General features: G+C 64.4%; 60 protein-coding genes and 1 tRNA gene (1 of these 61 cut by a window edge). 25 read left to right on the top strand and 36 right to left on the bottom strand.

Annotation, left to right across the window (positions count from 1 at the left end; all coding sequences use genetic code 11):
- From rnc to folK, 9 genes are all read right to left on the bottom strand, one after another.
- On the bottom strand, positions 1–549 hold the 5' portion of the coding sequence (gene rnc, locus FQK05_RS09640; protein ID WP_158966178.1) for a ribonuclease III. The gene continues 141 nt to the left of window position 1, outside the view; 549 of the gene's 690 nt are visible here — the first part of the coding sequence; its start codon is at positions 547–549; the stop codon falls past the left edge of the window.
- Positions 546–1,379, bottom strand: coding sequence for a signal peptidase I (lepB, locus tag FQK05_RS09635; RefSeq protein WP_158966176.1), 834 nt, complete (start codon positions 1,377–1,379; stop codon positions 546–548). Before lepB ends, rnc begins: the two co-directional genes overlap by 4 nt.
- Positions 1,380–1,427: 48 nt before the next feature.
- The gene (gene acpS / locus FQK05_RS09630; protein ID WP_158966174.1) at positions 1,428–1,874 is read right to left on the bottom strand and encodes a holo-ACP synthase; all 447 of its coding nucleotides are present in this window, start codon (positions 1,872–1,874) and stop codon (positions 1,428–1,430) included.
- Positions 1,875–1,947: 73 nt separating this feature from the next.
- Positions 1,948–2,583, bottom strand: coding sequence for a LysE family translocator (locus FQK05_RS09625; protein ID WP_158966172.1), 636 nt, complete (start codon positions 2,581–2,583; stop codon positions 1,948–1,950).
- Positions 2,580–3,338: a pyridoxine 5'-phosphate synthase gene (locus FQK05_RS09620; protein ID WP_158966170.1), complete on the bottom strand. Its 759-nt coding sequence runs from the start codon at positions 3,336–3,338 to the stop codon at positions 2,580–2,582. Before FQK05_RS09620 ends, FQK05_RS09625 begins: the two co-directional genes overlap by 4 nt.
- Before the next feature lie 3 nt (positions 3,339–3,341).
- Positions 3,342–4,034, bottom strand: coding sequence for a DUF2062 domain-containing protein (locus FQK05_RS09615; RefSeq protein ID WP_325063864.1), 693 nt, complete (start codon positions 4,032–4,034; stop codon positions 3,342–3,344).
- Positions 4,018–6,231 carry a RelA/SpoT family protein gene (locus tag FQK05_RS09610; protein ID WP_158966168.1) on the bottom strand — a complete coding sequence of 738 codons (2,214 nt, stop codon included), beginning with the start codon at positions 6,229–6,231 and terminating at the stop codon, positions 4,018–4,020. The genes FQK05_RS09615 and FQK05_RS09610 overlap by 17 nt, the downstream gene beginning before the upstream one ends.
- 13 nt (positions 6,232–6,244) lie before the next feature.
- Positions 6,245–6,598: a DNA-directed RNA polymerase subunit omega gene (gene rpoZ, locus FQK05_RS09605; protein WP_158966166.1), complete on the bottom strand. Its 354-nt coding sequence runs from the start codon at positions 6,596–6,598 to the stop codon at positions 6,245–6,247.
- A gap of 298 nt (positions 6,599–6,896) precedes the next feature.
- A complete protein-coding gene (gene folK, locus FQK05_RS09600) occupies positions 6,897–7,466 on the bottom strand; it encodes a 2-amino-4-hydroxy-6-hydroxymethyldihydropteridine diphosphokinase (RefSeq protein ID WP_158966164.1) in 570 nt (189 codons plus the stop codon).
- Between the two features lie 134 nt (positions 7,467–7,600).
- Here folK and FQK05_RS09595 point away from each other — a divergent pair, with 134 nt between their 5' ends.
- From FQK05_RS09595 to rnhA, 5 genes are all read left to right on the top strand, one after another.
- Entirely contained in the window at positions 7,601–8,188 is a 588-nt protein-coding gene (locus FQK05_RS09595) for a LabA-like NYN domain-containing protein (RefSeq protein WP_158966162.1), read from the top strand.
- 328 nt (positions 8,189–8,516) lie between these two features.
- Positions 8,517–9,482, top strand: coding sequence for a 4-hydroxy-3-methylbut-2-enyl diphosphate reductase (ispH, locus tag FQK05_RS09590; RefSeq protein ID WP_158966160.1), 966 nt, complete (start codon positions 8,517–8,519; stop codon positions 9,480–9,482).
- A complete protein-coding gene (locus FQK05_RS09585) occupies positions 9,479–10,093 on the top strand; it encodes a LysE family translocator (protein ID WP_158966158.1) in 615 nt (204 codons plus the stop codon). The genes ispH and FQK05_RS09585 overlap by 4 nt, the downstream gene beginning before the upstream one ends.
- Positions 10,090–10,542 (top strand): DUF3429 domain-containing protein, encoded by a 453-nt coding sequence (locus FQK05_RS09580; RefSeq protein WP_158966156.1) that lies wholly within the window; start codon positions 10,090–10,092, stop codon positions 10,540–10,542. Before FQK05_RS09585 ends, FQK05_RS09580 begins: the two co-directional genes overlap by 4 nt.
- 190 nt (positions 10,543–10,732) lie before the next feature.
- Complete coding sequence (gene rnhA, locus FQK05_RS09575) at positions 10,733–11,185, top strand: ribonuclease HI (RefSeq protein ID WP_158966154.1); 453 nt, start codon at positions 10,733–10,735, stop codon at positions 11,183–11,185.
- A 25-nt stretch (positions 11,186–11,210) separates the two neighbouring features.
- Here rnhA and FQK05_RS09570 read toward each other — a convergent pair whose 3' ends face one another.
- From FQK05_RS09570 to def (FQK05_RS09545), 6 genes are read right to left on the bottom strand one after another with little or no spacing between them, the layout of a single operon-like run.
- Positions 11,211–11,450, bottom strand: coding sequence for a GlsB/YeaQ/YmgE family stress response membrane protein (locus FQK05_RS09570; RefSeq protein ID WP_325063863.1), 240 nt, complete (start codon positions 11,448–11,450; stop codon positions 11,211–11,213).
- A gap of 4 nt (positions 11,451–11,454) precedes the next feature.
- Complete coding sequence (locus FQK05_RS09565) at positions 11,455–11,691, bottom strand: hypothetical protein (protein WP_158966152.1); 237 nt, start codon at positions 11,689–11,691, stop codon at positions 11,455–11,457.
- A gap of 12 nt (positions 11,692–11,703) precedes the next feature.
- Complete coding sequence (gene fmt, locus FQK05_RS09560; RefSeq protein WP_158966150.1) at positions 11,704–12,609, bottom strand: methionyl-tRNA formyltransferase; 906 nt, start codon at positions 12,607–12,609, stop codon at positions 11,704–11,706.
- Positions 12,609–13,112: a peptide deformylase gene (def, locus tag FQK05_RS09555; protein WP_158966148.1), complete on the bottom strand. Its 504-nt coding sequence runs from the start codon at positions 13,110–13,112 to the stop codon at positions 12,609–12,611. The genes fmt and def (FQK05_RS09555) overlap by 1 nt, the downstream gene beginning before the upstream one ends.
- On the bottom strand, positions 13,109–13,609 hold the full coding sequence (def, locus tag FQK05_RS09550) for a peptide deformylase (RefSeq protein ID WP_158966146.1): 501 nt from the start codon (positions 13,607–13,609) through the stop codon (positions 13,109–13,111). The genes def (FQK05_RS09555) and def (FQK05_RS09550) overlap by 4 nt, the downstream gene beginning before the upstream one ends.
- The gene (gene def, locus FQK05_RS09545; RefSeq protein WP_158966144.1) at positions 13,610–14,128 is read right to left on the bottom strand and encodes a peptide deformylase; all 519 of its coding nucleotides are present in this window, start codon (positions 14,126–14,128) and stop codon (positions 13,610–13,612) included.
- 176 nt (positions 14,129–14,304) lie between these two features.
- On the opposite strand from def (FQK05_RS09545), the gene FQK05_RS09540 reads away from it, so the two are divergent.
- Positions 14,305–15,483, top strand: coding sequence for a MalY/PatB family protein (locus FQK05_RS09540; protein WP_158966142.1), 1,179 nt, complete (start codon positions 14,305–14,307; stop codon positions 15,481–15,483).
- Positions 15,484–15,525: 42 nt separating this feature from the next.
- On the opposite strand, the gene FQK05_RS09535 is transcribed toward FQK05_RS09540, so the two are convergent.
- On the bottom strand, positions 15,526–15,873 hold the full coding sequence (locus FQK05_RS09535; RefSeq protein ID WP_158966140.1) for a hypothetical protein: 348 nt from the start codon (positions 15,871–15,873) through the stop codon (positions 15,526–15,528).
- A 256-nt stretch (positions 15,874–16,129) separates the two neighbouring features.
- On the opposite strand from FQK05_RS09535, the gene FQK05_RS09530 reads away from it, so the two are divergent.
- Positions 16,130–17,128 (top strand): glutathione S-transferase family protein, encoded by a 999-nt coding sequence (locus tag FQK05_RS09530; RefSeq protein WP_158966138.1) that lies wholly within the window; start codon positions 16,130–16,132, stop codon positions 17,126–17,128.
- Between the two features lie 4 nt (positions 17,129–17,132).
- On the opposite strand, the gene FQK05_RS09525 is transcribed toward FQK05_RS09530, so the two are convergent.
- A complete protein-coding gene (locus FQK05_RS09525; protein WP_158966136.1) occupies positions 17,133–17,495 on the bottom strand; it encodes a response regulator transcription factor in 363 nt (120 codons plus the stop codon).
- A 305-nt stretch (positions 17,496–17,800) separates the two neighbouring features.
- On the opposite strand from FQK05_RS09525, the gene FQK05_RS09520 reads away from it, so the two are divergent.
- The 7 genes from FQK05_RS09520 to FQK05_RS09490 all read left to right on the top strand — a co-directional run bounded on the left by FQK05_RS09520 (position 17,801) and on the right by FQK05_RS09490 (position 24,608).
- Positions 17,801–18,763 carry a threonine-phosphate decarboxylase gene (locus tag FQK05_RS09520; protein ID WP_199252627.1) on the top strand — a complete coding sequence of 321 codons (963 nt, stop codon included), beginning with the start codon at positions 17,801–17,803 and terminating at the stop codon, positions 18,761–18,763.
- Positions 18,760–19,674, top strand: coding sequence for an adenosylcobinamide-phosphate synthase CbiB (cbiB, locus tag FQK05_RS09515; RefSeq protein ID WP_158966132.1), 915 nt, complete (start codon positions 18,760–18,762; stop codon positions 19,672–19,674). The genes FQK05_RS09520 and cbiB overlap by 4 nt, the downstream gene beginning before the upstream one ends.
- 41 nt (positions 19,675–19,715) lie before the next feature.
- Positions 19,716–20,894 carry a lytic murein transglycosylase gene (locus FQK05_RS09510; RefSeq protein ID WP_158966130.1) on the top strand — a complete coding sequence of 393 codons (1,179 nt, stop codon included), beginning with the start codon at positions 19,716–19,718 and terminating at the stop codon, positions 20,892–20,894.
- A gap of 278 nt (positions 20,895–21,172) precedes the next feature.
- The gene (fahA, locus tag FQK05_RS09505; protein WP_158966128.1) at positions 21,173–22,429 is read left to right on the top strand and encodes a fumarylacetoacetase; all 1,257 of its coding nucleotides are present in this window, start codon (positions 21,173–21,175) and stop codon (positions 22,427–22,429) included.
- An 8-nt stretch (positions 22,430–22,437) separates the two neighbouring features.
- Entirely contained in the window at positions 22,438–22,788 is a 351-nt protein-coding gene (locus tag FQK05_RS09500) for a DUF1428 domain-containing protein (protein ID WP_158966126.1), read from the top strand.
- 64 nt (positions 22,789–22,852) lie between these two features.
- Positions 22,853–23,503, top strand: coding sequence for a maleylacetoacetate isomerase (gene maiA / locus FQK05_RS09495; protein WP_158966124.1), 651 nt, complete (start codon positions 22,853–22,855; stop codon positions 23,501–23,503).
- A 166-nt stretch (positions 23,504–23,669) separates the two neighbouring features.
- Entirely contained in the window at positions 23,670–24,608 is a 939-nt protein-coding gene (locus FQK05_RS09490; protein ID WP_158966122.1) for a cyclase family protein, read from the top strand.
- Between the two features lie 143 nt (positions 24,609–24,751).
- On the opposite strand, the gene FQK05_RS09485 is transcribed toward FQK05_RS09490, so the two are convergent.
- Entirely contained in the window at positions 24,752–25,144 is a 393-nt protein-coding gene (locus tag FQK05_RS09485) for a RidA family protein (protein ID WP_158966120.1), read from the bottom strand.
- Positions 25,145–25,288: 144 nt separating this feature from the next.
- Between FQK05_RS09485 and FQK05_RS09480 the strand changes: the two genes are divergently transcribed.
- The 3 genes from FQK05_RS09480 to FQK05_RS09470 all read left to right on the top strand — a co-directional run bounded on the left by FQK05_RS09480 (position 25,289) and on the right by FQK05_RS09470 (position 28,702).
- Positions 25,289–25,996 (top strand): glutamine amidotransferase-related protein, encoded by a 708-nt coding sequence (locus tag FQK05_RS09480; RefSeq protein WP_158966118.1) that lies wholly within the window; start codon positions 25,289–25,291, stop codon positions 25,994–25,996.
- A 479-nt stretch (positions 25,997–26,475) separates the two neighbouring features.
- Entirely contained in the window at positions 26,476–28,143 is a 1,668-nt protein-coding gene (locus tag FQK05_RS09475) for an ABC transporter substrate-binding protein (RefSeq protein WP_158966116.1), read from the top strand.
- Positions 28,144–28,210: 67 nt separating this feature from the next.
- A complete protein-coding gene (locus tag FQK05_RS09470; protein ID WP_158966114.1) occupies positions 28,211–28,702 on the top strand; it encodes a DUF2165 family protein in 492 nt (163 codons plus the stop codon).
- Positions 28,703–28,860: 158 nt separating this feature from the next.
- Here the strand turns inward: FQK05_RS09470 and FQK05_RS09465 are convergent, their stop codons facing one another.
- Entirely contained in the window at positions 28,861–29,586 is a 726-nt protein-coding gene (locus FQK05_RS09465) for a gamma-glutamylcyclotransferase (protein WP_158966112.1), read from the bottom strand.
- Between the two features lie 145 nt (positions 29,587–29,731).
- Here FQK05_RS09465 and FQK05_RS09460 point away from each other — a divergent pair, with 145 nt between their 5' ends.
- The gene (locus FQK05_RS09460) at positions 29,732–30,211 is read left to right on the top strand and encodes a VOC family protein (RefSeq protein WP_158966110.1); all 480 of its coding nucleotides are present in this window, start codon (positions 29,732–29,734) and stop codon (positions 30,209–30,211) included.
- Between the two features lie 134 nt (positions 30,212–30,345).
- On the opposite strand, the gene rplT is transcribed toward FQK05_RS09460, so the two are convergent.
- From rplT to pyk, 4 genes are all read right to left on the bottom strand, one after another.
- Positions 30,346–30,711, bottom strand: coding sequence for a 50S ribosomal protein L20 (rplT, locus tag FQK05_RS09455; RefSeq protein WP_158966108.1), 366 nt, complete (start codon positions 30,709–30,711; stop codon positions 30,346–30,348).
- 15 nt (positions 30,712–30,726) lie between these two features.
- Positions 30,727–30,927 (bottom strand): 50S ribosomal protein L35, encoded by a 201-nt coding sequence (rpmI, locus tag FQK05_RS09450; protein WP_158966106.1) that lies wholly within the window; start codon positions 30,925–30,927, stop codon positions 30,727–30,729.
- Between the two features lie 265 nt (positions 30,928–31,192).
- Positions 31,193–31,465 carry a hypothetical protein gene (locus FQK05_RS09445; RefSeq protein ID WP_158966104.1) on the bottom strand — a complete coding sequence of 91 codons (273 nt, stop codon included), beginning with the start codon at positions 31,463–31,465 and terminating at the stop codon, positions 31,193–31,195.
- Entirely contained in the window at positions 31,465–32,910 is a 1,446-nt protein-coding gene (pyk, locus tag FQK05_RS09440) for a pyruvate kinase (protein ID WP_158966102.1), read from the bottom strand. The genes FQK05_RS09445 and pyk overlap by 1 nt, the downstream gene beginning before the upstream one ends.
- Before the next feature lie 255 nt (positions 32,911–33,165).
- Between pyk and FQK05_RS09435 the strand changes: the two genes are divergently transcribed.
- Positions 33,166–33,498: a DUF1244 domain-containing protein gene (locus FQK05_RS09435; protein WP_233270446.1), complete on the top strand. Its 333-nt coding sequence runs from the start codon at positions 33,166–33,168 to the stop codon at positions 33,496–33,498.
- Positions 33,499–33,510: 12 nt separating this feature from the next.
- Here FQK05_RS09435 and FQK05_RS09430 read toward each other — a convergent pair whose 3' ends face one another.
- From FQK05_RS09430 to dgcN, 5 genes are all read right to left on the bottom strand, one after another.
- Positions 33,511–34,467, bottom strand: a complete 957-nt coding sequence (locus tag FQK05_RS09430) for an alpha/beta fold hydrolase (protein ID WP_158966100.1) — start codon at positions 34,465–34,467, stop codon at positions 33,511–33,513.
- Positions 34,468–34,553: 86 nt separating this feature from the next.
- Positions 34,554–35,816: a NupC/NupG family nucleoside CNT transporter gene (locus FQK05_RS09425; RefSeq protein WP_199252626.1), complete on the bottom strand. Its 1,263-nt coding sequence runs from the start codon at positions 35,814–35,816 to the stop codon at positions 34,554–34,556.
- 143 nt (positions 35,817–35,959) lie between these two features.
- Complete coding sequence (locus tag FQK05_RS09420; protein ID WP_199252662.1) at positions 35,960–36,820, bottom strand: D-amino-acid transaminase; 861 nt, start codon at positions 36,818–36,820, stop codon at positions 35,960–35,962.
- Between the two features lie 11 nt (positions 36,821–36,831).
- Positions 36,832–37,800: an N-acetyl-D-Glu racemase DgcA gene (gene dgcA / locus FQK05_RS09415; protein WP_158966096.1), complete on the bottom strand. Its 969-nt coding sequence runs from the start codon at positions 37,798–37,800 to the stop codon at positions 36,832–36,834.
- Between the two features lie 76 nt (positions 37,801–37,876).
- Positions 37,877–38,878, bottom strand: coding sequence for an N-acetyltransferase DgcN (gene dgcN / locus FQK05_RS09410; protein ID WP_158966095.1), 1,002 nt, complete (start codon positions 38,876–38,878; stop codon positions 37,877–37,879).
- A 405-nt stretch (positions 38,879–39,283) separates the two neighbouring features.
- Here dgcN and FQK05_RS09405 point away from each other — a divergent pair, with 405 nt between their 5' ends.
- Positions 39,284–40,243, top strand: coding sequence for an L-malyl-CoA/beta-methylmalyl-CoA lyase (locus FQK05_RS09405; protein WP_158966093.1), 960 nt, complete (start codon positions 39,284–39,286; stop codon positions 40,241–40,243).
- 17 nt (positions 40,244–40,260) lie between these two features.
- Here the strand turns inward: FQK05_RS09405 and FQK05_RS09400 are convergent, their stop codons facing one another.
- The 4 genes from FQK05_RS09400 to FQK05_RS09385 form a co-directional block, all read right to left on the bottom strand.
- On the bottom strand, positions 40,261–40,536 hold the full coding sequence (locus FQK05_RS09400; RefSeq protein WP_158966091.1) for a hypothetical protein: 276 nt from the start codon (positions 40,534–40,536) through the stop codon (positions 40,261–40,263).
- Positions 40,536–41,135: a DUF2953 domain-containing protein gene (locus tag FQK05_RS09395; RefSeq protein WP_158966089.1), complete on the bottom strand. Its 600-nt coding sequence runs from the start codon at positions 41,133–41,135 to the stop codon at positions 40,536–40,538. The genes FQK05_RS09400 and FQK05_RS09395 overlap by 1 nt, the downstream gene beginning before the upstream one ends.
- A gap of 33 nt (positions 41,136–41,168) precedes the next feature.
- Positions 41,169–41,540 (bottom strand): GerW family sporulation protein, encoded by a 372-nt coding sequence (locus FQK05_RS09390; RefSeq protein ID WP_158966087.1) that lies wholly within the window; start codon positions 41,538–41,540, stop codon positions 41,169–41,171.
- A gap of 1,128 nt (positions 41,541–42,668) precedes the next feature.
- Positions 42,669–43,121 carry an Lrp/AsnC family transcriptional regulator gene (locus FQK05_RS09385; protein ID WP_158966085.1) on the bottom strand — a complete coding sequence of 151 codons (453 nt, stop codon included), beginning with the start codon at positions 43,119–43,121 and terminating at the stop codon, positions 42,669–42,671.
- 99 nt (positions 43,122–43,220) lie between these two features.
- On the opposite strand from FQK05_RS09385, the gene FQK05_RS09380 reads away from it, so the two are divergent.
- Both FQK05_RS09380 and FQK05_RS09375 read left to right on the top strand, forming a co-directional pair.
- Positions 43,221–43,817 carry a LysE family translocator gene (locus FQK05_RS09380; protein WP_158966083.1) on the top strand — a complete coding sequence of 199 codons (597 nt, stop codon included), beginning with the start codon at positions 43,221–43,223 and terminating at the stop codon, positions 43,815–43,817.
- Positions 43,818–43,932: 115 nt separating this feature from the next.
- On the top strand, positions 43,933–44,895 hold the full coding sequence (locus FQK05_RS09375; protein ID WP_158966081.1) for an acetyl-CoA carboxylase carboxyltransferase subunit alpha: 963 nt from the start codon (positions 43,933–43,935) through the stop codon (positions 44,893–44,895).
- Between the two features lie 124 nt (positions 44,896–45,019).
- On the opposite strand, the gene FQK05_RS09370 is transcribed toward FQK05_RS09375, so the two are convergent.
- Together FQK05_RS09370 and FQK05_RS09365 are read right to left on the bottom strand one after the other, a co-directional pair.
- Entirely contained in the window at positions 45,020–45,739 is a 720-nt protein-coding gene (locus tag FQK05_RS09370; RefSeq protein WP_158966079.1) for a GntR family transcriptional regulator, read from the bottom strand.
- A complete protein-coding gene (locus FQK05_RS09365) occupies positions 45,729–46,418 on the bottom strand; it encodes a M48 family metallopeptidase (protein ID WP_158966077.1) in 690 nt (229 codons plus the stop codon). Before FQK05_RS09365 ends, FQK05_RS09370 begins: the two co-directional genes overlap by 11 nt.
- A 109-nt stretch (positions 46,419–46,527) precedes the next feature.
- Between FQK05_RS09365 and FQK05_RS09360 the strand changes: the two genes are divergently transcribed.
- From FQK05_RS09360 to FQK05_RS09350, 3 genes are all read left to right on the top strand, one after another.
- A complete protein-coding gene (locus FQK05_RS09360) occupies positions 46,528–46,851 on the top strand; it encodes a TIGR02300 family protein (RefSeq protein ID WP_158966075.1) in 324 nt (107 codons plus the stop codon).
- A 335-nt stretch (positions 46,852–47,186) separates the two neighbouring features.
- Positions 47,187–47,262 (top strand) — tRNA-Ala (locus FQK05_RS09355).
- 168 nt (positions 47,263–47,430) lie between these two features.
- A complete protein-coding gene (locus FQK05_RS09350; protein ID WP_158966073.1) occupies positions 47,431–47,970 on the top strand; it encodes an AAA family ATPase in 540 nt (179 codons plus the stop codon).
- 852 nt (positions 47,971–48,822) lie between these two features.
- Here FQK05_RS09350 and FQK05_RS09345 read toward each other — a convergent pair.
- Together FQK05_RS09345 and FQK05_RS26035 are read right to left on the bottom strand one after the other, a co-directional pair.
- Positions 48,823–51,987, bottom strand: coding sequence for a metallophosphoesterase (locus FQK05_RS09345; RefSeq protein ID WP_158966071.1), 3,165 nt, complete (start codon positions 51,985–51,987; stop codon positions 48,823–48,825).
- A 128-nt stretch (positions 51,988–52,115) separates the two neighbouring features.
- On the bottom strand, positions 52,116–52,381 hold a 266-nt coding region (locus FQK05_RS26035), incomplete at its 5' end, for a hypothetical protein (RefSeq protein WP_233270504.1).

The following is a 52,381-nucleotide window of genomic DNA, read 5'->3' as shown; positions in this document are numbered from 1 at the left end:
TCCGGTCCGGTTGATTTCCGCATAGGTCGGCGGCTTTTGGCCCCGGGCCTGCGCCCATTCCTGCAGCGCCGTCTTGGGATCGCGGGCGTCGGCCGCGACATTGGCCACCCGCTTGCCCCAAAGCTTCAGGATCACCGCCCTTGCCGTTTCCAGCCCCGCATCGAGGTAGATGGCGGCGATCACCGCCTCCATCCCGTCGCCCAGCAGGGCCAGTTTGCGGCGTCCGCCCGACAGCATTTCCGACCGGCCCAGTTTCAGCACCGCGCCCAGGTCGACCTCGCGCGCGACGTCGGCGCAGGTCTCCTTGCGCACCAGCGCGTTGAACCGCGGCGCCAGCTGGCCTTCGCTGGCGCCCTTGTCCTGCGCCAGCAGCGTTTCCGACATCACCAGCCCCAGAACCCGGTCACCCAGGAATTCCAGCCGCTGGTTGTCCCCCCGCGCCGGCGACGACGCCGAGCCATGGGTCAGCGCACGGATCAGCAGCGTCGGTTCCGCAAACTCGTGCCCGATCCGGGCCTCGAAGGCCTTCAGGTCCGCCGAGAGCTTCAATCGATCCTCTTGAAGTACCGATCCGACCGCCAGGTCCAGAAGGCCATGATCGACCGCCCCGCCGACGAGAAGATGACACGGTCCGCCCGGCCGACCAGGTTTTCAAAGGGCACGAAGCCCACGCCACCCGCAACCTGCCGGAAGCGGCTGTCCGAGGAGTTGTCGCGGTTGTCGCCCATGAAGAAGAAATGGCCTTCGGGCACGATATAGACCGGCGTGTTATCCGAGGCCTGATTGCCGATTTCCAGGATCTTGTGGGTCACGCCGCCGGGCAGCGTTTCCAGGAACTGGTCCTTGATGCAGGTGCCCCCCACGCCCACGGGCCCGTTGGCACATCGCGGGGGAAGACGCTGCGGGCCCTGCGGCTCGGCCACCTCGTCGAAGGTGCCGTCGGGCTTGATCTCGACCGGGGTGCCGTTGATCTGCAGCACGCCGTCGATCACCTGCACCCGGTCGCCCGGCAGGCCGATCAGGCGCTTGATGAAGTCGCGTCCCGAAACCGGGTGACGGAAGACCACGACGTCGCCGCGTTCGGGTTCCGACCCGAACAGGCGCGTGTTGCCGCCCTGCGCCCAGCCGCACAGGTCCTCGGCATCGATATCGAGCCCCACCAGCGGGATCGAGATCGACGGGCACGAGGCATAGGAATAGCCATAGGCCATCTTGTTGACGAACAGGAAGTCGCCGATCAGCAGGGTCGGCTTCATCGACCCGGACGGAATCCAGAACGGCTGGAACAGGAAGGTCCGGAAGATCCCGGCGATCAGCAGCGCATAGACAATGGTCTTGACGGTTTCCCAGAAGGCATTGCGGTGTTCGTCTTCGGCCATCGGGTACTCCGGAGTTCTGTCAGCCCGGGCCGGGATCGGCCCCTGCCGTTACATGCGGGGGGCGCTCGGGGGTGTCAAGGCATCGGGCACGGTCTGGCCCACGGGGCGCGCCTCGATCACGACGAAGGCCTGGGCCCAGGGATGATCGTCGGTCAGGGTCACGTGGACCACCGCTTCGAATCCTTGCGGCGTCATCCGTTCCAGCCGCTCGGCCGCCCAGCCGGTCAGGTGCATGACCGGCTGACCGCTGCGCAGATTGCTGACGGCCATGTCCTTCCAGGAAATCCCCATGCGCAGGCCGGTGCCCAGCGCCTTGGAACAGGCCTCTTTCGCAGCCCAGCGCTTAGCATAGGTCCCGGCGGTATCGCGGCGGTTCTCGGCCTTGCGCTGTTCGATCTCGGTGAAGACGCGGTTGCGAAACCGGTCGCCGAACCGGTCCAGCGTTCGCTCGATCCGTTCGATGTTCGCAAGGTCAGTGCCGATGCCCAGGATCATGTGGTCGTGTCCTTCTCGGGTAGTCCGGTCCATCCCGCGCCGACAGATCCCGACTCGGACAGATCGGGCGGTCTTACCGCGTCGCCGCGGATCTTAGAAGGCCAAGGCCCAGACCCGCGAACAGGGCGGCCGTGGCCCCGTCGATCCATCGGCGGAACCGGGCATGGACCGCCTGCGCCCCGTCGGTGGAAAAGGCCCAAGCCCAGGCGACATAGTTCAGAAAGCCGATCAGCATGCACATTGCGGTGGCCAGCGCGACGGCGCCCATGCCCTGCTCGGGCCCCAGGCCCACGGCCAGCGCCGCCAGCCAAGCAAAGACGGCCTTGGGGTTCGACAGGTTGAGCAGCATCCCCCGCAGAAGCCACCGGCCCCGGACGGTCGGCTGCGCCCTGGGCCCCGCCCCTGGCCGCACGGCCGACCGGGCAGAAAGCCATGCAAGATAGAGAAGATAGGCCCCGCCGGCGATCTTCAGAAGGACCAGGCCGGTCTGCGACACGGCCAGCAATGCCCCCAGGCCGGACGCGGCACACAGTCCCCAGACCGCCAGCCCAAGCGCCAGGCCCAGACCGAACCGCAGCCCCGCGCCCCGCCCCTGCGCCATGGCGACAGAGGCACAGCCCAGATTGGCCGGACCGGGAGAGGCGGCAACGACAAGAAAGGCCAGCGCGATGGACCCAAGGCCCGCCGCATCCGGCCAGACGGCTGTCACGCGCGCGCCTCGTCCATCAGGCGGCGCATCTCGGCGATGGCGGGTTGCAGACCGCGAAAGATGGCCTCGCCGATCAGGAAGTGGCCGATGTTCAGTTCGCGCACTTCCGGCATCGCGGCGATGGGGCCCACAGTTTCGTAGGTCAGGCCGTGGCCGGCATGGACCTCCAGCCCAAGGGAATGGGCATGGGTCGCCATTTCGCGCAAGGCGGCCAGTTCGCGGTCGCGGGCCGCGAAATCGCCTTCGGCATGGGCGTCGCAATAGGCGCCGGTGTGCAGCTCGATCACCTGCGCGCCGATCCGGTGGGCGGCGTCGATCTGGCGGCGGTCCGCGGCGATGAAGATCGACACGCGGCAGCCGGCATCGCGCAGGGGGGCGATGAAATGGGCCAGGCGGTTTTCCTCGCGCGCGACTTCCAGGCCGCCTTCGGTCGTCCGTTCCTCGCGCTTTTCGGGCACGAGGCAGACGGCATGCGGGCGGTGACGCAGGGCGATCTTCTGCATCTCGTCGGTCGCGGCCATCTCGAAGTTCAGCGGCACGGTCAGCGTCTGCACCAGCCCTTCGATATCCGCGTCCGAGATGTGGCGGCGGTCTTCGCGCAGGTGCGCGGTGATGCCGTCGGCGCCCGCCTCTTCCGCGATCTTCGCCGCGCGCAGCGGGTCCGGATAGGCGCCGCCGCGGGCGTTGCGCACCGTGGCCACGTGGTCGATGTTCACGCCCAGCCGGAGGGGCGCCGTTTCACTCGTATTGGACATTGATCACGCTCGTTCCTTGCCGCGGTCGTCGGGGCGTCCCAGCGTCACCGGTGCGGTGGCTGCCACTGGAACGACATGGGCGCGCGCCTTGATCGCCTCGAACTTCAGGCGGATCATGGTCCGCCGCCGGTTCTGGTAGGCGCGGATCAGCGGCACCGTGAAGAAGTACGAGGCCACCGCCAGGATCACACCGGGCACCAGCCCGCCGATCAGGTAGGGAAAGAAGACCTCGTGATAGAAGAGCTGGAACCCCTTCCAGTCGAAGGCGCCGCCGTGGAACAGCGCCCAGAAATTGTCGCGCAGGTCGTCCCAGGCATAGGCAAAGGCATGCATGAATTCATGCTGCGCCGCCTTGTCGAACTTGGTGCCCATGATCCAGTGCCCGATCTTCAGGCTGAGCCAGCCGATGATCGGAAAGGTCAGCGGATTGCCCACGAAGGTCGAAGCGAGGCCCGCGAAGATGTTGCCGTTGAAGATGCGCCCCAGGATGAAGGCCACCAGAAAGTGCATGCCGTAGAAGGGCGTGAAGGTGGCCATGATCCCGCAGCCGATGCCGCGCGCGATGCGTTCGGGCGAATCCGGCAGGCGACGGACACGATACTGGACGTACATCATCGCACGTTTCCAGCCGCCGCGCGGATAGACCGACTCGATCAGTCGCTGCGAAATCGTTCGCTGCTCACGGCGTTTGAACACCAGCTTTCGCCCTCACATTCCGCGACGGGCCACCAAGGTCCGCCCCACCAGGCAGCAATGTCGCGCGGTGGCGACTGATCGCCGCCACATCGCTTTCGGCCTCAAGCATGACCATCAGCGAATGCAGCTGCTCGACATCCCTGAGTTCGACCCTAACCAGCAACCGGTAAAAATCCGGCTTCCGGTCGACGAACTCAAGGTCCGAGATATTCGCCTTCTTTTCGCCGATCAACGTGCAAATGCGCCCCAGTACCCCCGCATCATTGCCGATGGTCAGCTCCAGCGTCACGCTGTAGACGGCCTCGTGCGTGCCCGAATGCCAGTGCAGATCAACCCAGCGTTGCGGCTGATCTTCATAGGCGGCCAGTTCGTCGCAATTGATGGCGTGAACGATGACACCTTTCCCGCGCTGGGTGATCCCGACGATCCGTTCGCCCGGCAGCGGTTCGCAGCATTTCGCGCGTTCGAAGCTCTGCCCCGGCTCCAGCCCGATCAGCGCCCGGCGATAGGGAACAAGGTCGCCCTGCACCTTTTGCAGCTCGGGATAGACGGCATTGATCACTTCCTGGGCGGTGATCTCGGCCCGGCCCAGCTGCGCCAGGACCTCCAGTCGCGAATCAAGGCCCAGCGTCTTGGCGGCGGTGTCCAGAACCTTGTCGGTGGCCTTGCGGCCGACATGTTCGAAGGCCGCGCGGGCCAGTTCCCGGCCCAGCTTGGCGAAACGTTCGCTTTCCGCTTCGCGCAGGGACCGCCGGATCGCGGCGCGGGCGCGGCCCGTCTTGACGATATCGACCCAGGTCGCCTGCGGCTCCTGCCCTTCGGCGGTGATGATCTCGACCGACTGGCCGTTCTTCAGCCGGGTCCACAGCGGCACCCGCACACCGTCCACCCGGGCCGAGACACAGCGGCTGCCGATCCGGGTATGGATCGCATAGCCGAAGTCGATGGGCGTGGCCCCCTTCGGCAACTTGATCACCTCGCCCTTGGGCGTGAAGCAGAAGACCTGGTCGGAATACATCTCCAGCTTCACGGCATCGAGGAATTCCTCGTGGTTCTCTTCGCTGGCGAAGGTGTCCTGCAGGGCGGCAATCCATTCGGTCGGCGCCACGGCGAACTTGTTCTCGTACCGCATGCCGTCCCGATAGGACCAGTGCGCGGCGACCCCGCGTTCGGCAACGTCGTGCATTTCCGACGTGCGGATCTGCACCTCGACACGCTTGCCGTCGCGGCCCGACACCGTGGTGTGGATCGACCGGTAACCGTTGGTCTTGGGCTGGCTGATATAGTCCTTGAAGCGCCCCGGCACGGCGCGCCAACGCTGGTGGATCGCCCCCAGCGCACGGTAACAGTCCATCTCGTTCCGGGCGATGATGCGAAAGCCATAGATGTCGGACAGGCGGGAAAAGCCCTGCTGCTTTTCCTCCATCTTGCGCCAGATCGAATAGGGTTTCTTGGCGCGGCCATAGACATCGGCCTGGATCTTGGCCTTGCGCAGCACCTTGCGCATGTCCTTCATGATCCGCTCGATCACGTCGCCGGTTTCGCGCTGCAGCTTGATGAAGCGCACCATGATCGACTTGCGCGCCTCGGGGTTCAGGACACGGAAGGACAGGTCCTCCAGTTCCTCGCGCATCCATTGCATGCCCATGCGACCGGCCAGCGGTGCATAGATGTCCATGGTCTCGCGGGCCTTTTGCTGCTGCTTTTCCTTCCGCATGCTATCGATGGTGCGCATGTTGTGCAGACGGTCGGACATCTTGACCAGGATGACCCGGACGTCCTTGGTCATCGCCATGAACAGCTTGCGGAAGTTCTCGGCCTGCTTGGTTTCCAGGCTGGACAGTTGAAGATTGGTCAGCTTGGTGACGCCGTCGACCAGCATCGCCACCTCCTCGCCGAAGCGCGAGGAGATTTCGGAATAGGACGCCTTTGTGTCCTCGATCGTGTCGTGAAGAAGCGCGGTGATGATCGTGTCATCGTCCAGTCGCTGTTCCGCCAGGATTCGGGCGACAGCGACGGGATGGCAGAAATAGGGCTCGCCCGATTGCCGGAACTGCCCTTCGTGCATGGACATGCCATAGGCGTAGGCCGCGCGCAGCCTGTCGCCGTTGGACTTGGGATTGTAGCTGGCGACCAGCGCCACCAGCTCCTCTACGTCAGGTACGGAAAGCGGAACGGGCGTCGACTGGCCAGGCATCGCACGGGGGACCTCAGCCCTGGCCCTGCGCCTCCATCAGGGCACGCAGGAGCTTTTCTTCCGACATGTCGTCGTCGGCCGGTTTGTCGCTCTCGGCGCCCATCAGGACCGCCATGGAATCTTCTTCCGGCTCGTCGATCTCGTTCTGGCTCTGGTTGCTCTCGATCAGGCGCTCGCGCAGAAGTTCCGCGCTCTGCGTCTCTTCCGCGATCTCGCGAAGAGCCACGACAGGATTCTTGTCGTTGTCACGATCGATCGTGATCTCGGAGCCGGCAGAGATTTCCCGCGCCCGGTGGGCGGCGAGCATCACCAGTTCGAACCGGTTCGGAACTTTGTCGACGCAATCTTCGACCGTCACGCGCGCCATGCCGCACTCCAATGTCTAGGTCTGATCAGGAGACCGCCTATGTAATGGCGATTGTGTGGCTTGACAAGCAAGTTTCCCTGCAATCGGCCCATTCGGCGGGCGAAGCTTCGCCGCCTGTCCGTCGCCCCCCCTGCTCCGGGCCATACTTGCCCCCGCATTCCCGCCCCCGCAGCCCCGCCCGGACGTCCGCCTGCAGCGGCAAGGGCGAACTGCAGGTTTCCGGCCGAAGGGTCGGTGGGGCCGCTGCGGGCGGGCGCCGGTCCGGCGTTCACATCCGCCAGGATCGCATGACACAGGCTCACATGGCTTTTGCGTCCTCCCGGTCGGCCTGTGGCAGGGCCGCGCACATCTGCCGCGCGGTCAGGCCCAGGATCGGATGCACCCAGTCGCCCGCCACGTCGCACATCGGCACCAGGACAAAGGCCCGCTCCTGCAGGCGGGGATGCGGCAGGATCAGTTCCGCCGGCGCCTCGACCGCCTGTTTCTCCGGCGCCAGATCCATCCAGGCCCGCACTGTCGCCGCGTCGGGCCGGATCTCGCCCCCTGCCGCAAGCAGGTCCAGATCCAGCGGCCGGGCCTGCCAGCGCCCCCTGCGTTCCCGCCCGAACGACGCCTCGATCCTGTGCAGCGTTGCCAGGGCGTCCTCGGGCCCCATCTCTGCCGCCAGCACCGCCACGGCGTTGACGAAGTCGGGTCCTTTACCGCTTGGAAAGAAAGGCGTGCGATAGAATCTGCTCAGGGCTGTCAGTTTCAGCCCCTCTCGTCCCAGTTCGCAAAGTGCCGCTGCGTGCGTTTGCGCCGGAGGGCCGTATTTGCTCTCCAAATTCGCACCCAAAGCCACCACATATTCCATTAGACGACCTGTCATTTCTGTCCGGAGCTCCCCCACGGATTGCCCTTGCGACCGAGAGCAGGCTCTCTACTTTGCATATACAGTTTCGCCAATGCCCCACTCACACCGCAAATCCATTGGCGGAACAGTTTTTTTGGAAGGAAAATTAAATGTTTTACAAGGACGAACGGCTCGCGCTGTTCATCGACGGTTCCAATCTGTATGCCGCCGCCAAGGCTCTGGGCTTCGACATCGACTACAAGCTTTTGCGCCAGGAATTCATGCGCAGGGGCAAGCTTCTGCGGGCCTTCTACTATACCGCCCTTCTGGAAAACGACGAGTATTCCCCGATTCGCCCGCTGGTCGACTGGCTTCATTATAACGGCTTCACCATGGTGACGAAGCCGGCCAAGGAATACACCGACAGCATGGGCCGCCGGAAGGTGAAGGGCAACATGGATATCGAACTGACCGTCGATGCCATGGAACTTGCCCCGCGCGTGGATCATATCGTGCTCTTCTCCGGTGACGGCGACTTCCGTCCGCTGGTGGAAAGCCTGCAACGGCAGGGTGTCCGCGTTTCCGTCGTATCGACGATCCGCAGCCAGCCGCCGATGATTTCCGACGACCTGCGCCGCCAGGCCGACAATTTCATCGAACTCGACGACCTGAAGGACGTGATCGGCCGCCCGCCGCGCGATCATTCGGCCGACGACCGTTCGACCGCGGAACCCCGCGTCGCGGCGAACAGCCGCTGATCCTTACGCCCGGCCCCGCGCCGGGATCAGCCCGTCCGCCCTGCCGCGGTCGATCTTGAAGACAGGAACAGGGGCCGGTGCAACTGGGGGCATCGGCGCTTGTGTTTCAGGGCTCCGCCCTGACCCTGCCGCGGCCGTTTCCGAACCGGCGCCGGTTTGCATGGGCACCGGTCCGCTCTGGACGCAGCCGCCCGCATTGCCTAGACCTATTTCCTGAATTCGCCACGGCCGACCCGGGCGTCGCCGCATCCGATCCAAAAGCCGCGGGGCCCAGGGATCGGCCCGCATCGACGCCCGGCACGAGGCCGCAGGAAAGGGTCCGCGACCGATGCCGAAACCGCCTCTCACGCTTCACCTTGCTGCCCCGCGCGGGTTCTGTGCCGGGGTGGACCGCGCCATCAAGATCGTCGAGATGGCGTTGGAGAAATGGGGCGCCCCGGTCTATGTCCGGCACGAGATCGTCCACAACAAGTACGTAGTCGACGGGCTGCGCGCCAAGGGCGCCGTCTTCGTCGAGGAACTGGACGAGGCCCCCACCGACCGCCCCGTCATCTTTTCCGCCCATGGCGTGCCGAAATCCGTCCCGGCCGAAGCCTCGCGGCGCGAGATGGTATTTGTCGACGCCACCTGCCCTCTGGTGTCCAAGGTCCATATCGAAGCGCAGCGTCATGCCGACAACGGCCTTCAGATGATCATGATCGGACATGCCGGCCACCCGGAAACCATCGGCACCATGGGCCAGCTTCCGGATGGTGAGGTCCTGCTGGTCGAAACCGTGGATGATGTGGCGACCGTCCAGGTCCGCGATCCGTCGAAACTGGCCTATGTCACTCAGACGACGCTCTCGGTCGACGACACCGCCGGTATCGTGGCCGCGCTGCACGACCGTTTTCCCCAGATCGTCGGCCCCCACAAGGAAGACATCTGTTATGCCACGACCAACCGGCAGGCATCGGTCAAGGCCATGGCACCTGAGGTCGAGGCGATCCTGGTCGTTGGCGCCCCCAACTCGTCGAACTCCCGCCGCCTGGTCGAGGTCGGCGCGCGCGCCGGGTGCAGCTATTCCCAACTGGTCCAGCGCGCGGGCGATATCGACTGGCGCGCCCTTGGCCCGGTGAAAAGCGTCGGTATCACCGCCGGTGCCTCCGCCCCGGAAACCCTGGTGGAAGAGGTGATCGACGCCTTCCGCGACCGTTTCGACGTGACCGTGAAGGTGGTCGAGACGGCGGTCGAGAATGTCGAATTCAAGGTGCCGCGGGTCCTGCGGCAGGGTGCCGGAGAGCCCGTGACATGATTTCGATCCAGTTCCTTCTGACCGCCCTTGTCGTCGTTGTGGCCCCTGGGACGGGCGTTCTTTACACACTGGCCATGGGGCTGGGTCAGGGCCGACGGGCGGCCCTTTGGGCGGCGCTCGGCTGCACCTTCGGGATCGTGCCGCACCTTCTGGCCGCGATGCTGGGGCTGGCGGCGCTGCTGCATTCCTCGGCCCTGGCCTTCCAGGTGGTGAAGGCGGCCGGCGTGGCCTACCTGCTCTACCTCGCCTGGCAGGCGCTGCGGTCCGGCGGCGCGCTGTCGGTGTCGGCCGATCCGGTCCGGCAGAAGGGACCGCGCATCGCCTGGCGCGGAGCGCTGATCAACATTTTGAACCCGAAACTGTCGCTCTTCTTCCTTGCACTCCTGCCACCTTTCCTCAGCGGCGTGCCGGAAACGGCGACGCTGGAAATGGGCCTGCTGGGCGGTGTCTTCATGGGGCTGACCTTCGCGGTCTTCGTCCTTTACGGTCTTTTTGCCGCCACGGCCCGGCAATACATCCTGGGCTCGGAACGGGTCCTGCGCTGGCTGAACCGGTCCTTCGCTGCGATCTTCGCGGCGCTGGCCGCCCGGCTGGCGCTGGAACGCGCATGACCGGCGTTCCCCGTTCCATCCTCCTGCTCAGTGCGGTGACGCTGGTGCCGTTCCTTTGGGGCGCGGCCAGCTATCTTTCCGGGGCGCTTGGCAGCTGGGGCAGCCAGGTGCTGGGCCCGCGCTTCATCGGACCTTACGTGCAGCTTTTCTTCGGCGCGGTGATGCTGTCCTTCCATTCCGGCATCCTGTGGGGTTTCTGCGCCAAGCATCGCGAAGGCGTGCCGGCGCTGGCCTATGTCTTCGCCGCGGTGCCGGCAGCCTGGGCCTTCCTGATGACAGGGAACGGACCGGTTTCCGCCTCGCTGAACCTGCTGATCGGTTTTGCCGGACTGCTTGTACTGGACATGGCCTTCCAGAACTGGGATCTGACACCCCGCTGGTGGCTGCGCCTGCGGGTGCCGGTGACGCTGGTGACCTGCGCCTGCCTGGCCGTTTCGGCCTTCCTCTGACCGCCCCTGCCCCGCCCCGCCAGCGCGACCCTGCACAAAAAGGATCGCGCCGGTGGCGACAAGGAGAATCCCGCAGGGATCCGACGCGGGTGGGAGGCGGATCCGAAGGATCCGCCATGGGCGGGCCGCCGCGGGCAACATCCGGCGATCGACGCCTTATGAACGACGACAAGACGGGACGAACCGCGACATGACAGACCTCTACGCCTTCACCGACGGAGCGTGCTCCGGCAATCCCGGCCCCGGCGGGTGGGGCGCCCTGCTGCAGGCCAAGGACGGCGAGACCGTCATGAAGGAACGCGAGCTGAAGGGCGGCGAGGCCCACACCACCAACAACCGGATGGAGCTTCTGGCTGCCATCTCGGCGCTTGAGGCTCTGGAACGCGCCTCGATCATCACCGTCGTCACCGACAGCGCCTATGTGAAGAACGGCGTGACCGGCTGGATCTTCGGCTGGAAGAAGAACGGCTGGAAGACGGCCGACAAGAAACCGGTGAAGAATGTCGAACTCTGGCAGCGCCTGGACGAGGCGCAGGCCCGCCACAAGGTGACCTGGAAATGGGTCAAAGGCCATGCCGGCCACCCGGAAAACGAACGCGCCGACGAACTGGCGCGGGCCGGCATGAAGCCCTTCAAGGGCTGAATGCCGTGGCGAAGGCGGCGTCGGCCTAGCGGCCGGCCACCACCTGCCACAGCCAGATCAGCGCGATCGCGCCCAGCACGGCGCCGAGGATCCCGGCAAAAAGGCCCAGGAAGGACAGCGCGACCTTCAGGACGAAGCCCCCCACCAGCGCGCCGCCGATGCCGATGGCCACCGTGGCGACGGGGCCGGTCTGAAGGTCCAGCAGGCGCGTGGCGATGAACCCCGCCGCGCCGCCCACGATGATCCACCACAGAAGCCACATCATCGGCCTATTTCCTCCACCTGGTCGGAACGATCACCAGCGCACCGACGGCCGAAACGATGGCGTTCAGGCCGTGGCTGTGAAAGCCGAAGCCGAACATGATCCGCACGAAATAGAACAGGAATGCGCCGCCGATGCAGATGATCATCGACGGGATCACGCCGTTATGGGTGAACCCGGTCCGTTCCGAGGCATAGGCCACGATCATCGCGATCACGACCGTGCCCATCAGCGTCAGGTACATGGCGGTCCCCTTTCAAAGCTGCGCGCCCGCCGCAATCGGCCAGCCGCGCAGGAACGTATCGGCATCCTGCGCAGCCTTGCCCGCCCGCTGCAAGCGCGTCAGCGTCACGGCGCCGGTCCCGCAGGCGACCGTCAGCGCATCGTCCAGGACCTGCCCCGGCGCACCCGCGCCGGCCCCCAGCCGGGACGCCAGGATCTTCACCCGCTCGCCGTCGATCTCGACCCATGCCCCTGGGAAAGGCGACAGGCCACGGATCTGGCGGTTGACCGTTTCGGCCGGGGCCGACCAGTCGATCCGGGCCTCGGCCTTGTCGATCTTCGAAGCGTAGGTCACGCCGTCCTCGGGCTGCGGTTCTGCCATCAGGTCCGGCAACTGCTCCAGCGCCTCGACGATCGCCGCGGCGCCCAACGCCGACAGGCGGTCGTGAAGGTCGGCCGTGGTTTCCTCGGCCCCGATCCTGACCGCACGGCGCAACAGCACCGGGCCGGTGTCCAGCCCGGCTTCCATCTGCATGATGCAGACACCGGTTTCCGCGTCGCCCGCCATGATCGCCCGGTGGATCGGTGCGGCGCCCCGCCAGCGGGGCAAAAGGCTGGCATGGATGTTCAGGCAGCCCGCCTTCGGTGCGTCCAGCACCGCCTGCGGCAGGATCAGCCCATAGGCCACGACCACTGCCACGTCCGCCTGAAGCGCCGCGAAGTCCGCCTGCGCCTCCGCCCCTTTCAGGGACACGGGGTAGCGAACCTCCAGCCCCAGCGCCTCGGCCCTGGCCTGCACCGGAGAGGGGCGCGGCTTCTTCCCCCGCCCGGCCGGGCGCGGCGGCTGGCAATAGACGGCGGCAATCTCATGTCCTGCATCGACCAGTGCCTGCAGGACCGGGACGGAAAAGTCCGGCGTGCCCATGAAGACGACGCGCATCAGCCCGCCCCCGCCAGCTTGCGCGCCTTCTTGATCAGCATGTCCCGCTTCGTGCGGGACAGGTGGTCGAAATACAGCTTGCCGTTCAGGTGGTCGATCTGATGCTGGACGCTCGTCGCCTCCAGCCCCACGAAATCGCGTTCGGTCACGGCGCCGGTTTCATCCAGATAGCGGACCGTCACCGCCCGGGGCCGTTCGATGGTGGCGGACACACCGGGCAGGTTCGGGCTGGCTTCCTCGTGCGGGCGCAGCTGGACCGAGGCATGCAGGATCTCCGGGTTTGCCAGCCGGATGGCCTTGCCCCGTTCGGAGGACGCATCGACCACCGCCAGCCGCAGCATGATGCCGATCTGGGGGGCGGCCAGGCCCACGCCGGGCATCGCTTCCATCGTGTCGATCATGTCGCGCCAGATCGCCCGGATTTCGTCCGTGACCTCGCCGACCTCGATGGCGGTCTTCTTCAGCCGCGGGTCGGGCCAGGGGATGCAGGGGCGGACAGTCATTGGCGGTGGGCCTCGTAGGCGCTTTCCTTGCGGGCGCGGTCTTCGTCGGGCAGGCGGTCGAAGATCACGATGCCGTCAAGGTGGTCGTATTCATGCTGGGCGCAGATCGCGTCGAAGCCGGTCAGCCGTTCGACATGGCGCTGACCTTCGACATCCATCCATTCCATGTCGATCCATTCCGACCGGGGGACAAGCATATCGACCCCGGGGATGGACAGGCAGGCCTCGGTCCCTGTGACCAGCTGGTCGGATTTCGCGACGATCACCGGGTTGATACAGGCGACCGGCGTGCCCGCGCTGGTCTTCCAGGTCGTGTCCATCACGAAAAGCCGCAGCATCCGGCCCACCTGCGGACCGGCCAGCCCGCGACCGGGGGCAGCATACATCGTTTCGAACATGTCGGCGACCAGATCCGCCGTGGCGGTCGGATCGGCGACCTCGGCGCAGGGTTGCGACAGGCGCTCGTCGGGCCAGAAGAGGATCGGCAGCAGCGGCATTCAGACCCGCGCCCGTTCGCGCTTCAGCTTCTGCATCCGCCGGGTGATCATCTGCCGCTTCATCGGCTTCAGGTAGTCGATGAACAGCTTGCCGTCCAGGTGGTCGATCTCGTGCTGGACGCAGGTCGCCCAGAGGCCGGTGAAGACCTCCTGCTGCGTATTCCCGTTGCGGTCGATCCAGGCAACCTCGGCCTCGGCCGGGCGGGTCACGTCGGCATATTCGTCGGGGATCGACAGGCAGCCTTCCTCGTAAGTGTTGAGCTTGTCGGACTGGGCGACGATCTGCGGATTGAACATGATCAGCGGACGCGGCGGTGCGTCGTCCTCTTTCACGCAGTCCAGCACGATCAGCCGGTCCAGCACGCCGACCTGCGGCGCAGCCAGCCCGATGCCGGGCGCGTTGTACATGGTTTCCAGCATGTCGTCGGCCAGCGTCCGCAGGTCATCCGACAGGTCGGCGACCGGGGCTGCGACCTTCTTCAGGCGCGGGTCGGGATGGATCAGGATCGGGCGTTTCATACAGGCCGATTTAGGCGATCAAGGGGCCCGCTGCAATCGGTCGCTGCAGCGCGGCAGCCAACCGCCGGATGCAAGGGCGACGTCGGGTCAACTGCGCGCATCCCGGTATCCGGACTTGTATCCGGCCGCGCAAGACCCCAGCGTCTGCGCCGGATGGGATCCCGGGAAGACATTCAATGACATACGATTTCGACACGCTTTTTGACCGCCGCGGCACATACAGTTCCAAATGGGACAAGATGGAAAGCTTCTGCGGCGTTTCGGCCGATGGCGGCCTGCCGATGTGGGTGGCCGACATGGATTTCCGCCCGCCGCAGGTCGTGCGGGACGTCATGGCCGAGATGGGCCGCACCGGAAATTACGGCTACAGCAGCATCGAAGAAGACTACCGCGCCGCGATTTGCTGGTGGATGGAAAACCGCCACGGCTGGAAGATTCAGCCCGACTGGATTTTTACCACCACCGGCATCGTCAACGCCGTCGGCCTGTGCATGGATACCTATACCAAGCCGGGCGACGGCATCGTCACCTTCAACCCGGTCTATCACGCCTTTGCCAAGGTGATTAACCAGGCCGGCCGGCGCGTCGTCGAATGCCCGATGGTGCTGGAAGACGGCCGTTACACCATGGATTTCGACAGCTACGATTCGATCCTGGACGGGTCCGAGACAATGCTGATCCTGTGTTCGCCCCACAATCCCGGCGGCCGCGTCTGGACGCGCGAGGAACTGCAGGGCGTGGCCGACTTCGCCAGGAAACACGACCTGATCCTTGTCTCGGACGAGATCCACCACGACCTGATCTATCCCGGACAGAAGCACATCCCGATGGCCATGGTCGACGAGACCGCGCTGGACCGGCTGGTGATGCTGTCGGCGCCGTCCAAGACCTTTAACCTGGCGGGCCTGCATACCGGCAACGTTATCATCCCCGACGAGGCGCTGCGGGCCAAATTCGCGGAACGCATGGGCGCGATCTACATCTCGCCGAACTCGGCCGGGCAGATGGCGTCCATGACCGCCTATTCCCCGGAAGGCGCCGCCTGGGTCGATGCGCTGATGGAATACCTGGACGAGAACCGGAAGGTCTTCGATGCCGGCGTGAACGCGATCCCCGGCGTGCAGTCGATGGCGCTGGAAGGCACCTACCTGGCCTGGCTCGACTTCACCGGCACCGGCATGACCCGGGAAGAGTTCACCGACCGCGTCCAGCAGGACGCCAAGATCGCCGTGAACCAAGGCCCGGCATTCGGCATGGGCGGCCAGACCTTCCTGCGCTTCAACCTGGGCACCCAGCGCGCGCGGATCGAGGATGCGGTCACCCGGCTGCAGCGCGCCTTTTCCGACCTGCAGTGATCGGTACAGGGACGGTCGGGCAGTCCCCTGCCCGGCCCGTTCCTATTCCGGCAGCAGCGCCACCGGCGCGCCCGGATCGCGATAGAAATCCAGGGGCGCGCTGTCGGCCGCTTCGGTCGACAGCTTGTAATCATAGCGGATCATCCCCGCCTCTTCCTCGGACGCGACGATCAGGGCGCGGCGCAGATGGCGCGCGCCATCGTATAGGTCGACCAGTCCGCGCAGGGACGGGACCTTTTCCGCGTCCACGGAAAAGCCGTCCTGCCACATTTTCAGCACCGGGAAGGTCTTGTCGCCCATCCCGACCCGAAGCCGGCTGGACTTGGCCAGCGCCTCGCGCCGGGCGGCATCCAGGCCATCCTGCACTTCCCGCGACATGTAAGTCGTCATGACGTCCCCCCCAGTGTTCCGAAGACCCCTTCGGTATTTCACGAGTCATGATTTGATCCCGGACCAGTTAAAATCAAGCTGAGATCCGGACGCGGTCCGCCGGCGTGACCCCTTGGGCACGGGGCTCGCACCGGTCCGGCCGCCGTCCGGTTGTGCAGCCTTGCAGGACCCCTGCGCGCGGCGAACTGCTGTCGACGCCTTCGCAGCAAGGCTTTCCCCGCCTAGGTTGTCCCGAACCGACCGACAGGAGAACACGATGGGGCAACTGGTCGAAGGCAAATGGCAGCGCGGATCGCTGTCCGAGACGTCTTCTGGTGGCGCCTTCAAGCGCACCACCTCGGGCTTTCGCAACTGGGTAACGGCCGATGGCAGCCCCGGCCCGACGGGCGACGGCGGCTTCAAGGCCGAATCGGGTCGCTATCACCTGTTCGTCAGCTATGCGTGCCCCTGGGCCCACCGGACCCTGATATTCCGCGCGCTGAAGGGGCTGACCGACCATATCGACGTGTCCGTCGTCCATCCCGACATGCTGGATATGGGCTGGTCCTTCGCAACCACCTTCGACGGCGCCACCGGCGACCGGCTGTTCGGGGCGGACTTCCTGCACCAGATCTATCAGCGCGCCCGGCCCGACGTCACCGGCCGCGCGACCGTTCCCGTTTTGTGGGACAAGGAACGGGGCACGATCGTTTCGAACGAAAGCTCTGAAATCATCCGGATGTTCAATTCGGCCTTCGACGGGATCACCGGCGATACCCAGGACTTCTGGCCGGAGGAGCTGCGGGACGAGATCGAGCCGGTGAACGAACGCGTCTACGAGACCTTGAACAACGGCGTCTACAAATCCGGCTTCGCCACCACGCAGGACGCCTATGACGCTGCTGTCCATCCCCTGTTCGACACGCTGGACTGGCTGGAAAACCGGCTATGCGGCCACCGCTACCTGTTGGGCGACCAGATCACAGAGGCAGACTGGCGCCTGTTCGTCACGCTGATCCGCTTCGACCCGGTCTATCACCTGCACTTCAAGTGCAACCGGCACCGGATCGTGGACTATCCGTCGCTTTGGGCCTACACGCGAGAGTTGTATCAGTGGCCCGGTGTGGCGGACACGGTCCGGCTGGACCACATCGTGCGGCACTATCACTACAGCCACGAAAACATCAATCCGTACCGGATCATCCCGATCAATCCCGTCATCGACTACGCCGCGCCGCACGGACGCGACCTGCTGTTCGATCGGACTGGAAGATAGGGGATCAGTGGGCCCCGGCGTAGTGTTCGACCATCGCCGCCAGGTCCCCCGGCGGGGTTTCCGACCGCACGAAGGCGCAGGCGTTCGAACAGTAGGCAAAGATCGACCCGTCCGAGAAAAAGCTGGTATTCGTGACAAAGATCACCTTGGCGCCCGGCCTGCGGTAGCTGGCGAAATCGGCCACCGCCAGCGCGCTCCCGTCCCGCAGGACAAGATCGACCACGAGGATGTCGAATTCGGAGCGGCACAGGGACATCGTCGCATCCTCCTGGCTGGGCACCAGCGAGACCTCGGCCCCCAGCCGCTCCAGATGGCGCTGCCAGATCCGGCCAAGATCCTCGTTGCTTTCGACGATCAGGACTTTCATTCCGCGTCGTACCCCGGGTTCATCCCAAATGGAGACTCATCTTAAAGTAGAGAATTCAGGATGGCTAAATCATAGCAGTTGTGCGGTCGCATTGAAATCCCGAGTTCGCTAATCAGGATTGTTTTCGAAATAGGACCGAATCGAACCAATTCTCTTTGGACTTGTCCGTGATCTGCCTCAAAGGTTAACAAAGTGTTAAGAATTCGGGGCGCGCCGCGCTTCCGGGGAAATGGCTAACGACGCCGTCCCACGATGTGCTATTTGCCGCCGAGAAGGCAAAAAAGACTGCACGGTTTATGCGCGAAATGTTGAAAACAGCCCCCGTCGACACGGGCCTGCCGCGTGATCATGGCGGCGGGCTGGACGGAGCGATTCTGGCTCATGGCGGGCGGCGCGCGGACTGGATCGACCTGTCGACCGGAATCAATCCGCTTCCCTACCCTGCGACGGTCACCGACCCGGATGCCTGGACGGCCCTGCCGGACACCGCGGCGGCGGGCGCGCTGACAGATGCCGCCCGCAGCTTCTGGAAGGTGCCGGACGGGGCCGCGATCCTGGCCGCCCCCGGCGCGTCCTCGCTGATCGCGCTGATGCCCGCCCTGGCGCCCGCCGGTCGCGCGTGCATTCCCGGACCCACCTACAACGAACACGCCGCAGCCTTCGAAGCCCATGGCTGGCACGTGACAGACCATGGCCCGGCCGCGGCAAAAGTGATCGTCCACCCCAACAACCCGGATGGAAAGCTCTGGACCGCTGCCGATGCCGACGCACCGCTTCAGGTGATCGACGAAAGCTTCTGCGACATCTGCCCGGACCGAAGCCTTGTCGCCGCGGCCACCCGCCCCGGGACCGTCGTGCTGAAGGGGTTCGGCAAGTTCTGGGGCCTCGCAGGCCTGCGGCTGGGCTTTGCCATCGGGACCGAGGCAACGCTTGCCCCACTGCGCACGCTGCTGGGGCCGTGGCCTGTCTCGGGCCCCGCCCTGGCCATCGGCGCCCGTGGTCTGCGGGACGGGGCATGGGCCGCCGCGACCCGCCGGCGACTGCGACAGGACAGCGAAAGGCTGGATGCGCTGATGACCGCCCGCGGGGCGCGGGTGGCCGGGGGCACCGACCTATTCCGTCTTTACGATGTGGACGATGCCCGGGCCTGGCAGACCCGGCTGGCCCGGCATCACATCTGGTCGCGGATCTTTCCCTACTCCCGCACCTGGCTGCGCCTGGGCCTGCCGCCCGAAGACGCCTGGCCCCGGCTGGAGGCCGCGTTGTGACCCATGCCCTGATGCTGGGCCTGGCGATGCTGGTCGATGCAGCGATGGGAGAGCCCCCGTGGCTCTGGTCCCGCCTGCCCCACCCTGCCGTCCTTCTGGGCCGCGCGGTTGCGTGGCTGGACCGGCGGCTGAACAACCGCACCCGTGGGCGGGGCGTCGTGGCGGGGCTGTGCCTGGTCGCAGGCGCGGGCGTGCTGGGCACATTGCTGGCCCAGCTTGGCCCGGTGATCGAGATCCTGGCCGCCGCGGTCCTGCTGGCGCAGAAGTCACTGGTGGATCATGTCCGCGCCGTCGCCACGGGCCTGCGCGAAGGGTTGCCGCAGGGCCGGCACGCGGTGGCGATGATCGTCAGCCGCGACACGGCCGATATGACCGAACCGGCCGTCGCCCGCAGCGCCATCGAAAGCGCGGCCGAGAACATGTCGGACGGTGTCGTCGCGCCTGCCTTCTGGTTCCTGCTGGGCGGGCTGCCGGGGATCCTGATCTACAAGGCAGTGAACACGGCCGACAGCATGATCGGCTATCGCACCCCCAGATACGAGAATTTCGGCTGGGCCGCGGCACGGCTGGACGACCTGCTGAACCTAGTTCCGGCCCGGATCACCGCCCTGCTGATCGCGCTGACCACGGGCACGATCGCCCGTTGGCAGGAAATCGCCGCCGATGCACGGCGCCACAAGTCGCCCAATGCGGGTTGGCCCGAAGCCGCGATGGCCCGCGCGCTGGACATAGCCCTGGCCGGCCCGCGCAGCTATGACGGGCAGATGCGCGACCTGGCCTGGGTCAACGGCCCCGGCCGGCGAGAGATCGGGCCGGCCCAGATCGATGCCGCGGCCGATCTGCTTTGGCGTGTGTGGGCCGTCGCAACCGTTGCAACCCTTGCCCTCGCCGGTCTGGGATGGCTCTGCTAGGGTCGACCGACATCGCCGTTCCACGAAAGACAGGATCCCGAATGCGCCTTATCGCCCGCCTTGCCGCACCGGTTCTTGCCGCCAGCCTGCTGGCTGGTCCGGTCCTGGCCCAATGCGGCGGATCCTTTTCAAGCTTCGTATCGGGCCTGAAGGCCGAGGCGGTGCAAAAGGGATATTCCGCGGCCACCGTCGACAGCTTTTTCGCCTCGGTCCGGCAGGATCAGAAGGTGCTTAAGGCCGACCGGGCGCAGGGGGTGTTCCAGAAACCCTTCGTCGACTTCTCGCGCCGTCTGATTTCGACCCAGCGGCTGCGCAAGGGTCAGCAGCTGGCCCAGCAATACGATCGGGTCTTCGACCGGATCGAACAAACCTATGGCGTGCCCCGCGGCGTGCTTCTGGCCTTCTGGGCGTTCGAGACCGATTACGGCGGCTTTCAGGGCAACTTCAACACGCTGAACGCGCTGACGACGCTGGCGCATGACTGCCGCCGGCCCGAACTCTTCCGGCCACAGATCTTTTCCGCGCTCGAACTCTACGCCCATGGCGATTTCAGCCCCACCGGCACCACCGGCGCCTGGGCGGGCGAAATCGGCATGGTCCAGATGCTGCCGGGCGACATCATCGAATACGGCGTGGACGGCGACGGAAACGGGCATGTCGACCTGAAGGGGTCGCCTGCGGATGCGCTGATGTCAGGCGGCAACATGCTGCGGGGGCTGGGCTGGAAGGCCGGTCAACCCTGGCTGCAGGAGGTGACGGTTCCCGAAAACCTCGACTGGTCGCTGACCGGCACGGGCAAGCCCCGGCCCACGGGCGACTGGGCGCAGATGGGCGTGAAGCCCCGCGGCGGGCAACTGGACACAAGCCTGCGGTCAACGCTGCTGCTGCCGCAGGGGCGGAACGGGCCGGCCTTCCTGGCCTATCCGAATTTCGACGTCTACTTCGAATGGAACCAGAGCTTCACCTATGTCCTGACGGCCGCCTATTTCGCGACCCGGCTGGGCGGTGCACCGGTCTATGACCCCGGCACCGACGACCAGGGCCTGTCGGGGCCCCAGATGCAGGAGCTGCAGCGCAAGCTGGCCGCGCGCGGTTATGACGTGGGCGCCGTCGACGGGATCCTGGGGGCAAAGACGCGCGAGGCGGTGCAGACCGAACAGCAGCGCCTGGGCCTGCCCGCCGATGCCTGGCCCACACCGGATCTTCTGAACCGTCTCTGACCGCCAGGTCGGGACAGACTGCCTCCTGCCCCGCCGGATCGCGCGCGGAACGGCCGCGCTGGCCGGAGGCCTGCGCCAGGGCGGGGGCAGCCCGACCTGTGCGCGATCCGGCCCCGACACGCCGGATCGGCGCCAGGGACCTTTTGCACGCGACATCCCGTCCGCCCTGATTGCCAAAAGGTTCGACGCGGGGCGCCCGAACGCGTTATGGACGGTGCAAGTGCCCCGTCCGTTCGGGACGGGGCAGAAATTCCGGCCACAGACCCCGAGGACCGACAATGCCCCTGACGAAAAGCTGGATCGCTGCCGCCAACGATCCGACCGGCCCGTTCCCGCTCAACAACCTGCCCTATGGTGTCTTTTCGACCGAAGAGCTTCCGCCCCGCCCGGGCGTCGCCATCGGCGACATGATCCTCGACATGGAAGAGGCCGAGGCCGCCGGCCTCATCGCGCTGACCGACGATCCGCTGTTCGATGTGCCCTACTGGAACGAGCTCATGGAGGAAGGCCCTGCCGTCTGGGCCGCGCTGCGCGAACGGCTGACGGCGCTTCTGAAAGACGGGGCGGCAGAGCGCGAAAAGGTCGAGCCGCTGCTGGTGCCGATGGCCGATGCGGAACTGCACATGCCGTTCATGGTCTGCGAATACACCGACTTCTACGCCGGCCGGCACCACGCGACCAATGTCGGCACCATCTTCCGCGGTGCGGAAAACGCGCTGCCGCCGAACTGGCTGCACATCCCGATCGGCTATAACGGTCGCGCATCGACCGTCGTCGTGTCGGGCACCGACATCGTCCGCCCGCTGGGCCAGACCAAGGCGCCCGACGCCGATGCGCCGTCCTTCGGCCCCTGCCGACGTCTGGATATCGAGCTGGAACTGGGCGCCATCGTCGGCACCGGGTCGGATATGGGCCAGCCCATCACGCTGGATCAGGCCGACGCGATGATCTTCGGCTATGTCCTGCTGAACGACTGGTCGGCACGGGACATCCAGGCCTGGGAATACCAGCCGCTGGGCCCGTTCCAGGCCAAGGCATTTGCGACTTCGATTTCCCCCTGGATCGTAACCAAGGCCGCGCTGGAGCCGTTCCGTGCGCCCGCCCCGGCCCGGGAAAAGCCGCTGCTGCCCTACCTGCAGGACACCGGCCCGATGTTCTATGACATCGAGCTTCAGGTCGACATGGCCCCCGCCGAGGGCGAGGCGAAGACCATCGCCCGCACCAATGCGCGCGAGCTGTATTACTCTGCCGCCCAGCAGTTGACCCACCATGCGCTCTGCGGGTGCGAGATGAACCCGGGCGACCTTCTGGGCTCCGGCACCATTTCGGGGCCCGAAAAGGACCAGCGCGGATCGCTTCTGGAACTGACCTGGTCCGGGAAGGAGCCCTTGCACCTGTCCGACGGGACCGCCCGCAGCTTCATCGAGGACGGCGATACGCTGACGCTGAAGGGCTGGTCCCAGGGCGACGGTTACCGCGTGGGCTTTGGCGACTGCGCAGGCACCATCCTGCCCGCGCCCAGCTTCCCGAAGTAAGGCCGCCCATGTACGTGGAAGGCTTCGTCATCCCGGTGCCTGTCGACCGCAAGGACGACTATGTCGCCATGGCCCGGAGCGCGGCGCAGATCTTCAAGGATTACGGCGCGACCCGCGTGGTGGAATGCTGGGCCGACGACGTGCCGATGGGGGAACTGACCTCGTTCCCCCGCGCCGTCCGGATCGAGGATGGCGAGGCGGTGGTGCTGTCGTGGATCGAATATCCCGACCGCGCCACCCGCGATGCCTGCAACGCCCAGGTCCGCGTCGATCCACGGATGGAGGCGCTGGTGACCAACAGCTTCTTTGCCGGCCGCCGGATGATCTATGGCGGCTTCTCCGCATTCCTCGACCGCTGATCCGCGCCCCTTTCCCGGCGCGGCTCTCTCCCCTTTTCCGCCATTTCAGATCCGGAGCCCCGACATGTCCCCCGACAAGAATGCCGTGACCCTTTTCGACTTCCCGAACTCCTCCTCCAGCTACCGCCTGCGCATCGCGCTGCAGATGGCCGGGATCGACTATGACACCGTGCTGGTGGACCTGCCGACCGGCCAGCAACGCGCGCCCGAACACATGGCCCGCAACCCGCAGGGCTTTGTCCCGGTGCTGGACATCGACGGGCTGCGCCTGACCCAGTCGATGGCGATCCTGCGCTATCTGGACACCACCCGCGGGCTGGGCCTGCTGCCGGAAGACCCGGTGGAACGCGTGAAGGTCGAAGCCCTGGCCGACGCCATCGCCATCGACATCCACCCGGTCTGCAACCTGCAGGTCGTGAAATACGCGACCGAGATCAGCGGCGATGCCGAGATGCGGGGCAAGTGGTCCCGCCACTTCATGCGCCCCGGCATGGTAGCCTTCGAAAAGATGCTGCAGGGGTTCGAAGGTGGCCCATTCTGCTGCGGCGACCTCCCGATGCTGCCCGATATCTGCCTGATGCCGCAGATCAACAACTGCCGCCGCTGGGGCGTAGAACTGGACGATCTGACGAAGACGATGCAGGCCGTCGCCGCGTGCGAAGGTGTGGCGGCATTCCAGGCCGCGCATCCCGACAACTGCCCCAAGCCCGGCTGAGCCGCGCAACAATCTGCCGGTCAGGGCCTTCGAAACGCAACGTCATTTCGCAGGTCATTCCAAACGGTCGCACCGAACAACTTTAGCGTGATATCCTTCCCCTGCCGCCCCGGGGCCCGGCACAAGAACCGCCAAGCGCCCGGGGCGACAAAATGGGAGGAACTTCATGACCAAGACCTTTATCGCGGGCCTTGCGTGCTCTGTTGCGCTGATGGCCGGGACCGCTTCCGCGGAAGACTGCACGCCATCGGCCTGGGGCGCTGAGGACGAGATCGGATCCGCCAACCTGGTGACGCCGGAACGCACGCGGGAAGCGCTGAAGCTTGTCAAACAGGGCAAGTCGGTGCCATTGGGGATCACCATCGATCCGGCCACGCCCGCCTATCCGCCACGGTCGTTGTCATTGCAGATCGTCCAGCCGGGCCAACAGGGCGGCAAGCGCGTCTTTGGCAACGGCAACTACAACGACGACATCATCCATACATGGATCGGCATCGGCAGTCAGCTGGACGGGCTGGGCCATGTCGGCGAAGACGGCATGTACTACAACTGCAACGACGAGAAGGACTTTGCCGACCTGACGGGCCTGAAGAAGCTGGGCACCCATGCCGTGCCGCCGCTCGTGGGGCGTGCCGTGATCCTCGACATGGCGAAACAGGCCGGCAAGCCCTTCCTGGAGGCGGGCGAGTTCTTCGGCGAGGCCGAGATCAAGGCCGCGGCCGAGGCACAGGGCATCACCATCGGCGAAGGGGACATCGTGCTCTTCTACACCGGGTGGACGGATCACAAGTACGAAAGCGATCCGGCAGCCTGGGGCGGGACAGAGCCCGGCATCTCGAACGAAGGCGCGCGCTATGTCGCGTCGCTGAAGCCGATGGCCGTCGGCGCCGATACCTGGGGGGTGGAACCGATCCCGCCGAAACCCGGCGATGGCGTCTTTTACGGGCACACCATCTTCCTGAAGCAGAACGGCGTCTACCTGCTGGAGAACATGAACACAGGCCCGATCCTGAAGGACGGCGTGAACGAGGTGATGTTCGTGCTGGGCCAGCCGCGAATCCGCGGTACGGTGCAGGCGATGATCAACCCGGTCGCGCTTTACTGACCTCCGGCCCGGCCGGGTGCTGGGCAAGGCCCGCAAAAACGGCCGAGCTGCGCCCGGCGGGCCAGCCGCCGGCCGGATAGCGGCGAAGGACTGGCAAGGCCCCCCCTGGAAGGGCCTTGTCCCCCTTGGCGTCAGCGTGGGGGTCAGGGGGCGGCCGCCCAGACCTCCACCTCGACCAGGAACTCGGGCCGGGTGAAACCCGACACGATGATCAGGGTCGACGACGGAAGCTCGGGTCCCACATCCGCCAGGAAACGGTCCCGTGCCGCCATATAAGCCGCCATGTGTGCCCTGTCGGTGACATAGGCCGAGACATGGAACACGTCCCCGCGGCCCATTCCGGCCTCGGCCAGAATGGCTGCGATCGTGGCAAAGCAGATGTCGGCCTGGGCGCCCGCGTCTTCGGGCACGGTGCCGTCCGCAGCCAACCCCAGTTGGCCCGAAGTCCGCACGATCCGATGACCGGGCGGAACCTCGACCCCGTGGGCATAGCGGGCGAAGGGCGGAGAAACGGAGTCGGGCCGAAGCGATCGCATGGTCATGTCCTTGAAATATCTGGGGCGAATATTCACGAATGAACACCAACCCTCTTGCCCTATCCGAGGCAGTCTGTGAAGTTGTTGACTATTCCGGTCAGGATGCCGGTGAGATCCGCAAGATTTTTCCAACCAGGAGGGGAAATGAAGCGGCGCGTACTGATGATACGACATGACGACGGTCCTGACGATGACCGGATCAACACCTATTGCCGCCACCGCGGCCTTGTGGGGGACGTGCGTCGACCGTTCTTGGGCGATCCGCTGGGCCGCGTGGCCGAAGACCTGGCGGCCGTCGTGGTCTATGGCGGACCTTACAACGCCTATGACACGGCCCTGCACCCGTTCCTGAACGACGAATACGCGATGATCGGCGCGGCACTGGACCAAGGCCTGCCGCTGCTGGGCCTATGCCAGGGCGCGCAGATGATGGCCTGGCACCAGGGCGCCTGGGCCGGCGCGCCAGAGCACGGGAAGAAGGAATTCGGTCTTTACGAGATCACCCCGACCGACACGGCCAGCGATTTCCTGAACCATCCGCTGCATGTCACGCAGTTCCACTTCCACACCTTCGACCTGCCCGCCGGCGCCGTCCACCTGGCCCGGTCAGAGATGTTCGAAAACCAGGCCTTCCGCCTGGGCGACAACGCCTATGGGCTGCAGTTCCACCCGGAACAGACCGCTTCGGGCTTCCGACGCTGGCAGCAGAGCGCCACCGACAGCTATGGCATTGCCGGTGTTCAGACGCGCGAAGAACAGGATGCCCTGCTTGCGGAACACGACGCTGCGCAGGCCCGCTGGTTCCTGCACTTCCTCGACCGCTTCTTCGCGACCGAAACCGCGACCGAATAAGTTCGATATGGTATTTTGACGCCCTGATCGCCCCCTGCCGGGGGCGCGCGATCCGGCAACGCCTGCCACTGTGCCGTGACCGGGCGTCCGGGCACGCAAAGCCACCCCCGCACCTTTGCCGGATGCCTCGCCAGTTAGCGGCGTTTTCCTTCCGGTTTCCGACGCATACAGGGCATTTAGGTCGCTGGACAGGTTCTGCCCCGGGGACTACCCTTTGCCGCGTAAGAGTGACCGGGGGATGTGATAGACGGAACCATCTGGCGCACTGGCCCGAAGCCACGCCATGGGACACCGCGGACTGTCGTCCCCGACCATCCCGTGCCGTGCAACCGCGCCGCGGCGGGGCGTTCGGTCCGTCCCCTTCCCCGGTTTCCCTGTCGTCCCATCGGGTTGACCCCCGGTCGGGTGGAAGGCACAAAAGCGACAAGAAAATGACGCAGACAGACAATTGTCTCGCCAGGCCAACAGAGAGGACTACCATGACTTTCAAGACCGTCACCGGCAAACCGATACCCGAGGTCATCGTCGAATCCGGCCGCAAGATCGGCCCGAACTCCGACGCGGTCAGCCGCCGCGAATTCCTGGCCACAGCCTGTTCCTTCGGCGCATCGGCGGCCACGGCCTATGCCATGCTGGGCCTGCCGACGCCGGCCCAGGCGCAGGACACGTCGAGCTACAAGCAGGGCGGCACCGTCCGGATCGAGATGCAGGTCTTCGGCATGAAGGACCCGCGCACCTATGACTGGAGCCAGCTGGCCAACGTGTCCCGTGGCTGGATGGAATACCTCGTCGGCTATGAGAACGACGGCTCGTTCAGCCCGCAACTGCTGGAAAGCTGGGAAATCAACGACGACGCCACAGAATACACGCTGAACGTCCGTCCGGGCGTCACCTGGAACAACGGCGATCCCTTCACTGCCGACGACGTGATCCGCGTGATCGGCGCCTGGTGCGACAAGAGCGTCGAAGGCAACTCGATGGCCGCGCGCTTTGCCACCATCGGCAATGCCGACACCGGCAAGGTCCTGGACGGCGCCCTGGTCAAGGTCGACGACCATACCGTGAAGATCATGCTGCCGGCGTCCGACATCACGCTGATCGCCGGCATGGCCGACTATCCGGCGGCCGTGTTCCACAAGGACTATGACGCCTCCAAGGTCGTCGAGGCCCCGCTGGGCACCGGACCCTACATCCCGGAATCGATCTCGGTCGGCGAAAAGGCCGTGCTGGTGAAGAACCCGAACCACAAGTGGTGGGGCGAAGGCGCCTGGATGGACCGGATCGAGTTCATCGACTACGGCACCGACCCGTCGGCGGCCGTGGCCGCGGCCGAGGCCGACGAGATCGACATGACCTATTCGACCGATGGCGATTTCATCGACATCCTGGAACAGCAGGACGGCTGGACCAAGAACGAGATTGCGACCGCGGCGACCGTCGTGATCCGTCCGAACCAGCTGGCCGAGGTCGACGGCAAGAAGATCTATGCCGACAAGCGCGTGCGCCAGGCCATCCAGATGGCGGTCGACAACAACGTGATCCTGGAACTGGGCATCGGTGGCCGCGGCCAGCGCGCCGAGAACCACCATGTGGGCCCGATGCACCCGGAATACGCGCCGCTGCCCGAACAGAAGGTCGACAAGGCCGCGGCCCTGAAGCTGATGGAAGAGGCCGGCATGGCCGATTTCGAGCACGAGCTGATCTCGATCGACGACAGCTATCGCAAGGATACCACCGATGCCGTCGCAGCCCAGCTGCGCGATGCCGGCATCAAGGTGAAGCGGACCGTCCTGCCGGGCTCGACCTTCTGGAACGACTGGACCAAGTACCCGTTCTCGTCCACCAACTGGAACCACCGCCCGCTGGGCGTGATCATCCACGCGCTGGCCTATCGTTCGGGCGAGGCCTGGAACGAATTCGGCTGGTCCAATGCAGAATTCGACGCCCTGCTGGAACAGGCCCTGGCCACGGCCGATGTCGACAAGCGGCGCACGATCATGGCGAAGTCGGAAAAGCTGATCCAGGACGAGGGCGTGACGATCCAGCCCTACTGGCGCTCGCTTTACAACTTTACCAAGTACGACCTGCGCGGCGGTGCCCACCACATCGCGTTCGAGGTCCGGCCGGCCCAGATGGCCTGGACCTGATCACGGACATTCCCGAAGGGGCCGCCACAAGGCGGCCCCTTTTCCTTTGTCCACTGTACGGTTCACGATGCCCGATTTCATGATCCTGCTGGCGCAATGCTTCGCCGTATCGGTCCTGGCCGCCTGGATGGTGGTCGGTGTCCTGGGAAACCTCCGCCACCCGTCGATCAACGGCGAACTTGTCGACGACGTACTGACGATGACCAGCCTGCAGTCCGGCTTTCCCTCGGCCTATGAACGGCTGAAGCACCGCCGGATCGACAATGCCGGCCTGCGCCGCCTGGTCTATCGTGCCGCCATCACGCTGGAATGCGCCGCGGCCATCGGGCTGACCCTTGGGGCGATTCTTCTGTTCCTCGCCATGCTGGGCCTGGCCGGGCCAGTCGCGGCACGATCCGTCGCGGTCGTCGGCGCGATCCTGTTCTCGTCCGTCTGGGCCGGCTTCGTGATCATCGGCGACTATTTCTGCTATTGGTGCGGGCACGAAAGCGCCCAGAACACCCATTTCCAGCTGTTGATGTGCGGCCTGGGGACGATCCTGTTCCTTTGCGTGGCCTGAGGCGCTTCGCCACCCGTCACGTCCTTCCTCCCGACCAGCCCGGCCGCGCCGCACGCGTGGACCGGCAAGTCGGGGGCGCGCTGCGCATCCGTCAGGGGTGGAAAGGCGGGCCGGGCCGCGCGCGTGGCGGACGCGGTGGGCGGATCGCGATGCAGGGCCTACTCAGCCGCCCGATAGGCTTGGGCGGCCTTCAGCAGGTCCGTCACCTCGGGCGCGTCGATCCCCAGCGCCGCGAAATGCGCGGCCAGATTGGCAACGTAGTCATAGCTCGACCCACGACGCCCCTCTCCCGTGGCGCAAAACCGGACCTTCTCGTCCCAGGTCAGGTCCGGGTCGATATTGTCGGCCTCGTGGTTGGCGATGAAGGCCACGGCATCCACCGCGCCGTGATCCGTCTCGACCGGGATCATCACCTCCAGGTAGGCCGGGCCGATCCTCTCGCGTTTCCAAAGGATCACCGTCTCTTCCTCGATGATCGCCTGCGGGATGCGGAAGACCAGCCCGTCGCAGCAGCCACCCTCGTCCAGCGCGGCCATCACGCCCGGCCGGTCGCGCGACCCGCGGGCGCCGAACCGGTCCTTCAGGATGAAATGCCGCGAATGCCGTGACGCATGGGCGCGGCGTACCTCGGAAAAGCGGATGGCCGGATCCCACATCAGCGAACCATAGGCAAAGACCCAGAGGTCGCCGTCACGCCGCCCTTCCAGCAGGGCACAGCGCAGCGCCTCGCGCTGATCGTCGGGCTGGCGCCAGCCGGGCGGCAGGCCTTCGGTCTCGATCAGCGTGTCCAGCTCGGACGGCTCGAAGGTCCGGAAGAAGGACTGCATCGGATCAAGGATCAGGTCCCGCAGTTCGGGATGGTGGCGGAACGGATCGGATGACATGGGCTGGCCCGGCTGGATTTTCTCCGGATCCTAGTCGCGAACGGCCCGGGGTGAACCCCATGCCGGCGCAAAACGACGGAATGCTGGAAATTTGGGCAGTCGGGCCTTATGCACCACACAGCGTTTCGACGGAGGAAAGCCCGACATGTCGCCCCTGGTCCCTGACGTTAAGGTCCGCACGTGCCTGTGGTTCGACGGCAATGGCGAAGAGGCGGCGCAGTTCTATGTCTCGCTTCTGCCCGACAGCGCCATCACCGGCCTCCACCGCGCCGACCCGGATGCGCCCGCCCTGATCATCGACTTCACGCTGGCCGGCGCGCCCTACCAGATCCTGAACGGCGGTCCCTACTACCGGCTGACGCCCGCGGTCTCGATCTCGGTCCAGACCGACGACCAGGCCGAAACCGACAGGCTCTGGTCCGCGCTGACGGCCCAGGGCGGCGTCGAAAGCCGCTGCGGCTGGCTGTCGGACCGGTTCGGCCTGTCCTGGCAGATCGTCCCCCGGGCCCTGACGGAAATGCTGATGGACCCCGACAGGGAAGCCGCCGCCCGGGTGCACGCGGCGATGACGGAGATGGTGAAGTTCGACCTGCCCGTCCTGCAGAAGGCGTTCCGGGGCGCCTGAGGCAGGCCCTGTGCGCGCCCTGGCGCCCTTGTCGCCCTCTGGCAACGACCCGGGCCATCGCGAGCCCGGATGGCAAACACGAAAAAGCCCGGCCGTTTCCGACCGGGCTTTCGTATTCTGGGGCTGCAACCAGATCAGGCTGCCAGCGCGCCCTTCGCCTGTGCGACGATAGCACCGAAGGCTTCGGGCTCGTGCACGGCCAGATCGGCCAGGACCTTGCGGTCCACTTCGATACCGGCCAGCGCCAGGCCGTTGATGAAGCGCGAATAGGTCAGCGCCTCGTCATGCGAACGCACGGCTGCGTTGATCCGCTGGATCCACAGAGCGCGGAAATTGCGCTTGCGGTTCTTGCGGTCGCGCGTGGCGTACTGGTTGGCCTTGTCGACCGCCTGCTTGGCGACCTTGAAGGTATTCTTGCGCCGGCCGTAATAGCCCTTGGCGGCCTTGATGACCTTCTTGTGACGGGCGTGGGTGACGGTTCCGCTCTTGACTCGGGACATCTCTAATCCTCCTGATCAGCGGTCGTAGGGCATATAGCCCTTGACGATCTTGGCATCCGGAGCCGCCAGCGTGGTGGTCCCACGTGCGTCACGGATGAATTTCTTGGTCCGCTTGATCATGCCATGGCGCTTGCCGGCCTGGGCCGCAATGACCTTGCCGGTCGCCGACACCTTGAAGCGCTTCTTGGCGCTCGACTTTGTCTTCATCTTGGGCATTTCCGTCTCCCGAAGTTCTGGAGTGCGAATGTCACGCGACTCGGCATGCCACATCGGCCGGCCGCGCGGGTTGAGAGCGCGCTGTTAGACAAGACTGCGCGCAAGCGCAAGCCCCATTCCCCCACCCCCCGCTAATCCGGTGCGCGCATCGCTCCCGGTCCGGGACCGACGGATCCGGCGGGGATGGGCAGGAGAGCCCGGATCCGGGGCATCAGCGACGGTCCGGCAACGCCGGAAGTCATCCCCCCGGCCCTTTTGGGGCGCCCTAGGAGAACAGGGGGGCGATCACCTGAAAGAAGATCTCGGGTATCTCCTGCAGACGATAGCCACCCGGCGTCCGCACCCAGGCGGACCCGATCAGCAGCAGCCCCGCGATCCCGAGGACGCGCGAGGCCCAGGGCTTGCGGCCGTCGACCAGTGCCGCCAGCAGCGACGGCAGGTAGAGGCACATGAAGAACAGGCCAAGGATCAGCGCGACGTCCGGCCGAAGCGGGACCAGGCCCGCCAGGCTTTGCAACCAGTTACTTCCTGTCTCCATCAACCGGGGTCCGTACTGTAGATCAGGCGTTCGTCACAGGGCGCCACCCGCAGGATATTCGTGGTGCCCGACATGTTGAAGGGCACGCCCGCGGTTACCACGATCTGGTCCTCGGGCCCGGCGAAACCGCCGGCCCGCGCCGCGCGCACAGCGTTCACGACCGCCTGCTTGAAGCGCGACAGTTCGGCCGTCATCACGCAATAGCAGCCCCAGCTCAGCGCCAGCTGCCGCGCGGTGCTGCGCAGATTGGTCATGGCCAGGATCGGCACGCCGGGCCGTTCCCTCGCCGTCATCAGCGCCGTGGTCCCGGTCTGGGTGAAGCAGCAGATCGCCTTGATGTCCGTCGTCTCGGCGATCTCGCGCGCGGCGGCGACGATGGCATCGGCCACTCCGCCCTGCCGCTCCCCGCGAGACGCTCGGATGATCTGGCGATAGTTCGGATCCGCCTCGACCTCGGTCGCGACCTTGTCCATCGTCTTCACCGCATCCACCGGGTACTTGCCCGCCGCCGATTCGGCGCTGAGCATGATGGCATCGGTGCCTTCGTAGATCGCCGTCGCCACGTCCGACACCTCGGCCCGGGTCGGCATCGGGCTTTCGATCATGCTTTCCAGCATCTGCGTCGCAACGATCACGGGCTTGGCCGCCGCCCGGCACAGGCGCACCAGCCGCTTCTGGATCGGCGGCACCGCCTGCACCGGCAGTTCCACGCCCAGATCGCCGCGGGCGACCATGATGCCGTCCGACACCTCCAGGATCTCGGCAAAGTGTTCTACCGCGGCCGGCTTCTCGATCTTCGACAGGATGGCGGCGCGGCCATCGGCCAGTTCGCGGGCCTCGATCACGTCCTCGGGGCGCTGCACGAAGCTGAGCGCCAGCCAGTCCACCCCCAGGCGGCAGACGAATTCCAGATCCGCCCGGTCCTTTTCCGACAGCGCGGCCAGCGGCAGGACCACATCGGGTACGTTCACGCCCTTGCGGTTGGAAATCGTGCCGCCCGCGATCACCTTGCAATCGGCGAAATCGGCGCCGCACTTGTCGACCTTCACCCGGATCTTGCCGTCATTGACCAGAAGGGTCGCCCCGGGCTTCAGCGCGGCAAAGATTTCCGGGTGCGGCAGGCAGACCCGGGTCGCATCGCCCGGCGCCTCGTCCAGATCGAACCGGAAATGCGCATCGATCTCCAGCTCCTCTGCGCCGTTCGCGAAGACGCCGACCCGCAGCTTCGGGCCCTGAAGATCCGCCAGGATGGCGATCGGGCGTTCCAGGTCGCGTTCGACCTCTCGGATGATGCGGTGCTTCTCGCGGATCTCGTCATGGGATCCGTGGCTCATGTTCAGGCGGAACACGTCGGCGCCTGCCACATGCAGCGCCCGCACCATGTCATAGGTTTCCGAAGAAGGCCCCAGCGTGGCCACGATCTTGACGTTTCGGTTGCGGCGCATCGCGCTTGTCCTTTCGTCGCTTCCCGCCGCCCGGCCCCGCCGGCACGGCGCGCGAAGGCCCGACGGCCCCGCGTTCGTTCGGGTTATCCCAGAACCAAGGTTAATCGACAATTGCCACCGGGCCGCGGCGTCGAATTCGCGCGGCGCTGTGGGCGTTATGGCGCGGCCGGCTTTCCGATCCGGGCCGGGGCGCCTATGTTCGAAGCAAATTCCGGTCCGCCGTTCCGGGCCGGCCCGCAGACAAGGAGAGTCAGCATGGCCCATATGTCCGACACCGACCCGACCGAAATCGAACTGCAGGCCGCCGCCTTCCGTCGGCTGCGTCAGCACCTGATGGAAGACCGCACCGACGTCCAGAACATCGACCTGATGAACATGGCCGGATTCTGCCGCAACTGCCTGTCCCGCTGGTACAAGGAAGCTGCCGAGGAACGCGGCATCGCGATGGAGGAAAAGGACGCGCGCGAACTGTTCTACGGCATGACCATGGCGGAGTGGAAAGCCAACTACCAGACCGACGCGTCTCCGGCCCAGAAGGTGGCGTTCAAGACCGCCTTTGCCGAGAACGTCACAGCCAGGAAGGACTGACAGACAGGGCCGTCAGGACGCCTTTGCTGCCATGCGCCGGATGAAACCGGCACATTCGGCTGGCGCCGTGATGTTGATCATATGCCCCCGGCCCGGCAGTGCCTCGTAGCTCAGGCCGTATTGTACCATGCCTTCGCCGTGGTGGCCGGGCGAGAGCAACGCGTCATCGGCCCCGAAGAGGATCCCGCCCGGCACCTTCAGAGCGCCGGCATAGCGGGCTTCCTGCGCGGCGCTGGTATCCCGGGCCCACACGTAATCGGCGGACGAGGCGATGAAGCTTTCCGGCCGCATCCCCAGCATTCCCCCGGCGCGGATCACGAAATCCTCGGGCCAGGGTTCGGGGGCGAAAACGCCGTTCAGCGTCTCGACCCCGGTCTTTGCGGCGATGGGCACGGCCACGGTATGGGCCAGCATCCGGCGCAAGGCAGGAGAACTGATGTCCAGGCCCTTGAACGTCTCGATATCCGTCTTTTCCTGTCGGGTCAGCGGGCAGATGAGGGCCATGGCTTTCACCAGATCGGGCCGGTCCAGCGCCATCGCCAGGGTCACCATTCCGCCCAGCGAGTGGCCGACGACCGTGGCCGCCTTCACCCCCAGCCCGTCCATCGCCTCGGCAATCATGCGGGCCTGCTCGCGCGGGGCGGCCAGGTCGTCGCTGGCGCGCTCGGAATAGCCACAACCGGGTCGGTCGACCATGATCAGGCGGAAATCGTCCTGCAGCAGGTCGGCGATGCCGTAGGTGAAATGCTGCAGGTAGCCGCCCAGCCCGTGGATGCACAACAGCACCGGCGCATCCCGCGGGCCCCGGTCGACATAGTGGATGGCCCCGCCCCGGACCTTCACGATCTGCCCGGCCCGTGGCACGGCCTGTTCCGCGGCCCTGGCCATCTTGCGGGTCTTCACAACCTGCCAGGTGACGACAGCGGCCACCAGCAGCAGGTTCACAAGAAGAATAAGCGCAAAGGTCATCGTCACCACATTCCATCGCCAAGGGTCTTTCCGACCTTAACGCGCCCCCACGGTCACGCAATGGGCCCGCCCGGCCCCCGGTCCCGTCACGGCGCCGACAGCGCACCGATCACCGCACCGGTCATCATCGTGGCCAGCGTGCCCGATACCAGGCTTTTCAGCCCCAGTTCCACGATCTCGGCCCGGCGTTCGGGCACGATGGCCGACATCCCGCCGATCATGATGCCGACGGAGCCGAAATTGGCGAAGCCCGACAGCGCATAGGTCACGATCAGCCGCGACCGCGGGGAAAGCGTCGTGTCCTGCCCGAGGTCGAGATAGGCCACCAGTTCATTCACCGCGGTCTTGATGCCCAGAAGGCTGCCGGCCGTCCCGGCCTCGGCCCAGGGGACGCCGATCAGCCAGGCGACGGGTGCAAAGACCCAGCCGAAGATCTTGCCCAGGGACAGCTGCCAGCTGCCTGAAGCCATGCCCAGAAGCTGGTCGACCAGTGTCAGCAGCGCCACGAAGACGATCAGCGTGGACACCACCCCCACCAGCAGCAGCACACCCGTCTGCGTGCCCCGCGTCAGCGCGTCGATGGAACTGGTGGGGGCATCTTCGGGCGGCTCCTCCGGCAGCTTTTCCAGATCCAGCGGGGTTGTCGGTATCATCAGCTGTGCCAGCATCAGCGCCGCCGGAGCCGAGATGACGGAAGCCACGATCATGTGCCCCGCCGCATCCGGTACGACGCCGTTCAGGAACGAGGCATAAAGCACCAGCACCGTGCCGGCGATGGTCGCCAGCCCCACGGTCATCACGGCAAAAAGCGCGCCCCGGTCCATCACCCGTAGATAGGGGCGGATGAACAGCGGCGCCTCGATCATGCCCAAGAAGATATTGGCGGCCGCGGCCGTGGCCAGCGGGCCGGACACGCCCATCGAATGCTGCAGCAGCCGGGCGAAGGCCCTGACAATCCGTTGCAGGATGCCCCAGTAGAACAGCAGGCTGGTCAGGGCGGACACGACCAGCATCAGCGGAAAGGCCTGGAACGCCGGCAGGAAGGCATGGGCGGGGCTGGTCACGTCGAAGGGCGTGGGCCCGCCGCCCAGATAGCCGAAGACCAGTTGCACGCCCCTGCCCGTCGCCGCCTGCAGCGCATCGACACCTCGGCTGACATAGGCAAAGCCGGCACGGATGGCCGGCACATTCAGCATCAGCGCAGCTATGGCCAGCTGCAGCGCCAGGCCCACACCCACGATCCGCGCGGCATGTTTCAGGTCCAGCGGTTTCGACCGGTCCCGCACGGCCCAGGCGAACAGCGGAATGGCAATCAGACCGATGACGGACTGGAGCTGGACAGGGATCATCGGCAACCTCCTCAACGACGGACGGGACCGCATCGTCCGACACGGTCCCGCCTCTTTTCCCTTATCCGGATCGTTGCCCCAAGGCTTTTCGAAAAGCCCCAGTCACGCCGTTCAAAACGTCTTTCGGCGCCGGAAGGTCCCCGTCAGATGGCGACCTTCATGCTTTCTTCCAGATAGATCTCGCGCAGGCGCTTGGCCACCGGCCCCGGTTTGCCGTCGCCCAGTGCCACGCCGTCCACTTCCACAACCGGCATCACGAAGGCCGAGGCCGAGGTGATGAAGGCCTCGTCCGCTTCCTTGGCTTCGTCGATGGTGAACAGCCGCTCCTCGATGGTCATCTGCGCTTCCTTGGCAAAGCGCAGCACGGCCGCCCGGGTGATCCCGTGCAGGATGTCGCTCGACGTCGGCCGGGTCACGATGGTCCCGCCCTTCACGATATAGGCGTTGTTCGACGTGCCTTCGGTCACGAACCCGTCCTCGACCAGCCACGCGTCGTCGACGCCCGCGGCTTTGGCCATCATCTTGCCCATCGACGGATAGAGAAGCTGAACGGTCTTGATGTCCCGCCGTGCCCAGCGCTGATCTTCGATCGAGATCACCTTCCAGCCGGTCTTGGCCGCCGGCGCATCCGCCAGGCCCGGCTTCGACTGGGTGAACAGCACCAGCGTCGGCGGCACCTTCTCCGGATCCGGGAACACGAAGTCGCGGTCGCCGGCGGACCCGCGGGTCACCTGCAGATAGACCATGCCATCGACGATCTCGTTCTTCGCCACCAGCTCGCGGTGGATCTCCAGCAGCTCGTCCCGGGTCACCGGGTTCGCCATGTCGAGCTCTTTCAGCGACCGTTCCAGACGGGCATAGTGGCCGTCGAAGTCCAGCAGCTTGCCGTCCAGCACGCTGGTCACCTCGTAGACCCCGTCGGCCATCAGGAAACCGCGGTCGAAGATGGAAATCTTGGCCTCGGTCTCCGGCAGATACTCTCCGTTCACGTAAACGGTACGCATGGGCATGTCTCCTATCCCCAAAGGGCGGGTTCGGGCGGATAAACGCCCTTCTCGTCATATTTCAGGGGCATGGCGCGATCTTCGGCCAGCAGCAGCGGCCCGTCCAGATCGACGATCTGGGCGCCCTGCGCCACCAGCACCGCCGGCGCCATCGCCAGCGAGGATCCGACCATGCAGCCGACCATGATGCCGAAACCTTCGGCCACGGCCGCATCGCGCAACGCCAGCGCCTCGGTCAGGCCGCCGGTCTTGTCCAGCTTGATGTTCACCACGTCGTACTTGCCGATCAGGTTCGGCAGATCGGCCCGGTCGTGGCAGCTTTCGTCGGCACAGACCGGCACCGGCCGGTCGATCCCGATCAGGGCCGCATCGTCGCCCGCGGGCAGCGGCTGTTCCACCAGCGCCACGCCCAGCCGCACCAGGTGCGGCGCCAGATCGGCATAGACCTCGGCCGACCAGCCCTCGTTCGCATCCACGATGATCTTCGATTTCGGCGCGCCCGCCCGGACCGCTTCCAGCCGGGGCATGTCGTCGGGCGTGCCCAGCTTGATCTTCAGCAGCGGGCGATGGGCGTTCTTCGCGGCCTCGGCCTTCATCTCGTCGGCCGAAAGAAGGGAAATCGTGTAGGCCGTGATCTCCGGTCCCGGCGCCGCCGGCAGACCGGCCAGCTGCCAGGCCGGTTTCCCGGCCGTCTTGGCCTCCAGGTCCCACAGCGCACAGTCGACGGCATTCCGCGCGGCGCCCGCCGGCAGCAGGTCATAAAGGTCGGCGCGCGTGAAGCTTTCCGGCAGGCCTTCGATCTCGGCCGTCACCGATTCCAGCGTCTCGTCATAACGGGCATAGGGCACGCATTCTCCCCGGCCCGTCACGCCGTCCTTCTCCAGCGCCACGGTCAGCACCTTGGCTTCGGTACGCGACCCGCGGCTGATCGAGAAGACCTGCGCCAGCCGGAACACATCCCGCGTTACGGTGCGTTTCATGGCCATCCCCTTCTTCTTCTTTTCCGAAATACTCCCGCCGGAGGCATCCGCCGGGAGCGTCGCATGACCGGCCCGCTCAGAGAGCGGCCAGCGCGTCCACCAGCGGTGCAGTGCCCGTGCGCAGCGGGTCGACCGCGGGCAGGCCCAGCCGGTCCTCGGTCGCCTTCAGATAGGCCAGCGCCTCGTCCTCGGCCATGCTGTAGGTGTTGATCGCATAGCCCACGACCTGACAGGCCGGGTTCGCGACCTGCGCCAGATGCAGCGCGGTGTCACGGACAGCTTCCAGCGTCGGCAACTGATATCCCGGCAGGCCGCGCATGTGCGGACGGGTCGGCTCGTGGCAGACCACCAGCGCGTCGGGCTGCCCGCCATGGATCAGCGCCAGCGTCACGCCGGAATAGGACACGTGGAACAGGCTGCCCTGCCCTTCGATGATGTCCCAGTGATCCGGATCGTTGTCCGGAGTCAGGTATTCGATCGATCCTGCCATGAAGTCGGCGATCACGGCATCCAGCGGCACACCGTCGCCGGTGATCAGGATGCCGGTCTGGCCGGTCGCCCGGAACGAGCTTTTCATGCCGCGCTTGCGCATTTCTTCGTCCACCGCCAGCGCAGTGTACATCTTGCCGACGGAACAGTCGGTGCCCACGGCCAGCATCCGCTTGCCGGTGCGCTTGACGCCATTGGCGATCGGGTACTGGACCGACGGGATCCGCACGTCGTGCAGCATCCGGCCATTGGCCTTGGCGGCCATCACCAGGTCGGGTTCGTTGCGCAGCAGGTTGTGCAGGCCCGACGCCAGGTCGAAGCCTTCGGCCAGCGCCTGGATCAGGACTTCCTTCCAGGCCTGCGAAATAACGCCGCCGCGGTTCGCCACGCCGATCACCAGCGTCTTGGCACCGGCGGCCTTGGCCTCGGCCAGGGTCATGTCGGTCAGGCCGACGGTCGCCTTGCACTCGGGCAGGCGGAACTGGCCGACGGCGTTTTCAGGGCGCCAGTCGCGGATGCCTTGCGCAACCTTGGCGGCAAGCTGGTCCGGCGCGTCGCCCAGGAACAGCAGGTATGGCGTTTCGATCATGTGTCAGACTCCCCGGGTTTGGCCCATGTGATCGTACTCTACTGCGCGATCCCGGTCATGCCAGTCGGTTTCGAGTCGATAGTGTCCGGCCGGGTATTCCACGACATGTCCTGCCCCCGCAATGGCAATTTTTCCGCGTGTTTCCGCGACGTTGTGGCACCCCGGTTTTCGAACTGCCCAAATTTCGGTCAGCACCCGCGCAGCCCATTGATAATTTGATCAAAAACCGCCCGCAGGGAATCGCCACTCGGGAAAGCTCCGACAAAAGGCCAAACCGATAGCAGGTATGCTGCAGGTGCAATATCGGCTTGCGCGGCGGGCGGCGCAATTTTATAGCCGTTGACCAAGAGAATTGAGAAATATCCTTACTCAACCCTGTCGCCAGAACCAAAGGGGAACCGACCCATGAGCTTCCGCGTCCAGCCTGCCGCCCCGTCCCGCCCGAACCGCTGCCAGCTTTTCGGCCCGGGCTCGCGCCCACAGATCTTCGAGAAGATGGCTGCCAGCGCCGCCGACGTGATTAATCTGGATCTGGAAGATGCCGTCGCTCCCGACGACAAGCCCGCCGCGCGCGAAAACATCATCAAGGCGATTTCCGACATCGACTGGGGCAACAAGACCCTTTCGGTGCGCATCAATGGCCTGGATACGCCCTACTGGTATCGCGACGTGGTCGACCTGGTGGAACAGGCGGGCGAGCGTCTGGACATGATCATGATCCCCAAGGTGGGCTGTGCCGGCGACATCTATGCCGTGGACGCGCTGATTTCGGCGATCGAGATGGCGAAGGGCCGGACCAAAAAGATCATGCTGGAAGTGATCATCGAAACCGCCGCCGGCATCGCCCATGTTGAAGAGATTGCCGCAGCCTCGCCCCGCCTGACGGCGATGTCGCTTGGGGCCGCCGATTTCGCGGCGTCGATGGGGATGCAGACCACCGGCATCGGCGGAACGCAGGAAAACTATTACATGATCCGCGAAGGTCAGAAGTACTGGTCGGATCCGTGGCACTGGGCCCAGACCGCCATCGTCGCGGCCTGCCGGACCCATGGGCTGCTGCCGGTCGACGGGCCCTTCGGCGACTTTTCCGACCCGGACGGCTTCAAGGCGCAGGCGCTGCGGTCGGCCACGCTGGGCATGGTCGGCAAATGGGCGATCCACCCCAACCAGGTGGCCCTGGCGAACGAGGTCTTCACGCCCTCCGAAGCCGCCGTGACCGAAGCGCGCGAGATCCTGGCCGCGATGGAAGAGGCCAAGAAGTCGGGCACCGGGGCTGCCGTCTACAAGGGTCGGCTGGTCGATCTCGCCTCGATCCGTCAGGCCGAGGTGATCGTTCGCCAATCCGAGATGATCTCGGCCGCGTAAGGCGTCCGCCCGCCGGTCTAGGCTTCGGCCGATGCGCGCAGCCGCGCCTCGGCCCCCGGGCACAGTTTTTCGACCTCGTCCCGATCCATCGGATCGCCGGACGGGGTCAGGGCTTGAAACCTTTCCCCCACCAAAACCAGAACCGCCACGGGGTGTTTTTCGGCCACGCCGCCGATGCCGTCCTGTTCGGTCTTCCATACGCCGCGCATGACGCGGGACAGGGTCGCCACCCGCCCACCGGGAAATGGCACGGCCCTGTCCATGAACAGGCGCATGTCGCCATCGCGGGGCATCACTTGCGCCCCTTCCATTGCAGCACGATGCCGAAACGGATCAGCGGGATCAGGACAGAGATGGGGCGCACGCGCAGATCGGCCTCGATCTCGCCCTCGATGACGGGTCCGTCGAAATCGGGGCGGATCAGGATCGCAACGTTGGGAATGACCCGCAGGCTTTGCGTAACGGCCATGGACTTGCCGTAGAATTCGCCGGTCGTGGCCGGGTCGCCCAGGCCTACGGTCGCATCCAGGCGCAGCAGGTCGAAATGGATGTGCCGCAGGATCCGGACGATGCAGCGCCACCCTTCACGCAGCAGGACGGACCGGCGCATGTCGGTGTTCCCGGCCACGTGATCCTGCGCCCGGGCTGCTGCGTCCTGGACCCAGGCGGGCGGCTCCTGATCTTCGGGGCGGTCGATCGGGGCGAGCTTGATTTCCGGGATGAGCCCGTTCAGCGGCGCGACCGTCGCACGGAAAAATGGGCCGGTGTCCCGTCCGGCGCCGGCCACACAACGAAATCGCACCGGCAGGACCAGTGCGATTGCCAGCGCCAGAATGACCAGGCCGATCAGGACCTGGACCACATCCAGCGCGATTTCGAACCCTTCCGGCATCGCGCGCCCTGTGCTGGATCACCCCGTGCCGGATCAGTCCTTGGACGGCTCGTCCAGCTGTTCCGGTTCCTTGGACTTCGACCCCTTCCGGTCCAGCGCCTTGGCGGCGAAACCCACCAGCAGCTCGGCAACCGTGGTCGTCGTGTTCTTGATCGATTCGACCCGGGCGTCGCCGTTCGCGTCGATGATCACGGCGCCCACCGGACGGATACCGCCACCGGCACCCGCGCCTGCCCCCCCGGTCGAGGTCGGGCCTGCCGCAACCCCGAAGCCGAAGCCGAAGCTGACCATCGGGATGACAGTGCCCTTTTCATTGGTGATCGGGTCGCCCAGCACGTTCCGGGCATTCAGGAGCTTGTCCAGCTCGACGACGGTGCCTTCCAGAAGCTTGTCGATTTCACTCACGATTCGTACTCCCAACTTGTCATGTCGCGCCCTGCGATATTCGCTGCGCCTGAAGACGGAAACGCCCGGGGCGCCGGTTCGTTCCCGATTCCCCGCAAGCTTACCCGGCTTCGTTCGGCTTTGGCCCCCGAATTTGGCCGCTGAAAAGGACACCGGAAACGGAAACGGAGCCGACCGGAAGGGAAACCACCACGAGGTCCCTTCGGTACGGCTCCGTTCGTCCGGGTGCGTTCCGGTTCGGCCGGACACGGCACCGGACCCGCTTCAGGGCCCCCCAGCCCCGGGTCCGGTATCGCTTGACGTCCGGCGCGTCCCGGGACGTGCCATCCGATGACAGGGTCCGCCACTCCCGGCGACTGTCCTGTCCACGCGACCGGACCCACCAGGCCCCTAGCCCATCCCGAACGCGTGCCTTTCCTTACAGGTCGCGCCACTCCCCGGGCGACTTCCCCTGCCGATCCATCCGGGCCCACCGGGCACCCCTGCCCATACCGTCCGGCCGTCCTTTCGTGTGCAGGATCCGCCACGCCCCCGCGACTTTTCCTGCCAGTCGTCCAGGTCCACCGGGCACCCCTGCCCATCCCGAACGACCGTCTTCCAGTTCAGGACCGGCCACTCCCCGGCCTTGTGTCCTGTCGTTCTGTCCGCCGGGCCCACCGGGCACCCCTACCCCTCCCGGGCGGACAGTCTTCTTTTTTGCAGGTCCGGCCGCCCCCAGCGTCTTTCCTGCCGATCCGCCCGGGCCACCAGGCCCCCCGGCCATCCCGAACGAACTTCCTTGTCCGCTGGCCTCTCGGTCAGCCCCCTCCCGCCGGACGCTGGCATCGCCCCCCCCGGACCTTGCCACCACCGCCCCGCAGGTCACCCGACCGGTCCCTGATACGCACCCACCGCGCCTTTGACGGAACCGCCGGAAACCAGCCTGGATTTTCGGGAAGATGCCGGCTTTGCCGGCGACGAAGGACGTTTCGTCCTTCTCACGCGAACCCCTTACACTCCCACCTCGTCATCACAGGAACAGATGTACCCGAATCGCCCGGGCGATTCTTTGATCTGAATCATGCCACCCAGATGCATCGAAACAATGCCCCGCCAAACGCCGACGCGCGCGACCCTTCGGCCCCCCCTTCAGGCCCGCTGATCCTTGGGCGAGGCCAGGACGACATAGGTTGTCAGGGCCGAGACCTGGGGCAGTGTGCCCAACACGTCGGTGTGGAATTTCTTGTAGGCGGCCAGGTCCGCGCATTCGATCCGCAGCAGGTATTCGATGGTGCCGGTGATGTTGTGGCATTCGATCACCTCGGGCACCGCCTGCAGGGCCTGTTCGAACCGCTCCTGGCTTTGCTTGGAATGTTCGTTCAGGCCGACGCCGATATAGGCCGCGAAGCCCCGCCCCAGCGCGGCGCCGTTCAGCACCGCGCGATAGCCGTCGATCACGCCCGACCGCTCAAGCTCCTGCACGCGCCGCAGGCAGGCCGAGGGCGACAGCCCGACACGTTCGGCCAGCTCCAGGTTGCTGATCCGGGCATTGCGCTGAAGCTCCTGCAATATCCGGTCGTTGATTGCATCGATCTTCGTCATTTGTTGCAAACTTTGCCGATCCATTCGAAGGAATGCAATTTCATTTGGACGGATGGGCGTCATGCTTTGCTCTCTGCACCCTCTTCAAGGTCGCCCCTCATGACGCCCGATCTGCTTGTTGCCCTTGTCGTCTTCGCCTTCGTGTCTTCGATCACGCCGGGCCCGAACAACCTGATGCTGATGGCCTCGGGCGCGAATTTCGGCCTGCGCCGGACGGTGCCGCACATGCTGGGCGTCTGCCTGGGCTTCGTCTTCATGGTATCCCTGGTCGGGGCCGGACTGGTGCAGGTCTTCGACCTTGTGCCCTTCAGCTACCTGGCGCTGAAGGGCGGCAGCGTCGTCTATCTTCTGTGGCTGGCTTGGAAGATCGCCCATGCCGGACCGGCCAAGGGGGCCGAGGCCGGTGGCCGCCCGATGACCTTCCTGCAAGCCGCGGCCTTTCAGTGGGTGAACCCCAAGGCCTGGGCCATGGCCTTGACCGCGATCACAGCCTACGCGCCCGACCGCAGCCTTCTGGCCGTGGCCATCGTGGCCCTGGTCTTCGGGGCGGTGAACCTGCCGTCCGTCACCAGCTGGGCGATGCTGGGCCAGCAGATGGCGCGCGTCCTGACCAGCCCCGCGCGACTGGCGATCTTCAACTGGACCATGGCCGGGCTTCTGGTCCTGTCGCTTTACCCCGTGATCTGGCCGCACTGACCCCGCGCTGGAATCGCGTTCGCGGGCAGGCGGGATGTGACGGCCCACGTCCGGCCCAGTTGCATCCGCCCGCCCGCCCGCCATATACGGTGGCGAACCGCAAGCGAGAGCCCTGATGACCCAGTACCTGGATTTCGAGAAACCGCTGGCCGAAATCGAAGGCAAGGCAGAGGAACTGCGTGCCCTGGCCCGCAACAGTGCCGAGATGGACGTGGGCGACGAGGCCGCGGCGCTGGACACCAAGGCCGCGACGCTGCTGGACGATCTTTACAAGAACCTGACGCCCTGGCGGAAATGCCAGGTGGCGCGCCATCCCGAACGCCCGCATTGCCGCGATTACATCGACGCGCTGTTCCAGGAATTCACGCCGCTGGCCGGCGACCGGAACTTTGCCGACGACATGGCGGTGATGGGGGGCCTTGCCCGTTTCAACGATCAGCCGGTCATGGTGATCGGGCACGAAAAGGGCAACGACACCAAGTCGCGCATCGAACGCAATTTCGGCATGGCGCGGCCCGAAGGCTATCGCAAGGCGATCCGCCTGATGGAGATGGCCGGCCGCTTCGGTCTGCCGGTGATCACCATCGTCGACACGCCCGGCGCCTATCCCGGCAAAGGCGCCGAAGAACGCGGCCAGTCCGAAGCCATCGCGCGGTCGACCGAAACCTGCCTGCGGATCCCGGTACCCCTGGTCAGCGTGGTCGTGGGCGAAGGCGGGTCCGGCGGCGCCGTCGCATTCGCCACCGCAAACAAGGTCGCGATGCTGGAACACTCCGTCTATTCGGTCATCAGCCCGGAGGGCTGTGCCTCGATCCTGTGGAAGGATGCCGAGAAGATGCGCGAAGCGGCCGAGGCGCTGCGCCTGACCGCGCAGGACCTGATGAAGCTGGGCGTGATCGACCGCATCGTGGCCGAACCCCGCGGCGGCGCGCACCGTGACGCACCGGCAGCCATCGCATCCGTCGGCAAGGCGCTGGAAGCGATGCTGGAGCCTCTGATGGCGCTGGACGGACCGGCCCTAGTGGCCGAACGGCGCAAGAAATACCTGACCATGGGCAACCAGCGCCTGACCGCCTGACTGCATCCGGGCCGGATGGCCCGGATACGACCGGCCCGGGCGACCGATAACCTTCGTGCTTTCCCGGCAGATCTCCCGCCGAAGCAGAGGACCGCTGGGCGCTTGAAGCCCTGCGCCCGTCCCCTTACCCCGCCAGCATCCGCAAGCCCTGGGTCACGTCCGACCGGACCGCCAGCCGCAGGCCCGGTTCGTCCCCGGCCCGCAGCGCGGCCAGAATCGTGCGGTGGAAGATCGGCGGTTCGGTCCGGCCCAGTTTGCCGTAAAGCGCGCGCATCGTCGGCCCGAGTTGCAGCCACACGGTTTCCGCCATGGCCAGCATCGCCGGCGCCTGCGCGCGCAGGTAGAGCGCGCGGTGGAATTCCATGTTCGACCGCAGATAGGCCACCGGATCGCGGTTCGCGACCGCCTCGCCAATGGCATTGTTGATCGTCGCCATCCGGTCGATCAGCGCGATATGCGCCCGCGGCAACGCCCGGCTGGCCAGCTCGACCTCGATCAGCGCGCGCAGGGCCGCCAGTTCCTCGATCCGGTCGTTGCCCAGCTCTGGCGTCGAGATCCGGCCCGAACTCGACAGGGTCAGTGCGCCTTCGGCGTTCAACCGCCGTACGGCCTCTCGCGCCGGGGTCATGGATACGCCGTATTCCTTGCCGATCCCCCGCAGCGTCAGCGCAGCGCCCGGCTCCAGCTCGCCATGCATGATCCTGGTGCGCAGGCTGCGATAGACACGGTCATGGGCCACCGTCGCCGTATCGGCGGAACGCGGCGGCTGCACCGGTTCTGCCGGGCGGGGAACGGCGCGTTCCGGAAGGGGCAGGCCCTTGGCGCCCCGGTCGTCATTCCGCATCGAAGCGATACCTGTGCAGATCGTTGCCCTTGGTCCGAAGCCAGCCCCGGGCCGAATCGTAAGGGCCATAGATATCCTCGACATTGGCCCAGAAGGCGGACGAGTGGTTCATCTCGGCCAGGTGGGCGACTTCATGGGCCGCGACATAGTCCAGGATATGCGGCGGCGCCATCACCAGCCGCCAGGAAAACATCAGCCCGCCATGGGACGAACAGGACCCCCAGCGCGACCGCGTGTCCCTGAGCGTGATGCGCGTGTAGCGCCGACCCAGCGCATCGGAATAATGGTCCGACGCCTCGGCCAGCCGTTCGCGGGCCAGCGTCTTCAGCCAGGACTTCAGCCGCGCGCCCGGCGCATCGGCCGGCACCTCGACCCGGTCGTCGTGCAGCACCACACGGCGGCCCGGAACCGGCACCACAAGGCGCATCACCCCATCGACGGGCACCCGTGCGCCGGCATCCACCACCACGTCCGAACCGCGCTGCGCCAGATGGTCCCTGATCCAGTCCGCCTTGGCCCGGGCAAAGTCCAGCGCTTCGGCCTCGCTGACGCCGCGGGGCAGTGTCAGGGTCACCCGCCCATCCAGCCGCGAGACGCGCAGGATGATTCGTCGGGCGCGCGCCGAACGCCTTAGCGTCAGCGGCACCGGCGGGGATCCGGCCAGGCGATGGTCGGCCATTCTGGGGGTCGCGCTCCATTCGGGGCCCAAAGGCTTTGACAGTTCTGATGTCATATGGCAGGAGCCCGGAATCGTCGATAGCGCCCAGCCATATCTCGAGAGGAACCACATGCCCAAGGAAGAATGGGGTGTCAAACGCGTCTGCCCGACCACCGGTCGCCGCTTCTATGACCTGAACCGCAACCCGGTCGTCAGCCCCTATACGGGCGAAGTCGTGGAAATCGACGCAGACAAGACCCGCATGATCGCCGCCGACAACGAGGACGCGGCAACCCTGCGCGCCAAGGCCAGCCAGATGGAAGACGACCAGACCATCGATGACGATGACGATATCGATGTCGATCTGGGCGACGACGTCCTGGACGACGACGATTCGGACGACAACGTCTCGCTTGACGAAATCGCCGATGTCGGCGGAGACGACGACGACTGATCGTCACCGGTCCGGGCCAGGGGACGCGACGTCGCGCCTCCTGGCCCGGACCCTGACCACCGGGCGCCCCGGCCGGCCGCCAGACGGCCGGCCATGGGCCGCGGCGGTCCCCTTGCTCCCCCCCTTTCCCTCCGAACGCCGACGGGCCCGCCACGGGCGCTGTACCGCACTGTGCGTCGCCCTGCGGTGCGTGCGGCCATGCCTGCAATGACCGGCAGGTCCGCCCCGGGCAGCACGAAACCCGGCCGCCGGCGCATCGCCAAAGAACCCGCACGCCGGTCCATTTTTCCGCTTGAACTCCCCCGGCCGTTTCCATAGATCACCCTCTACGGTTCGGGGCCTTAGCTCAGCTGGGAGAGCGCTTGCATGGCATGCAAGAGGTCAGGGGTTCGATCCCCCTAGGCTCCACCACCGTTTCATTGAAAAGCACCAGATAGTTCTGCCTTTCTCGTCAGAGGATTTGCCTCTGCCGCGCAGACGGATGTTGTTTTCCCTACAAAAATCCGTGCTGCCTCGATCCGCGCCGATGGCGTGTTGATCCGGTCGCAGCCCTTCCCCTGCCAAAACCGAGGGTGGCCCATGAGCGACCATTTCTTGGTCGTGACGGGCGGCCCCGGTGCGGGCAAGACCAGCCTGATCACCGAGCTTGCCCACCGCGGCTTTCACACGATCCCCGAATCCGGCCGCGCGATCATTCGCGAGGAGACGCAGAGCGGCGGAGACGCCCTCCCCTGGGCGGACCGCATGACCTATGCCGAGCGGATGCTGGAACATGACCTGCGCGCCTACAGCGCCGCACAGGCGCTCCCAGGCCCCGTGATCTTCGACCGCGGCATCCCCGACATAATGGGCTACCTGACCCTTTGCGGCCTCCCTGTGCCGCCCCACATCGCCGCAGCGGCCAAGGCAGCGAGCTACAACGCCCGCGTCTTTCTAGCGCCGTTCTGGAACGAGATCTTCACACAGGACACCGAACGCAAGCAGACCCGCGCTGAAGCCGAAGCGACCTGCGCCGTCATGCGCGAGACCTACACCGCCCTCGGATACCAAATCACGGAGCTGCCGCGCGCCGACATTGCAACACGCGCCAACTTTGTCTGTGCGCAACTGGCAAATTGACCGCCATCTCTAGATGCCGTGGCGAAACTGCTGAAGTAGACAAACTGCATGGTCCCTCCGGCCTCCCGCTACCTGACACTCACGGCCCTGACCGGACATTCAAGCTGCCCTTGGACATGACCGGTTCCAGCTAAAAGCAGCCATTAGGCGATGGTGCAGTACACAAACGGTCCCGTCACAGCGTCGAAATTTGAGGCAGATGTGAATGCAAACGGTACACTACTTCACAAGTAAGTTGACATTCATAGCATCAGAAATCTCGCAGGATAACACAGATCTTTGACTCTCGAAGTCACTAAGACATGATAGACTGACGAATTAGACGTGCAGATGAATTTAATCTGACGCATCACAGAGTACAGTCCTGAGCGAAGACACTGTCATAGATCTGCTACGCCAAGACTGACGCTCGGACCTTCAGTGGTGAGGAGCCGCGAACAGATGATGCCGGCCAGTTCGCAGCACTGTTGGCCGACAACTCTCATCCTGTGTTGGAACTTTCACCGCCGTTAATCGTTACTTTACTAGTACCTGACACTCTTGATGGAAGCGAAGGTGAGATCAAGATGCGAACTCAATTTCGAATACTCAAAACCGACCCTGGGTCCAGACATCCGCTGAAGAAGAGACGCCATGTAAAGCCGGTGGTTCACCCAGGTCTAAAAAGGCATAAACTAGCAACTGCCAGTCTCGGCAAGGATATTGATCCGACAAAATCGAAGGGCATTAGCAGACCTAGTTAGGTTTGGCCGTTGCGACCTTTAGGTCTTGGAGGTTGCGATGCACCTAGAACGATGAGAGATCTGGGTGATTCGAATAGTCGCTGCCTCGACAAACAATTTGATCCAGATCCTAAGAATCACTACGCTCACTGTCCTTAAATGCCCGAGGATTGCGGAGCTTTTCCAAAGCTAGCCTTTTGTCAATTTGATCAACGTTGAGTTGCCTGCGGATGTTTCTTTCCTTGTTTAGACCATCAATGATCAATTTTTGATGCTTTCTCTCTGAATCGCTGGTCCTATAGCTCACGTACTTTTCTTTCAGCGCCGAAAGGCTGGCTATTTGCAAGGTTGGCACTTCAGAGTTGGCAATTGACATCACGACAAAATTGCAATTGTCTCGAGAGGGGATGTCCATCAAGAGACTTCTGATTATGTAATTGTGAAACTCATTTTTGCTGTCAGAAACCCGTGATAGAGCCAACCCAAGCTGCTGTGTCCCCATCAAATCGGACGCCATCGTCGCAACCGAGGCATTGGAATTGATCCTAAAATCTCTTTTAGATTTCTCGACATCATGCCCCGCCAATGGGTTGATATAAAGGATACCTCCTTCTGAGTAGGCTAAGTTAGTTGAAATCTTCTCTCGTTTGACGGCCAAGCTCTGAGCGAATAATTCTAGCGCAGACAACGCGCAACGCAAGTGTCTCACCTTATCTGGCCCAGCAACATTCGACGAGTTTCTCAGTAGTTGCAGATACACCCTAATAGAGATGAGCCACCTAGCTTCAATTTCTTTTATGGTACTCCTGGCATGGACGCCCCGGGAGCGCGGGGAAGAATGCAGGTCCGAAGATCGCGAAATATCTTTATCCGCCTCACTCGGTACCTGCTTGGCAATCTCGTCAATCTTGCTTTCTAGGAGCGGGGCGTCATCCTCTGTTGGAGACACCATTTTCTGCCACTCCAACGCGAAGTCGATACCATTTTCAGAGTATTGCCTGACTATTACCTCACCGAGTTCTCTTACATATTGCTCCGTTGCATCAAGGAGGCTGGAGTTATCCACGCCTTCAAGCTCTCCGAAGTAAACGATCTCATTGTTGTGGGAGAAGAAACAGTCGCCACTTGTTATCTTTTCAAAAAGATCATGGTTTCTAACCATTTCCTTCGCGACGAAGTAGCTAAACATCGCATTTGCGCGAAATGTTATCCGATCTCCGATGGATAGAAGGATCCCCTTTTCAAAGCACTCGTCCAGAATATCATCCGGTACTTCTAGAAGCATTTCCTCTGTGTATCCGCCGATCACCTCATTCATCTCGATCAACGACAACTCGGTCTTTTCCCGTACGACCATTTGGCCAGCAATAAATGAAAGTAAATTTGATTTATCTGAGGAGTTGAATTCGCCAACGGCAATATCATCGAGCGTGTACCTTCCTAGCAGGCATTCAATGTATCTATCCAGAAGGCGGACGCGATTAATTGGCTTGTAGTTCGGCAATTGCTTCAAAGTGTCAATTAGTATGGACGCTGTCGTGGCGTAGATAGGCTCGTCCATCGCCTTGAAACTTATGATGGCGTTGTTCAACAGATTTTCTTTTGTGGTCTCTTCTTCTTTTGGAGACTTCCTGTCGATCAGATCCTTAATTTCTCCTGCCGACAATTGGCATATCTCAAATATTGTATCTTCGTTCGGATCAAGCTGGACTCGCCCGGCGCCGTCCTGGAAGCTTGTTCTTCGATCCAAAGTGCAGAAAATGGCTGCGCGGCAGTGACTAAAATGATCTGAAAGTGTTTGGCGAATAGCGGAAATCGTAGACACGTCGTGTATCGAAACGCTGTCGAATAGGAAGAATGCCGATCCCGATTCCGCGACACACTTAGCCTCAGTTCTCGTGAGTCGGCTAACGAATCCTCGTTGGACCTCCCTGAGCAAAGTTGCCTTGTTGATGCTCGACAGATCTTCGATGTTCATGTAGATTGGAATAGCTCGATACTTGTGGATATTCTTGGCGATGTGCTGGAATGCAATTTGCGATGACGTGGTTAGTCCCGAGTCTTTTGGTCCCACAAAAAATGCTGTGGTTTCAATTCTATCCAGACAGCTCATTATTGCTGTTTTGGGGCCCGCTTCTCGGGCTCCCTCTTTAAAGGCTACGCGCGAGAAGTTTGCGATCACAGGATTGGAGCCAGTGTCAATTCGCGCAGAATACGCTGTAGACATTGTAGCTTGAATTGCGGTGCTGTCTATCTTTTCAGAAATAGACTCTAGAAGGGAGTTAATGTTTGTTGACTTCTCTTGCACCCAGTAATCTCTGTCGCTGCTTCGCGGATAGTACACGCCGCCATCGGCGATATCGTTCCCATCGAGGAAGGTATCTCGGGGCGGGGAATACGTTCGGTGCTGAATTCGAACGGCTCTACTATCTCTATCTATGGAGACGAGGCTATATCCATTTAATCCGAAGCTCCAATTGGCCATTGCCGCGGTGGCTTCGATGAATATACAGCTTCCTTGCGAGGCTTGCACAGAGGACGAGGTTGGATCGTGTTCATGCCCAGATAGAACGAAGTCAATTTTTTTTAGGATCGCGTCGTTCAAGTATCTTTTTGATTCTTGATCCAGCCATGACAAAGGGTGGTGCATCATCATAATGCTCAACCTATCGCTAGGGAGCGCCGCTAGTTGCAAGTCCAGTGATCTTTGGTTTATTGAAAGATTGCCTCGGTCTGAGTGTCCGCGCTCGCGGCTGAATGATGACCAAGTGGTGTTCAAAGAAAGAATTGAGAAGTCCACGCCATTGAACGCAGACGTATAATAACAGTTGGTGGAGAAGTCGCTTAGCGCTTCTTGCGTTAAGAAGTAGTTGTCCAAAGGGCATTCATCCGGAAAGGGTGATATGAGGTCAGGAAATGAAATCTTGTCCTCAGATTTCCTTTTCGCCCGATCAACTAAGGCTTCGCTCGTTTTAGTTCGATCAACATCGTGGTTGCCTGGACACATAAGCAGGCCGCTGTAGCCATTTAGTTTCAAAAGAAGTTTTTCGGATAGGCGCTGAAACTGATCTAGGCTACCGCTGAATGTAAGGTCACCACTGAAGCAGATGTACGCAGGTGTCTTGGCAAGCGTTTCATTCACATCCACCAACAGTTTCTCGATCCGGCGATCATCCTCCGCTGTTCCGGAGTAGTGAAGATCAGACAGGTGAAGTAGGTGAATATGTGACAATGTGAGCTCACAGTCGGTTGTTCTTGTAGCATATACGCAGAGCGTTTGTTCCCGTCTTGTCAAGAGGAGTATTTCCTCTCTGCTTGGTTTCGGCCTCTCGCTCCTGCTTTTGGAGTATGTCTGGCTGCCGCAGTTTCTCAATGCCCACCCTTTGGGGCTCCATAGTAGCGCTGCCTGGTGTGTACTCCTCGTCATGGTTCAATCGTCGTCTGGTCAGGTAGTTTGAGTTGCGCACAGCGGCCATCCGTGCAGACCGCGGCGAACTTCCGGAATCCGCCGATTCTGTGGAAAAACACTCGTTCGCTGCGCAGAATATCGATCACTGAAAGGCGCGCGAGCGCCTTTCCTGTCAGGCGTTCCGGGATTGCTGCGGTGCAGGAAGGACCTTGGCCAGTTTGCGGAGGTTCTGAGCGGTTGCGGCGAGGAGAAATTCGTCGTTTGCGCCGTGCGGGCCACG

The sequence above is a fragment of the Chachezhania sediminis genome (assembly GCF_009765275.1).
Taxonomy (GTDB): domain Bacteria; phylum Pseudomonadota; class Alphaproteobacteria; order Rhodobacterales; family Rhodobacteraceae; genus Chachezhania; species Chachezhania sediminis.
The sequence above is the reverse complement of the archived record's forward strand: the minus strand, read 5'-3'. Positions and strand labels throughout refer to the sequence as shown.

What these genes read in the sequence shown, in the direction of transcription:
- lepB (WP_158966176.1), bottom strand. Translation starts at nt 1,379, where the DNA reads ATGGCCGAAGACGAACACCGCAATGCCTTCTGGGAAACCGTCAAGACC.
- acpS (WP_158966174.1), bottom strand. Translation starts at nt 1,874, where the DNA reads ATGATCCTGGGCATCGGCACTGACCTTGCGAACATCGAACGGATCGAG.
- FQK05_RS09620 (WP_158966170.1), bottom strand. Translation starts at nt 3,338, where the DNA reads ATGTCCAATACGAGTGAAACGGCGCCCCTCCGGCTGGGCGTGAACATC.
- FQK05_RS09610 (WP_158966168.1), bottom strand. Translation starts at nt 6,231, where the DNA reads ATGCCTGGCCAGTCGACGCCCGTTCCGCTTTCCGTACCTGACGTAGAG.
- rpoZ (WP_158966166.1), bottom strand. Translation starts at nt 6,598, where the DNA reads ATGGCGCGCGTGACGGTCGAAGATTGCGTCGACAAAGTTCCGAACCGG.
- folK (WP_158966164.1), bottom strand. Translation starts at nt 7,466, where the DNA reads ATGACAGGTCGTCTAATGGAATATGTGGTGGCTTTGGGTGCGAATTTG.
- FQK05_RS09595 (WP_158966162.1), top strand. Translation starts at nt 7,601, where the DNA reads ATGTTTTACAAGGACGAACGGCTCGCGCTGTTCATCGACGGTTCCAAT.
- ispH (WP_158966160.1), top strand. Translation starts at nt 8,517, where the DNA reads ATGCCGAAACCGCCTCTCACGCTTCACCTTGCTGCCCCGCGCGGGTTC.
- FQK05_RS09585 (WP_158966158.1), top strand. Translation starts at nt 9,479, where the DNA reads ATGATTTCGATCCAGTTCCTTCTGACCGCCCTTGTCGTCGTTGTGGCC.
- FQK05_RS09580 (WP_158966156.1), top strand. Translation starts at nt 10,090, where the DNA reads ATGACCGGCGTTCCCCGTTCCATCCTCCTGCTCAGTGCGGTGACGCTG.
- rnhA (WP_158966154.1), top strand. Translation starts at nt 10,733, where the DNA reads ATGACAGACCTCTACGCCTTCACCGACGGAGCGTGCTCCGGCAATCCC.
- FQK05_RS09570 (WP_325063863.1), bottom strand. Translation starts at nt 11,450, where the DNA reads ATGATGTGGCTTCTGTGGTGGATCATCGTGGGCGGCGCGGCGGGGTTC.
- FQK05_RS09565 (WP_158966152.1), bottom strand. Translation starts at nt 11,691, where the DNA reads ATGTACCTGACGCTGATGGGCACGGTCGTGATCGCGATGATCGTGGCC.
- fmt (WP_158966150.1), bottom strand. Translation starts at nt 12,609, where the DNA reads ATGCGCGTCGTCTTCATGGGCACGCCGGACTTTTCCGTCCCGGTCCTG.
- def (WP_158966148.1), bottom strand. Translation starts at nt 13,112, where the DNA reads ATGACTGTCCGCCCCTGCATCCCCTGGCCCGACCCGCGGCTGAAGAAG.
- def (WP_158966146.1), bottom strand. Translation starts at nt 13,609, where the DNA reads ATGCCGCTGCTGCCGATCCTCTTCTGGCCCGACGAGCGCCTGTCGCAA.
- def (WP_158966144.1), bottom strand. Translation starts at nt 14,128, where the DNA reads ATGAAACGCCCGATCCTGATCCATCCCGACCCGCGCCTGAAGAAGGTC.
- FQK05_RS09540 (WP_158966142.1), top strand. Translation starts at nt 14,305, where the DNA reads ATGACATACGATTTCGACACGCTTTTTGACCGCCGCGGCACATACAGT.
- FQK05_RS09535 (WP_158966140.1), bottom strand. Translation starts at nt 15,873, where the DNA reads ATGACGACTTACATGTCGCGGGAAGTGCAGGATGGCCTGGATGCCGCC.
- FQK05_RS09530 (WP_158966138.1), top strand. Translation starts at nt 16,130, where the DNA reads ATGGGGCAACTGGTCGAAGGCAAATGGCAGCGCGGATCGCTGTCCGAG.
- FQK05_RS09525 (WP_158966136.1), bottom strand. Translation starts at nt 17,495, where the DNA reads ATGAAAGTCCTGATCGTCGAAAGCAACGAGGATCTTGGCCGGATCTGG.
- FQK05_RS09520 (WP_199252627.1), top strand. Translation starts at nt 17,801, where the DNA reads ATGTTGAAAACAGCCCCCGTCGACACGGGCCTGCCGCGTGATCATGGC.
- FQK05_RS09510 (WP_158966130.1), top strand. Translation starts at nt 19,716, where the DNA reads ATGCGCCTTATCGCCCGCCTTGCCGCACCGGTTCTTGCCGCCAGCCTG.
- fahA (WP_158966128.1), top strand. Translation starts at nt 21,173, where the DNA reads ATGCCCCTGACGAAAAGCTGGATCGCTGCCGCCAACGATCCGACCGGC.
- FQK05_RS09500 (WP_158966126.1), top strand. Translation starts at nt 22,438, where the DNA reads ATGTACGTGGAAGGCTTCGTCATCCCGGTGCCTGTCGACCGCAAGGAC.
- maiA (WP_158966124.1), top strand. Translation starts at nt 22,853, where the DNA reads ATGTCCCCCGACAAGAATGCCGTGACCCTTTTCGACTTCCCGAACTCC.
- FQK05_RS09490 (WP_158966122.1), top strand. Translation starts at nt 23,670, where the DNA reads ATGACCAAGACCTTTATCGCGGGCCTTGCGTGCTCTGTTGCGCTGATG.
- FQK05_RS09485 (WP_158966120.1), bottom strand. Translation starts at nt 25,144, where the DNA reads ATGCGATCGCTTCGGCCCGACTCCGTTTCTCCGCCCTTCGCCCGCTAT.
- FQK05_RS09480 (WP_158966118.1), top strand. Translation starts at nt 25,289, where the DNA reads ATGAAGCGGCGCGTACTGATGATACGACATGACGACGGTCCTGACGAT.
- FQK05_RS09475 (WP_158966116.1), top strand. Translation starts at nt 26,476, where the DNA reads ATGACTTTCAAGACCGTCACCGGCAAACCGATACCCGAGGTCATCGTC.
- FQK05_RS09470 (WP_158966114.1), top strand. Translation starts at nt 28,211, where the DNA reads ATGCCCGATTTCATGATCCTGCTGGCGCAATGCTTCGCCGTATCGGTC.
- FQK05_RS09465 (WP_158966112.1), bottom strand. Translation starts at nt 29,586, where the DNA reads ATGTCATCCGATCCGTTCCGCCACCATCCCGAACTGCGGGACCTGATC.
- FQK05_RS09460 (WP_158966110.1), top strand. Translation starts at nt 29,732, where the DNA reads ATGTCGCCCCTGGTCCCTGACGTTAAGGTCCGCACGTGCCTGTGGTTC.
- rplT (WP_158966108.1), bottom strand. Translation starts at nt 30,711, where the DNA reads ATGTCCCGAGTCAAGAGCGGAACCGTCACCCACGCCCGTCACAAGAAG.
- rpmI (WP_158966106.1), bottom strand. Translation starts at nt 30,927, where the DNA reads ATGCCCAAGATGAAGACAAAGTCGAGCGCCAAGAAGCGCTTCAAGGTG.
- FQK05_RS09445 (WP_158966104.1), bottom strand. Translation starts at nt 31,465, where the DNA reads ATGGAGACAGGAAGTAACTGGTTGCAAAGCCTGGCGGGCCTGGTCCCG.
- pyk (WP_158966102.1), bottom strand. Translation starts at nt 32,910, where the DNA reads ATGCGCCGCAACCGAAACGTCAAGATCGTGGCCACGCTGGGGCCTTCT.
- FQK05_RS09435 (WP_233270446.1), top strand. Translation starts at nt 33,166, where the DNA reads ATGGCCCATATGTCCGACACCGACCCGACCGAAATCGAACTGCAGGCC.
- FQK05_RS09430 (WP_158966100.1), bottom strand. Translation starts at nt 34,467, where the DNA reads ATGACCTTTGCGCTTATTCTTCTTGTGAACCTGCTGCTGGTGGCCGCT.
- FQK05_RS09425 (WP_199252626.1), bottom strand. Translation starts at nt 35,816, where the DNA reads ATGATCCCTGTCCAGCTCCAGTCCGTCATCGGTCTGATTGCCATTCCG.
- FQK05_RS09420 (WP_199252662.1), bottom strand. Translation starts at nt 36,820, where the DNA reads ATGCGTACCGTTTACGTGAACGGAGAGTATCTGCCGGAGACCGAGGCC.
- dgcA (WP_158966096.1), bottom strand. Translation starts at nt 37,800, where the DNA reads ATGAAACGCACCGTAACGCGGGATGTGTTCCGGCTGGCGCAGGTCTTC.
- dgcN (WP_158966095.1), bottom strand. Translation starts at nt 38,878, where the DNA reads ATGATCGAAACGCCATACCTGCTGTTCCTGGGCGACGCGCCGGACCAG.
- FQK05_RS09405 (WP_158966093.1), top strand. Translation starts at nt 39,284, where the DNA reads ATGAGCTTCCGCGTCCAGCCTGCCGCCCCGTCCCGCCCGAACCGCTGC.
- FQK05_RS09400 (WP_158966091.1), bottom strand. Translation starts at nt 40,536, where the DNA reads ATGCCCCGCGATGGCGACATGCGCCTGTTCATGGACAGGGCCGTGCCA.
- FQK05_RS09395 (WP_158966089.1), bottom strand. Translation starts at nt 41,135, where the DNA reads ATGCCGGAAGGGTTCGAAATCGCGCTGGATGTGGTCCAGGTCCTGATC.
- FQK05_RS09385 (WP_158966085.1), bottom strand. Translation starts at nt 43,121, where the DNA reads ATGACGAAGATCGATGCAATCAACGACCGGATATTGCAGGAGCTTCAG.
- FQK05_RS09380 (WP_158966083.1), top strand. Translation starts at nt 43,221, where the DNA reads ATGACGCCCGATCTGCTTGTTGCCCTTGTCGTCTTCGCCTTCGTGTCT.
- FQK05_RS09375 (WP_158966081.1), top strand. Translation starts at nt 43,933, where the DNA reads ATGACCCAGTACCTGGATTTCGAGAAACCGCTGGCCGAAATCGAAGGC.
- FQK05_RS09370 (WP_158966079.1), bottom strand. Translation starts at nt 45,739, where the DNA reads ATGCGGAATGACGACCGGGGCGCCAAGGGCCTGCCCCTTCCGGAACGC.
- FQK05_RS09365 (WP_158966077.1), bottom strand. Translation starts at nt 46,418, where the DNA reads ATGGCCGACCATCGCCTGGCCGGATCCCCGCCGGTGCCGCTGACGCTA.
- FQK05_RS09360 (WP_158966075.1), top strand. Translation starts at nt 46,528, where the DNA reads ATGCCCAAGGAAGAATGGGGTGTCAAACGCGTCTGCCCGACCACCGGT.
- FQK05_RS09350 (WP_158966073.1), top strand. Translation starts at nt 47,431, where the DNA reads ATGAGCGACCATTTCTTGGTCGTGACGGGCGGCCCCGGTGCGGGCAAG.